This is a genomic window from Roseovarius salis, from assembly GCF_044472985.1.
Lineage (GTDB): Bacteria > Pseudomonadota > Alphaproteobacteria > Rhodobacterales > Rhodobacteraceae > Roseovarius > Roseovarius salis.
This window is the reverse complement of record NZ_JBISDG010000021.1, coordinates 1-53443: the sequence shown is the minus strand read 5'-3', so window position 1 is coordinate 53443 and position 53443 is coordinate 1. Positions and strand designations below refer to the sequence as shown.

The 53443-nt window shown below is 66.4% G+C and carries 57 protein-coding genes and 3 tRNA genes (1 of these 60 cut by a window edge); 34 read left to right on the top strand and 26 right to left on the bottom strand.

From position 1 onward, the window contains the following. Window positions 1-1349 carry the 5' portion of an ABC transporter substrate-binding protein gene (locus ACH13J_RS10580; protein ID WP_397543297.1) on the bottom strand. The gene continues 1 nt to the left of window position 1, outside the view, so 1349 of the gene's 1350 nt are visible here — the first part of the coding sequence; the start codon lies at window positions 1347-1349; its stop codon straddles the left edge of the window (only 2 of its three bases are visible, at window positions 1-2). A 217-nt stretch (window positions 1350-1566) separates the two neighbouring features. Here ACH13J_RS10580 and ACH13J_RS10575 point away from each other — a divergent pair, with 217 nt between their 5' ends. The 7 genes from ACH13J_RS10575 (at window position 1567) to ACH13J_RS10545 (ending at window position 8215) form a co-directional block, all read left to right on the top strand. Beyond that, window positions 1567-2862 carry a helix-turn-helix domain-containing protein gene (locus ACH13J_RS10575; protein ID WP_397543296.1) on the top strand — a complete coding sequence of 432 codons (1296 nt, stop codon included), beginning with the start codon at window positions 1567-1569 and terminating at the stop codon, window positions 2860-2862. Between the two features lie 70 nt (window positions 2863-2932). Next, window positions 2933-3301 (top strand): response regulator, encoded by a 369-nt coding sequence (locus ACH13J_RS10570; RefSeq protein WP_397543295.1) that lies wholly within the window; start codon window positions 2933-2935, stop codon window positions 3299-3301. 53 nt (window positions 3302-3354) lie between these two features. Beyond that, window positions 3355-3567, top strand: a complete 213-nt coding sequence (locus tag ACH13J_RS10565) for a hypothetical protein (RefSeq protein ID WP_397543294.1) — start codon at window positions 3355-3357, stop codon at window positions 3565-3567. Next, on the top strand, window positions 3567-6260 hold the full coding sequence (locus ACH13J_RS10560) for an ATP-binding protein (protein ID WP_397543293.1): 2694 nt from the start codon (window positions 3567-3569) through the stop codon (window positions 6258-6260). Before ACH13J_RS10565 ends, ACH13J_RS10560 begins: the two co-directional genes overlap by 1 nt. Window positions 6261-6358: 98 nt before the next feature. Further along, window positions 6359-7492 (top strand): FliM/FliN family flagellar motor switch protein, encoded by a 1134-nt coding sequence (locus tag ACH13J_RS10555; protein ID WP_397543292.1) that lies wholly within the window; start codon window positions 6359-6361, stop codon window positions 7490-7492. Window positions 7493-7603: 111 nt separating this feature from the next. After that, on the top strand, window positions 7604-7927 hold the full coding sequence (locus tag ACH13J_RS10550) for a TraR/DksA C4-type zinc finger protein (RefSeq protein ID WP_397543291.1): 324 nt from the start codon (window positions 7604-7606) through the stop codon (window positions 7925-7927). Between the two features lie 78 nt (window positions 7928-8005). Then, window positions 8006-8215: a hypothetical protein gene (locus ACH13J_RS10545; RefSeq protein WP_397543290.1), complete on the top strand. Its 210-nt coding sequence runs from the start codon at window positions 8006-8008 to the stop codon at window positions 8213-8215. A 24-nt stretch (window positions 8216-8239) separates the two neighbouring features. On the opposite strand, the gene ACH13J_RS10540 is transcribed toward ACH13J_RS10545, so the two are convergent. Beyond that, entirely contained in the window at window positions 8240-8455 is a 216-nt protein-coding gene (locus ACH13J_RS10540; RefSeq protein WP_397543289.1) for a hypothetical protein, read from the bottom strand. A gap of 134 nt (window positions 8456-8589) precedes the next feature. Between ACH13J_RS10540 and ACH13J_RS10535 the strand changes: the two genes are divergently transcribed. Beyond that, entirely contained in the window at window positions 8590-8847 is a 258-nt protein-coding gene (locus tag ACH13J_RS10535) for a DUF2312 domain-containing protein (protein ID WP_397543288.1), read from the top strand. 40 nt (window positions 8848-8887) lie between these two features. Beyond that, a complete protein-coding gene (locus ACH13J_RS10530) occupies window positions 8888-9637 on the top strand; it encodes a helix-turn-helix transcriptional regulator (protein WP_397543287.1) in 750 nt (249 codons plus the stop codon). On the opposite strand, the gene ACH13J_RS10525 is transcribed toward ACH13J_RS10530, so the two are convergent. Further along, complete coding sequence (locus ACH13J_RS10525; RefSeq protein ID WP_397543286.1) at window positions 9634-10506, bottom strand: hypothetical protein; 873 nt, start codon at window positions 10504-10506, stop codon at window positions 9634-9636. The two genes, ACH13J_RS10530 and ACH13J_RS10525, sit on opposite strands and share 4 nt — an antisense overlap. A 140-nt stretch (window positions 10507-10646) precedes the next feature. Between ACH13J_RS10525 and ACH13J_RS10520 the strand changes: the two genes are divergently transcribed. Further along, window positions 10647-10722, top strand: a tRNA-Thr gene (locus ACH13J_RS10520). Window positions 10723-10778: 56 nt separating this feature from the next. On the opposite strand, the gene ACH13J_RS10515 is transcribed toward ACH13J_RS10520, so the two are convergent. Next, window positions 10779-11537, bottom strand: coding sequence for a hypothetical protein (locus ACH13J_RS10515; protein WP_397543285.1), 759 nt, complete (start codon window positions 11535-11537; stop codon window positions 10779-10781). 307 nt (window positions 11538-11844) lie between these two features. On the opposite strand from ACH13J_RS10515, the gene ACH13J_RS10510 reads away from it, so the two are divergent. After that, window positions 11845-12450, top strand: coding sequence for a methyltransferase domain-containing protein (locus tag ACH13J_RS10510; RefSeq protein ID WP_397543284.1), 606 nt, complete (start codon window positions 11845-11847; stop codon window positions 12448-12450). A gap of 56 nt (window positions 12451-12506) precedes the next feature. Next, window positions 12507-13763, top strand: a complete 1257-nt coding sequence (locus ACH13J_RS10505) for an MgtC/SapB family protein (RefSeq protein ID WP_397543283.1) — start codon at window positions 12507-12509, stop codon at window positions 13761-13763. On the opposite strand, the gene cueR is transcribed toward ACH13J_RS10505, so the two are convergent. The 5 genes from cueR to ribB form a co-directional block, all read right to left on the bottom strand. After that, on the bottom strand, window positions 13753-14199 hold the full coding sequence (gene cueR, locus ACH13J_RS10500) for a Cu(I)-responsive transcriptional regulator (RefSeq protein ID WP_397543282.1): 447 nt from the start codon (window positions 14197-14199) through the stop codon (window positions 13753-13755). The genes ACH13J_RS10505 and cueR overlap by 11 nt on opposite strands. 8 nt (window positions 14200-14207) lie before the next feature. Then, on the bottom strand, window positions 14208-16721 hold the full coding sequence (locus ACH13J_RS10495) for a heavy metal translocating P-type ATPase (RefSeq protein WP_397543281.1): 2514 nt from the start codon (window positions 16719-16721) through the stop codon (window positions 14208-14210). A 242-nt stretch (window positions 16722-16963) separates the two neighbouring features. After that, a complete protein-coding gene (gene nusB, locus ACH13J_RS10490; protein WP_397543280.1) occupies window positions 16964-17449 on the bottom strand; it encodes a transcription antitermination factor NusB in 486 nt (161 codons plus the stop codon). Then, the gene (locus ACH13J_RS10485) at window positions 17446-17991 is read right to left on the bottom strand and encodes a 6,7-dimethyl-8-ribityllumazine synthase (RefSeq protein WP_397543279.1); all 546 of its coding nucleotides are present in this window, start codon (window positions 17989-17991) and stop codon (window positions 17446-17448) included. Before ACH13J_RS10485 ends, nusB begins: the two co-directional genes overlap by 4 nt. Before the next feature lie 4 nt (window positions 17992-17995). After that, the gene (gene ribB, locus ACH13J_RS10480; protein ID WP_397543278.1) at window positions 17996-19147 is read right to left on the bottom strand and encodes a 3,4-dihydroxy-2-butanone-4-phosphate synthase; all 1152 of its coding nucleotides are present in this window, start codon (window positions 19145-19147) and stop codon (window positions 17996-17998) included. Window positions 19148-19331: 184 nt separating this feature from the next. Between ribB and ACH13J_RS10475 the strand changes: the two genes are divergently transcribed. Continuing rightward, complete coding sequence (locus ACH13J_RS10475) at window positions 19332-19667, top strand: hypothetical protein (RefSeq protein ID WP_397543277.1); 336 nt, start codon at window positions 19332-19334, stop codon at window positions 19665-19667. 330 nt (window positions 19668-19997) lie between these two features. Further along, a complete protein-coding gene (locus tag ACH13J_RS10470) occupies window positions 19998-20441 on the top strand; it encodes an MmcB family DNA repair protein (protein WP_397543276.1) in 444 nt (147 codons plus the stop codon). Here ACH13J_RS10470 and ACH13J_RS10465 read toward each other — a convergent pair. Beyond that, entirely contained in the window at window positions 20436-20624 is a 189-nt protein-coding gene (locus ACH13J_RS10465; RefSeq protein WP_397543275.1) for a DUF6324 family protein, read from the bottom strand. The genes ACH13J_RS10470 and ACH13J_RS10465 overlap by 6 nt on opposite strands. 232 nt (window positions 20625-20856) lie before the next feature. Between ACH13J_RS10465 and ACH13J_RS10460 the strand changes: the two genes are divergently transcribed. Further along, window positions 20857-20933 (top strand) — tRNA-His (locus tag ACH13J_RS10460). Window positions 20934-20953: 20 nt separating this feature from the next. Here the strand turns inward: ACH13J_RS10460 and ACH13J_RS10455 are convergent. Further along, entirely contained in the window at window positions 20954-21256 is a 303-nt protein-coding gene (locus ACH13J_RS10455; protein ID WP_397543274.1) for a DUF6476 family protein, read from the bottom strand. Here ACH13J_RS10455 and ACH13J_RS10450 point away from each other — a divergent pair. The 4 genes from ACH13J_RS10450 (at window position 21255) to ACH13J_RS10435 (ending at window position 24834) form a co-directional block, all read left to right on the top strand. Further along, a complete protein-coding gene (locus tag ACH13J_RS10450) occupies window positions 21255-22280 on the top strand; it encodes an RluA family pseudouridine synthase (protein WP_397543273.1) in 1026 nt (341 codons plus the stop codon). The genes ACH13J_RS10455 and ACH13J_RS10450 overlap by 2 nt on opposite strands. A 175-nt stretch (window positions 22281-22455) precedes the next feature. Further along, window positions 22456-23352, top strand: a complete 897-nt coding sequence (gene rpoH / locus ACH13J_RS10445) for an RNA polymerase sigma factor RpoH (protein WP_397543272.1) — start codon at window positions 22456-22458, stop codon at window positions 23350-23352. A 62-nt stretch (window positions 23353-23414) separates the two neighbouring features. Then, window positions 23415-24494, top strand: coding sequence for an alpha/beta fold hydrolase (locus ACH13J_RS10440; protein WP_397543271.1), 1080 nt, complete (start codon window positions 23415-23417; stop codon window positions 24492-24494). Window positions 24495-24564: 70 nt separating this feature from the next. Further along, window positions 24565-24834 (top strand): DksA/TraR family C4-type zinc finger protein, encoded by a 270-nt coding sequence (locus ACH13J_RS10435; protein WP_397543270.1) that lies wholly within the window; start codon window positions 24565-24567, stop codon window positions 24832-24834. A gap of 364 nt (window positions 24835-25198) precedes the next feature. On the opposite strand, the gene ACH13J_RS10430 is transcribed toward ACH13J_RS10435, so the two are convergent. The 5 genes from ACH13J_RS10430 to ACH13J_RS10410 form a co-directional block, all read right to left on the bottom strand. Then, a complete protein-coding gene (locus ACH13J_RS10430; protein WP_397543269.1) occupies window positions 25199-27019 on the bottom strand; it encodes a M3 family oligoendopeptidase in 1821 nt (606 codons plus the stop codon). Window positions 27020-27103: 84 nt separating this feature from the next. Next, the gene (locus ACH13J_RS10425) at window positions 27104-28699 is read right to left on the bottom strand and encodes an ATP-dependent DNA ligase (protein WP_397543268.1); all 1596 of its coding nucleotides are present in this window, start codon (window positions 28697-28699) and stop codon (window positions 27104-27106) included. Further along, entirely contained in the window at window positions 28696-29709 is a 1014-nt protein-coding gene (locus ACH13J_RS10420) for a ligase-associated DNA damage response exonuclease (protein WP_397543267.1), read from the bottom strand. Before ACH13J_RS10420 ends, ACH13J_RS10425 begins: the two co-directional genes overlap by 4 nt. A 58-nt stretch (window positions 29710-29767) precedes the next feature. Next, window positions 29768-30763 (bottom strand): alpha/beta fold hydrolase, encoded by a 996-nt coding sequence (locus ACH13J_RS10415; protein ID WP_397543266.1) that lies wholly within the window; start codon window positions 30761-30763, stop codon window positions 29768-29770. A 7-nt stretch (window positions 30764-30770) separates the two neighbouring features. Next, complete coding sequence (locus ACH13J_RS10410) at window positions 30771-31061, bottom strand: SCP2 sterol-binding domain-containing protein (RefSeq protein ID WP_397543265.1); 291 nt, start codon at window positions 31059-31061, stop codon at window positions 30771-30773. 151 nt (window positions 31062-31212) lie between these two features. Here ACH13J_RS10410 and ACH13J_RS10405 point away from each other — a divergent pair, with 151 nt between their 5' ends. The 7 genes from ACH13J_RS10405 (at window position 31213) to ACH13J_RS10375 (ending at window position 36953) form a co-directional block, all read left to right on the top strand. Next, window positions 31213-31695, top strand: a complete 483-nt coding sequence (locus ACH13J_RS10405) for a tetratricopeptide repeat protein (RefSeq protein ID WP_397543264.1) — start codon at window positions 31213-31215, stop codon at window positions 31693-31695. An 18-nt stretch (window positions 31696-31713) separates the two neighbouring features. After that, entirely contained in the window at window positions 31714-34566 is a 2853-nt protein-coding gene (locus ACH13J_RS10400) for a helicase-related protein (RefSeq protein ID WP_397543263.1), read from the top strand. A gap of 30 nt (window positions 34567-34596) precedes the next feature. After that, a complete protein-coding gene (locus tag ACH13J_RS10395) occupies window positions 34597-34887 on the top strand; it encodes a hypothetical protein (protein WP_397543262.1) in 291 nt (96 codons plus the stop codon). 108 nt (window positions 34888-34995) lie between these two features. After that, window positions 34996-35361, top strand: coding sequence for a hypothetical protein (locus ACH13J_RS10390; RefSeq protein ID WP_397543261.1), 366 nt, complete (start codon window positions 34996-34998; stop codon window positions 35359-35361). Further along, the gene (locus ACH13J_RS10385; protein ID WP_397543260.1) at window positions 35358-35747 is read left to right on the top strand and encodes a S4 domain-containing protein; all 390 of its coding nucleotides are present in this window, start codon (window positions 35358-35360) and stop codon (window positions 35745-35747) included. The genes ACH13J_RS10390 and ACH13J_RS10385 overlap by 4 nt, the downstream gene beginning before the upstream one ends. A 53-nt stretch (window positions 35748-35800) precedes the next feature. Then, a complete protein-coding gene (gene fdxA / locus ACH13J_RS10380) occupies window positions 35801-36139 on the top strand; it encodes a ferredoxin FdxA (RefSeq protein WP_397543259.1) in 339 nt (112 codons plus the stop codon). A gap of 304 nt (window positions 36140-36443) precedes the next feature. Next, complete coding sequence (locus ACH13J_RS10375) at window positions 36444-36953, top strand: CarD family transcriptional regulator (protein ID WP_397543258.1); 510 nt, start codon at window positions 36444-36446, stop codon at window positions 36951-36953. 56 nt (window positions 36954-37009) lie between these two features. Here ACH13J_RS10375 and ACH13J_RS10370 read toward each other — a convergent pair whose 3' ends face one another. Next, on the bottom strand, window positions 37010-37771 hold the full coding sequence (locus tag ACH13J_RS10370) for an adenosylcobinamide-GDP ribazoletransferase (RefSeq protein ID WP_397543257.1): 762 nt from the start codon (window positions 37769-37771) through the stop codon (window positions 37010-37012). Window positions 37772-37843: 72 nt separating this feature from the next. Between ACH13J_RS10370 and cobT the strand changes: the two genes are divergently transcribed. Next, window positions 37844-38860, top strand: coding sequence for a nicotinate-nucleotide--dimethylbenzimidazole phosphoribosyltransferase (cobT, locus tag ACH13J_RS10365; protein WP_397543256.1), 1017 nt, complete (start codon window positions 37844-37846; stop codon window positions 38858-38860). On the opposite strand, the gene ACH13J_RS10360 is transcribed toward cobT, so the two are convergent. Next, complete coding sequence (locus ACH13J_RS10360; RefSeq protein WP_397543316.1) at window positions 38857-40776, bottom strand: monovalent cation:proton antiporter-2 (CPA2) family protein; 1920 nt, start codon at window positions 40774-40776, stop codon at window positions 38857-38859. The genes cobT and ACH13J_RS10360 overlap by 4 nt on opposite strands. A gap of 28 nt (window positions 40777-40804) precedes the next feature. Continuing rightward, the gene (locus ACH13J_RS10355; protein ID WP_397543255.1) at window positions 40805-41260 is read right to left on the bottom strand and encodes an Lrp/AsnC ligand binding domain-containing protein; all 456 of its coding nucleotides are present in this window, start codon (window positions 41258-41260) and stop codon (window positions 40805-40807) included. A 142-nt stretch (window positions 41261-41402) separates the two neighbouring features. On the opposite strand from ACH13J_RS10355, the gene hppD reads away from it, so the two are divergent. Beyond that, window positions 41403-42500 carry a 4-hydroxyphenylpyruvate dioxygenase gene (hppD, locus tag ACH13J_RS10350; RefSeq protein ID WP_397543254.1) on the top strand — a complete coding sequence of 366 codons (1098 nt, stop codon included), beginning with the start codon at window positions 41403-41405 and terminating at the stop codon, window positions 42498-42500. 6 nt (window positions 42501-42506) lie between these two features. Here the strand turns inward: hppD and ACH13J_RS10345 are convergent, their stop codons facing one another. The 4 genes from ACH13J_RS10345 to ACH13J_RS10330 form a co-directional block, all read right to left on the bottom strand. Then, a complete protein-coding gene (locus ACH13J_RS10345; protein WP_397543253.1) occupies window positions 42507-45248 on the bottom strand; it encodes a hypothetical protein in 2742 nt (913 codons plus the stop codon). A gap of 135 nt (window positions 45249-45383) precedes the next feature. Further along, complete coding sequence (locus ACH13J_RS10340) at window positions 45384-46664, bottom strand: aminotransferase class I/II-fold pyridoxal phosphate-dependent enzyme (RefSeq protein ID WP_397543252.1); 1281 nt, start codon at window positions 46662-46664, stop codon at window positions 45384-45386. A 74-nt stretch (window positions 46665-46738) separates the two neighbouring features. Then, a complete protein-coding gene (locus ACH13J_RS10335; RefSeq protein ID WP_397543251.1) occupies window positions 46739-47056 on the bottom strand; it encodes a hypothetical protein in 318 nt (105 codons plus the stop codon). A gap of 92 nt (window positions 47057-47148) precedes the next feature. Further along, entirely contained in the window at window positions 47149-48138 is a 990-nt protein-coding gene (locus ACH13J_RS10330; protein WP_397543250.1) for a hypothetical protein, read from the bottom strand. A 300-nt stretch (window positions 48139-48438) separates the two neighbouring features. Between ACH13J_RS10330 and ACH13J_RS10325 the strand changes: the two genes are divergently transcribed. Both ACH13J_RS10325 and ACH13J_RS10320 read left to right on the top strand, forming a co-directional pair. Further along, a complete protein-coding gene (locus ACH13J_RS10325) occupies window positions 48439-48867 on the top strand; it encodes a hypothetical protein (RefSeq protein ID WP_397543249.1) in 429 nt (142 codons plus the stop codon). 61 nt (window positions 48868-48928) lie between these two features. Continuing rightward, window positions 48929-49195: a hypothetical protein gene (locus tag ACH13J_RS10320; protein ID WP_397543248.1), complete on the top strand. Its 267-nt coding sequence runs from the start codon at window positions 48929-48931 to the stop codon at window positions 49193-49195. Between the two features lie 39 nt (window positions 49196-49234). Here ACH13J_RS10320 and ACH13J_RS10315 read toward each other — a convergent pair. Then, window positions 49235-49318, bottom strand: a tRNA-Tyr gene (locus tag ACH13J_RS10315). 131 nt (window positions 49319-49449) lie between these two features. Here ACH13J_RS10315 and rlmB point away from each other — a divergent pair. From rlmB to ACH13J_RS10300, 3 genes are all read left to right on the top strand, one after another. Beyond that, a complete protein-coding gene (gene rlmB, locus ACH13J_RS10310) occupies window positions 49450-50253 on the top strand; it encodes a 23S rRNA (guanosine(2251)-2'-O)-methyltransferase RlmB (RefSeq protein WP_397543247.1) in 804 nt (267 codons plus the stop codon). Between the two features lie 51 nt (window positions 50254-50304). Beyond that, on the top strand, window positions 50305-50658 hold the full coding sequence (locus tag ACH13J_RS10305) for a hypothetical protein (RefSeq protein WP_397543246.1): 354 nt from the start codon (window positions 50305-50307) through the stop codon (window positions 50656-50658). 228 nt (window positions 50659-50886) lie between these two features. After that, window positions 50887-51360 carry a CoA-binding protein gene (locus ACH13J_RS10300; protein WP_397543245.1) on the top strand — a complete coding sequence of 158 codons (474 nt, stop codon included), beginning with the start codon at window positions 50887-50889 and terminating at the stop codon, window positions 51358-51360. Between the two features lie 5 nt (window positions 51361-51365). On the opposite strand, the gene ACH13J_RS10295 is transcribed toward ACH13J_RS10300, so the two are convergent. Beyond that, entirely contained in the window at window positions 51366-51677 is a 312-nt protein-coding gene (locus ACH13J_RS10295; protein WP_397543244.1) for a phosphoribosyl-ATP diphosphatase, read from the bottom strand. Next, window positions 51674-52438 carry an imidazole glycerol phosphate synthase subunit HisF gene (gene hisF / locus ACH13J_RS10290; RefSeq protein WP_397543243.1) on the bottom strand — a complete coding sequence of 255 codons (765 nt, stop codon included), beginning with the start codon at window positions 52436-52438 and terminating at the stop codon, window positions 51674-51676. Before hisF ends, ACH13J_RS10295 begins: the two co-directional genes overlap by 4 nt. Before the next feature lie 103 nt (window positions 52439-52541). On the opposite strand from hisF, the gene ACH13J_RS10285 reads away from it, so the two are divergent. Continuing rightward, complete coding sequence (locus tag ACH13J_RS10285; RefSeq protein WP_397543242.1) at window positions 52542-52991, top strand: DUF302 domain-containing protein; 450 nt, start codon at window positions 52542-52544, stop codon at window positions 52989-52991. Window positions 52992-53443 lie beyond the last annotated feature (452 nt).

Below are 53443 nucleotides of genomic sequence, written 5' to 3'. Positions count from 1 at the left end.
CAGGCGCCGTTGTTGCAGGTGCCGAGCGTCGCGTCGGCGCCGCCCATCTGCGGGTGATCCGGCGGGTACATGACCTGCTCCACCGGCGTGACCTCGACGATTTCGAGAAGGTCGAACTCGGATTGCGGGTTTTCCTTGCCCTTCACCACGAGCACGTCCTTGAAGCACTGGTGGTCGTCGGCGCGGTACAGCGTCGGGCCGTTGCCCAGCCCGTCGAACTCGTAGCCTTCCAGCGCCTCCACAACCGCGCACGGCTCGAAGCTGCCGGCGCGTTCCACGGCGTCGGCATAGAGCAGCGTCTGCACGTAGCAGGTGTGCGCCGCCTGGCTGGGCGGGAAGCCGTATTTCTCGCCGAAGGATTTCACGAAGGCCTTGGAGCCCTCGTCCTGCAGCGACCAGTGCCAGTTTGTGGAGCCGAAGATACCCTTCACGTTCTCGCCGGCACCGCGTGCCATCAGGCGCGAGTAGAGCGGCACGATGATCTGGAAGTCCTTGCCGTTCACGACCTTGTCACGCAGTCCGAACTGGACGGCGTTGGTCAGAGAGTTGACCATGTTGCCGCCGTAGTGGTTGAGCACCAGCGTGTCGGCCCCCGATTGCAGCACGGGCGCGATGTACGAGCTGAAATCGGTCTGGGTCAGCGGCGTCTTGACGGCCGCGACCGTTTCCCAGCCGAGCGCCTCGGTCGAGGCGCGCACGGCCTCCTCGGTGGTGTAGCCCCAGTTGTAGTCGGCGGTCAGGTGATAGGCCTTGCGGTCATTGCCGTATTCCGCCGCCAGCACCGGCGCGAGCGCCGCGCCCGACATGTAGGAGTTGAAGAAGTGGCGGAAGCCGTTGGCCTTGCGGTCCTTGCCCGTGGTGTCGTTGGAATGGGTCAGGCCGGCCATGAAGATGATCCCGGCCTCCTGGCAGAGCGCCTGCACCGCCACGGCCACGCCCGAGGACGACCCGCCGGTGATCATCACGGCACCGTCCTTTTCGATCATCGAGCGGGCCGAGGCACGCGCGGCGTCCGACTTGGTCTGGGTGTCCCCGGTGACGTAGTCGACCTTCTTGCCGAGGATGCCGTTGCCTTTCAGCGCGTCGGACGAGAACGTGTTCATCATCCCGCCGTCGCCGCCGCCGTTGAGGTGCTCGACCGCCAGTTCATACGCGCGGAGCTCGTCCTGGCCCTCGTCGGCATAGGGGCCGGACTGCGGCACGTTGAAGCCGAGCACGACGCTCGAACCGGTCGGCTCGTTCGTGAAGGCGCTGGCGCGCGACGTGAAGATCGTCGGCAGCGCAACACCCGCGCCCGCGACCGCGCTGGTCTTGAGCAGGCCACGACGAGTCAGATTGGATTTGGACATGGATATCCTCCCGTTTGAGAAACTTCCGAGGGGCCTCCTCTGCCGCCCCGGAACACACCAATGTGCAAAACGATTATGGCAAGGTACCAGAAAATTTCGCAACAACAGGCTTTTGCGAAAGGATTTATTTGTAAAAAAATGGACAACCCGCATGGCGGGCTTGTAAATTTTTTTGTATGACGTGGCGGAAGCCCAAGATTCCACGGAAAAATACACGATGTCGGAACCCTCGATGATCGGCAGCCGCATCCGCGAAAGGCGGGTGATGAACGGCCTGCGGCAGTCGGAGCTGGCGCGGCGTGCCGGCATCTCGCCATCCTATCTCAACCTGATCGAGCACAACCGGCGGAGAATCGGCGGAAAGACCCTCAACAAGCTGGCGGAGGTCCTCGACGTGGCCCCGGCCCTGCTGTCGGAGGGAGCGGAGGCCGCGCTGGTCAGCGGGTTGCGCGAGGCGGCGGCGGTGCGCCCCGAGATCGAGACGGAGCTGGCGCGTGCCGAGGAATTCGCCGGGCGGTTTCCCGGGTGGGCCGAGCTGGTGTGCGAGCTGAACCGGCAGCGCGACGAGCTGGAGGATACCGTCAAGACGCTGTCGGACTGGTTGTCGCACGACCCGCAGCTCGCCGCGTCTCTGCACGAGGTCATCTCGACGGTGACGGCGATACGTTCTGCCGCGTCGATCCTTGCCGAATCCCATGCCCTCGAACCGGAATGGCGCCACCGCTTCCAGCGCAACATCAACGAGGACAGCCAGCGGCTGGGCGAGGGGGCGGAGGCGCTGGCTCGCTATCTGGAGGTGTCGCTGGATGCCAAGGCCGAGATCAAGTCGCCGCAGGACGAGATGCACGCCTTCCTTGACGAGAACGGGTTTCATTTTCCCGATCTCGAAAGGTCCGCCGGACCTGCGGAGATCGAGGCGTTGCTGGACGGCTCGGACGCGCTTGACACGCGGGTCGGCCGGCAACTGGCGCGACAGGCGCTGGAGCAGTATCTGCGCGACGCGCAGGCCCTGCCGATGACCACTTTGCGCGACGAGATCGGTGATGACCCCATCGACCCGCAGCGGATCGCCGCGCGCACGGGATGCGACATGGCCGCCGTCTTCCGAAGGCTTGCCATGCTGCCCGAGCAGATGACGGGGCCGGTGGGGCTGGTCGTTTGCGACGGGTCCGGCACGTTGGTGTTCCGCAAGCCCGTTCTGGGGTTCTCGATCCCGAAATCGGCGTCAGCCTGCACGCTCTGGCCCCTGTTCCAGCTTCTGGTGCAGCCAAACGCGCCGGTTCGGATGCGGCTCCAGCAGGGCGAGGCGCGCGTTCTGGCCATGGCAGTCAACGACGTCATCGCGCCGGCCGGTTTCGATACGCCGGTTCTGGTGCGTCCGCACATGCTGCTGCTGCCCGATCCCGGTACCGAAGGTGCGGCCCCCCCGCGCGAGGTCGGCACCAACTGCCGGGTCTGCCCGAGGACGGATTGCCCGGCCCGGCGGGAACCGTCTATCGTCGGCGGCTTTTGACAGCCCGCCCGACATTGACGATAGTGAAATGCGGCCACGCGGCCGCGCAATCGGAGGGGAGGCCGATTGAATGGGCAAAAGGGTCATTCTCATCGAGGATGAGCGCAACATAATCGAGGCGATAAGGTTCATCCTCGCGCGGGAAGGCTGGGAGGTGAAGACGCATTCAAACGGTCACGACGCGGTCGATGTCGTGCGCGCGCAGCGGCCTGACCTTCTGATCCTCGACGTGATGCTGCCGGGGCGCAGCGGCTTCGACATCCTGCAGGAAATCCGTGGCGACGACGATCTCAACGGCGTGCCGGTTCTGATGCTGACGGCACGCGGTCAGGACAAGGACCGCGAGATGGCCGAGCGCGCCGGCGCCAGCCGTTACATGACAAAGCCGTTCTCGAATGCCGAGGTGCTGGAGGCGGTGCGCGAATTGGTGGCGTCTTGAGGGGGCGGCGCGGTTCCCTGTTCGTGCACAGGCGCACGTACCGGTATCGCCGCATGGCCGATGCGGCGCGCCTCCTGCCCGTTCTGGGCGGCATCCTTTTCCTTGTTCCGCTGTTGTGGAAGGACGCGGCCGGCGGACGCACCGCCCATGTCATGGCCTATCTTTTCGTGGTGTGGGCCGGCCTTGCGGCGCTTTCGGGGGTGCTGTCGCGCCACCTCAGCTCGGAAGACGAGGACGAGGGCGTGGAGGATAACGGGGACAGCTGATGCTCACGCTCAACGTGCTGGTCCTCGTCTGCCTGCTTTACGTGGCCTTCCTGTTCGCCGTGGCATTCGGGGCTGACCGGGCGGCACGGCACGGGCGCGGCCGGTGGTTGCGATCCCCCATCGTCTACACCCTGTCATTGTCGATCTATTGCACCGCGTGGACGTTCTACGGCGCGGTGGGATTCGCGGCGCGCTCCGGCCTTGAATACGTGACCATCTATCTCGGCCCGACGCTGGTGATGATCGGCTGGTGGCTCACCCTGCGGAAGATGGTGCGGATCGGGCGCAGCCAGCGCATCACGTCGATCGCCGACCTGATCTCGTCGCGCTACGGCAAGTCGAACGTTCTGGCCGTTTTCGTCACGCTCGTCGCCGTGATCGGCCTGACGCCCTATATCGCGCTGCAGCTTCAGTCGGTGACGCTGTCGTTCGAGACCTTCGCCGAGGCGGACCCCGGCGGGCCGGCCGAACCCAGCGAACGGGCGACCGCGCTCTGGGTCGCCGCGGGGCTGGCGGTCTTCACGATCCTGTTCGGCACGCGCAACCTTGATGCCAACGAACGTCATCACGGTGTGGTCATGGCGATCGCGCTGGAGGCCGTGGTCAAGCTGTGCGCCCTGCTTGCGGTCGGCGTGTTCGTGGTCTGGGGCCTTGCCGGCGGGGTGGGAGAGACTCTGGCACGCATCGACGCCTCGCCCATTGCCCGGTGGGAGGTGCCCGGCAGCCGATGGGTCGGGCTGACCCTTTTGTCCGCGGCCGCGTTCATTTGCCTTCCGCGGATGTTCCAGGTGATGGTCGTGGAGAACGAGGACGAGGACCACCTGCGCATGGCCGCTTGGGCCTTCCCGGCGTACCTGATGCTCATGAGTCTCTTCGTGGTGCCGATCGCGGCCGTCGGGCTGCAGTTCATGCCCGAGGGCGCCAACCCGGACCTGTTCGTTCTGACACTGCCGCTCCTGAACGGGCAGGAGGGCCTGGCGGTCCTGTCCTTCCTGGGCGGCTTCAGTTCGGCCACCTCGATGGTGATCGTGGCGGCAATCGCGCTGTCCACGATGGTGTCCAACCACATAGTGATGCCGGTCTGGCTGTGGTTCACGGGTGGCAGTGCCATGGTTTCGGGTGACGTGCGCAATGTGGCGCTGCTGGCGCGGCGGCTGTCGATCGGGCTGGTTCTGTTCCTCGGCTACAGCTATTTCCGCCTCTCGGGGGGTGGTGCGGCCCTTGCGGCGATGGGGCTCATTTCCTTCGTGGGCGTGGCGCAGTTCCTGCCCGCGCTGGCCGGCGGCCTGTTCTGGCGCGGGGCGACGCGCACCGGGGCGCTGGCCGGCTTGGCCGTGGGATTTATCGTCTGGCTCTATTGCCTTTTCCTGCCCAGTTTCGGCCCCTCGGGCATCCTGCCGCAGGCGGTTTTCGATGACGGTCTTTTCGGATTGTCCGCGCTTCGGCCGCGCGCGCTGTTCGGTGCGGTGGGCATGGACCCGGTGATCCACGCCGTGATGTGGAGCCTGCTTCTCAACACGGCGGTGTTCGTGTTCGTTTCGCTGGTGTCTCTGCCACAGCCTCTGGAACGCCTGCAGGGGGCGCAGTTCGTAAATGTCTTCCAGCACTCGGCCACCCCGGGAAGCTGGTCGGGTGGGCCCGCCCAGACGGAGGACCTGCTGATCATGTCCCAGCGGATCATGGGCGCCAGCGAGGCGCAGGCCATGTTCGCGCAGGAGGCCCGGCGCCAGGGGCTTGCAGGCGGGATGCCCGAGCCGACGCCGGACTTCCTCCAGACACTGGAGCGTGCCCTCTCCGGTTCGGTGGGTGCCGCCACGGCCCACGCCATGATCAGCCAGATCGTCGGGGGGGCCACCGTCTCGGTCGAGGATCTCATGGCGGTGGCCGACGAGACGGCGCAGATCATGGAATACTCCAGTCGACTCGAAGCCAAGACACAGGAACAGGCGCGCACCGCCCGGCAACTGCGCGAGGCCAACGACAAGCTCACCCAGATCTCGGTTCAGAAAGACGCGTTCCTCAGCCAGATCAGCCACGAGTTGCGCACGCCCATGACCTCGATCCGGGCCTTCTCGGAAATCCTGCGCGACAGTGACGGCCTGTCTCAGACGGAGCGGGACAGGTACGCCTCCATCATTCTAGACGAGGCGACGCGTCTGACGCGGTTGCTGGATGACCTGCTGGATCTTTCGGTTCTCGAGAACGGACAGGTCGATTTGCAGACACAGCCCGGGTTGCTATCCGATCTGCTCGATCGCGCGGTGGCGTCGGCGGGGGCGGCGGGGCAGGGCCTGCGCATCCATCGCGACGCCCGAGCGGAACAGGTGCAACTGCACACCGATTCCGACCGGCTGGTGCAGGTCTTCATCAACCTGATCTCGAACAGTGCCAAGTACTGCGACGCCACGACCCCGGAGCTCACCATCCGCCCGGTGGTTTCAGGCGGCGACCTGGTGATCGACTTCGTCGACAACGGCCCGGGCATACCCGCCGACCAGCAGGCGGTCATCTTCGAAAAGTTCTCCCGCATCGGGGAGACCAAGGCCGGCGGCGCGGGGCTGGGGCTCGCGATATGCCGCGAGATCATGACCCGGCTGGGCGGAGAGATCACCTACCTGCCGGGGCAGGATGCCGCGGCGTTTCGCGTCGTGTTGCCGCTGGACGCGCAGCAAGGTGTCCGCGCCGCGCAGTGACGCTGTTGGCCGCGCCCGGCGGCTGGTAAGACTCTGGTAACTTTAACTCGGTTACGGTGCGGCAAGCTCATTCAGGCCAGCGGCCCGCGGCGGTAGGCATGTCAACGCAGAATTCCAGCACCGTGATCCGGAAAAAGGCGCTGAACGCGCGCGAGGACTTCGCCGCGCGCGCGATGTCGCCGTCGAAGGCGTTGCGCCTGTCGCTCGAAATGGCCTGCGAGCGGCGGCTACGCCTGCCGGTGACCGTGTGCGCGGTGGAACAGCGCCGGATTCCCCTGTCGGAGCTGAAGGCGCAGGTCGCTCCCGATTGCCTCATCCTGTTGCTTGAGTCGCGGGAAGCGGCGCCCGGTGTCGCCCTGATGGATCGCGAGATGGTGCAGGCGCTGGTCGAGAGCCAGACAACGGGGCATGTCCTGTCGCACCCCGCGCCCGAACGGCCGTTCACGGATACCGACGCCGCGATCGGGGCGCCTCTCCTTGATGCCTTGATGGAAGGGTACGATGACAGGATGTCGGAGGCAGGGGATGCGCATGGCCGTCCGGGCCTGCGTTTTGCCGACCGGATCGCGGATGTGCGCGCCCTTATGATCCTGCTGCAGGAGACCGATTATCAGCTGTTCGCCATCACCTGTGACATAGGGCCGGGTGCCCGCACCGGCGAGTTCACGGTGATACTGCCGGAGACGTCGCTGGCCCCCCCGGCGCCCCCCGACCGGCCTGACCCGCGTCGGGGGCGGTTCGACCTGTCCGAGCTGGCCATGACGGCCCCCGCGACGCTGGAGGCGGTGCTGGACCGGGTGACCCTGCCGTTGTCGCGCGTCATGCAGCTCGCGCCCGGAATGACGCTGCCGATCGATGCCGATGCCATCGCCCGGACAGAGCTGGTGGCGGCGCGCGGTCACGTCGCGGCGGTGACCCGGCTTGGGCAGATGAACGGCTTTCGCGCGGTGCGTCTGTCCGGCGCCACTGCGGCGGGGCAGGCCCCGCCGGCCCCCGACGACACGGAGCTGCGCGGTGATGCGGCCGGCCAGGTTCCCCCACGCCATGACGGCCCCTCGACGCAGGACAGTCACGGGCCAACCCCGCCCGAGCCACCAGCAGACCCGGCGCCGCCACAACCCACCGTGCCCGATGCGGCGCCCGATGCCACCGGGCATACGGTTGCCGCCGATGGCGAGGATGACGGGATACCGGCCCTGCCGGAGATACCCGGTCTGGAAACACGGCAATGATCAGCCCGCCGCCGTGCAATGTTGGTGTTGGGCCGCGTTTCGGCGGTTGACCTGTATCAAGGACGCCCGGTGCCCGCCATGACAGGGTTGGCCGGTCAATGGAGGTTCCGAATGCCCGATGTCGCCCACTACCGGAAAGTTCTTCTCGACCGGCTGGCCGAGCTTGACAGCCGCCTTCACCGGATCGAGTCGGATCTTGACGCCCCTCATTCCAAGGACTGGGAAGAGTCGGCCGTCGAGCGCGAGGACGACGAGGTGCTGGAGGGGCTCGGACATCAGGGCGAGACGGAGATCGCGCGCATTCGTGCCGCGCTGAAACGTATTCGCGATGGGAATTACGGCATCTGTACACGCTGCGGTGATGAAATTTCGGGCGAACGACTGGATACCCTGCCTGATACGCCGTTCTGTCGCGAATGCGCCGCGCAGATCTGATAGCGTAAGGCGGGGCGTGCGGGCTTGTGATGGCGCCGCCTGGATCCAATATCGCCGGAAACACATTGGGAGGATGGCATGACCGACGTTACGAAAGATCTGGAGCGTCTTCACGAGCGCATTCTGGCGGCTGATGCCGACACGCGGTACCTGTTTCAACCGCGCCTCGGCGAACTCATGGAAACGCTCGACGGGCAGGGCATACAGGTGCCTGCCGGGATTCGCGCGCTGAACGACGAGTTGCTGGCCGAGGCGATCGAGGCGCAGTTCGACAACATGCCGGTCTGACCACGCGGCCCCTTGGGGACCGTGTCAGCCAAGGATGATTCCCAGCACGACCAGCATCAGGCCGGCCACGGACAAAAACAGGGCGCCCGTGTTGACGGGCACGACCTTCTGCAGCACGGCGCGCAGTTCGTGATCGTCAAGCCCGGCGCGGCGTGCCTTCCAGACCCGGATGATGCACCATACGAGCCCCGCCAGCCCGACGAGCGACACCGCCGCCCCCAGCCAAATCAGAATGTCCATCGGTGCCCTCCGTTCGGCGTTGACACGCTAGGCCCTAGACCGGACGGGCCCGGCACGCAAGCGTGCGGTGGCCCCTTGCGGCCCCGGCACGCGCCAAGTATGGGAATGGCCCCGGCCCAAGTGGAGAGGATGCCATGAACGAAGAAAGCCCGGAGTCCGGCTATCGCGTGACCGCCGACGAGCTGCGCCAGTTCATAGAGCGTTTCGAGCGGCTGGAGGCGGAGAAGAAGGATCTGGCCGACCAGCAGAAGGAAGTCATGGCCGAGGCCAAGGCGCGCGGTTACGACACCAAGGTGATGCGCAAGGTCATCGCGTTGCGCAAGCGCGACAAGGACGACATCGCCGAGGAAGAAGCGGTGCTGGAAATGTACAAGGAAGCGCTGGGCATGTGAGATCGCCCGCCGGGCCGCCCCGGCAGGCGACACGATGAAGATGACCACGCGCTTCGCGAACCTCCTGATCGACACGGCCGACACCCTTGCGCAGGCGCGTGACGGCGAGGACGCCTGGGCCGGCGTCAATGCGGTCGCGGGCCGGCTGAACGCGAACGCCGTCAATGCCGGCGTGTTCCTCAGGGGAACCGAGAGCATCGCGTGGATGCGCAGTTCGATGAAACCCGGCTGGCTAGAGGAATATGCCGGCGCGGGGCTGGCGGATACGGACCCTTTGCTCAGGGCGTCCATGGCCGGCGCGCCGCCGGCGCTCTATGATGTGGCGGCCCGCATGCCCGACAGGTCGGGTGATGCCCGGATGCGCCGGCTGCACGCCCGCATGCTCGAATACGGCTATCGCTACATGCTGACCCACGCATGGTTCGAGGGGCCGCAAAACAAGTGCCTCGTGCTCAGTTGCGAGGACGATCCGGCCGATCTGTTCGGCCCCGGCACGGCGCGGGCGTTCTCGGCCGTTTCGGCCATGCTGTCCTACAGCGTGCACCCCCCCGGAGCGGACAATCCCGCCGCGCGGGCATTCGGCTCCGAGTGGCGGGCGCTGACGCAGCGCGAAGCCGATGTCCTTGCATGGCTGGCAGGGGGGTTGAGCGAGGACGCCATCGCGGAAAGGACCGGTCGCGACCGCACCGAGGTGTCGCGCGTCATCCGCGCCGCGTCGGCCAAGATGCGTGCCGAGAGCCGCGACCAGGCCATCGCGCTGGCGATGATGCGCGGTCTTTTGGCGCTCTAGGGGGCGATCATGGTCACGCCAGGCACGCGGGGGATGGCGTAGATGTCCTCTTCGTAGATGTCGGTGAGCTGGTTCATCATGTCCTCGGTCCAGCCCTCGATCTCGTACTCTTCTTCCACCGCGTCCTCGCGCGCGAACTTGTCGAGAAAGGCCGCGATCACCCGGCGCTTCTGTATCTCTGTCATGCCTGGGTGGCTGCCCATGTAACTGCGGAACCGTTTCATGCCGCCCTCGGTCATGATCTCCGAAAGAAGGGCGAACTCGCCCTCGACGTGGGCGGTGGGCTCCAGCCCGGCCATCTCGCGCATCACCTCTGCCCAGATGAGCGGCGTGTCCTCGTTGCACCAAACGGTCATCCGCAGGTCCGGGAGCTGCGCACGGATGCGCTCGAACATCTCCGACCACCGGAAGGTGAAAGGGTCGTAGCCGCGGAACATGTCCTCGATGCTGTTGAAATTGGTCTTGGCCAGAAGCGCGGGCATGAAGGTGGCCGGGTTGCGAATGGCAAAGAAGAGCTCGACCTCGTCATTGGGAAAGAGCTGGCGGAACGCTTCGAGCCGCGCGCAGGCCGCGGGGTAAAACATCCGTTTCACCGCCATCTTGTGGGTGCCGAAAAAGCTTTCGTTCGACAGCACCACGCGGTCCGCCCCGCCGCCCGGCACCAGCGCGGCGTGCAGCGCGTCGCGGGCATCGGCGCTGACCCCGTCCGAGGTGGCCGCGTTGATCGTGTCCCGCAGGAGATTGCGATAATCGTCAGGGGCCGGGACGACGGTGCCGATCTCGGCCAGCCGCTCGGCATTGTCCAATAGGCATGTCACCAGCCGGTCCTCGTCGGTGACATGGGCGCCTGCGTGAAGAACAACCTGCATTTTTCGTAAACGACCCGGGTATTTCGATCACGCGCCACTATAGCTGCTTTTGCGTGCAGTTAAACCGGATTCCACCCCGCCGCCCGCCCCCGCGATTCCCGCTTGCGGGCCGGGGCGGAAGTGGCGTATTCCCGTGCCGTGCCCCTATAGCTCAGCTGGTAGAGCAACTGATTTGTAATCAGTAGGTCGGGAGTTCGAGTCTCTCTGGGGGCACCAGCAAAGGCGACATTGCGGCAGTGGTGCATCAGGCACGGCGGGTGCGAGTGTGCCGGTCAGGGTGCCATCGCCTTGAGGCGGGCAAGGCACAGCCACAGGCACAGGGAAAACGCGACCGTCTCGCCCCCGTCCTCCAGAACGGTCATCGCGCGGTCCATGGTCCGCCGCAAAACATCGGCGGCATTCCCCAGGGCCGCGTTGAGGAGGGCGTGCAGAACGTCCACGCCTATGCCGAAGATGCCGAGCACGACCGTGCCGGCAATGAGCGCAGAAAAGAACGTGCGCTCTTCGACCGGCGCGCGTGTCTGCGCCAGCCAGAGCAGCGGTGCCGCCAGCGCGATCATCACCGGGTACACGATGACCTCGCCGCGGGCCTGCGGGGTCAGCGCCTGCATCCAGCCCTGCGGCAAGGCGTTGCCAACGAGAAACCCGACCCGGTCATGCGCTTCGAAGTAATCGTCGACGAGCAACATGAGGAAGAGCATCAGCATGAGTGCGAATGCCCTGCGGCGCGTTTTCAGCCAGAGATTGGCCAGAACGGCGCAGATGAGCATCAATTGGGAATAGTTCCAGACGCTCGCAAAGCTGGAGTGCTGGTTCAGCCGCAGCGATTCCAGCTCCAGCGGAACACCGGCCACGATCACGAGTTCATGGACCACATGCGCCAAGACGAGAACGAGATCGAGCGAGAGTACCATCCAGAAGACGTTTCCGAGAAAAGCGTCCTGTCGGCGGGTGGTTCGATATTGCCGGATCGCGGCGCGCAGCGGGAAGATATCGGAAAAGCGCGGCGCGCCGGCGTGAATGTCGCTCATTCGTAATTTCCACGTTACATTTTTAACGCAGGATACGGCGGTCAGACCCGCTCGCAATGGATTTCGGACGCGGGCGTGCCGGCGGTGACACGTTGTTGTTTCCGCGCACCAACCGCTTGTCTTGCCGCAACGGGCGCGGCGTCGCCTTCTTGGCGCATTGGCTATGCAGGTCGAAGGGCCTGCGACGGCCCGCCGTGCGATCCGTGAGCCTCACGGGCGCTTGCGCCGCGGCGGCAAAGGGCGCAAACACGGTGCCCATGGCGACAGGGGGCTGCATATCGCGGCGCGGGGCGCCGGAACCGCCGGGGTGCCGGTGACGAGCCCGCTGCACGAGGACCGTCTGGCGGCGGTTCACGCGGCCGTCACCGCATGCCGCGCGTCGCGTGTACTCGATCTGGGCTGTGGCGACGGGGATTTCTTCCTGCGCTTGGCCGGCGCGCCCGGGATAAAGAGGCTGGTCGGTCTCGATGTCCGCAAGGTCGCGCTCGAACGGTTGCGCGAACGGCTTGCACGTCGCGACGTGCACGGGTGCAAGGTCGATTTGCGTTTGGCTTCCCTGACCGACCCGGCACCGGATCTTGCCGGGTTCGACTGCGCGGTTCTTGTCGAGACGATCGAACACGTCCCCCCGGATCGCCTCTCGCAGGTGGAGCGTGCCGTGTTCCATTTCCTGCGGCCGCGCCGCGTGGTCCTGACCACGCCCAATGCCGAGTTCAACCCTTTGCTCGGCGTGCCGCCCCACCGGTTCCGCCATCCAGATCACCGTTTCGAGTGGTCGCGCGCGGCGTTCCGCAACTGGGGCACGCGCGTTGCGGGCGCAAGCGGGTACGCCGTGCGGTTCGAGGACATCGCCGGTTGCCACCCGATGCTGGGCGGGGCCAGCCAGATGGCGGTTTTCGACCACGGGGGCTGACGCGCCGGGTGTCATCCGTCTGGCGTCCAAAGGCGTTCTGGTGCAACGTGACGGCCATGGAAGAGATCGACCTTTTCGCCCGGCTGGCGCTGGCGCTGGCCATCGGGCTGCTTTTCGGGCTGGAGCGCGGTTGGCAGGGCCGCGCCGCATCCGAAGGTACGCGCAGCGCGGGCATCCGGACATTCGCGCTGGTCGGTCTTTTCGGTGGGGTCACCGGTTGGCTGACGGCCCTGACAGGGCCGGTTATCCTCGGCCTCGGGGTGATCGGTATCTCCGCCCTGATCACGGTCAGCTACTGGGTGCAAATGGCGGAACGCGAGGATCTCGGCCTGACCACCGAGATCGCGCTGTTGCTGACATACGGCCTTGGCGCCGCGGCGGTTCTGGGGGCACCCGCGCCGGCGGCGGTGCTTGCCGTCGCCGCGACATTCCTGCTGTCGATCAAGACGCGGCTGCATGGCTGGGTCGCGCGGATCAGGCAGCTGGAACTCGATGCGCTTTTGAAACTGGCGATGCTGTCGGTTGCCGTTCTGCCTTTCCTGCCGGATCGCGGCTACGGTCCCGGCGGGGTTCTGAACCCTTACGAAATCTGGTGGGCCGTCGTCATCGTCGCGGGGCTGTCCTTCGTCGGCTACGGCGCGGTGCGCCTGGCCGGTCCGCGCCTCGGTGTGCTGGCCACGGGGGTATTCGGCGGGCTGGCCTCCTCGACCTCGACGACGGTCGCGCTCTCGCGGCTGGCGCGCCAGAACGAACGCCTCGTTCCGGTGGTGGCAACTGGCATCGTGCTGGCCGGATCGATAACCTTCCTGAGGGTGCTGGTGCTGGCCAGCGTTTTCGAACCGCGCCTCCTGGGGCCGTTGCTGTGGCCCATGGGCCTGATGGCGGCGGCAGGGGCCATCGCGGCGGTGATGATCCTTGTCCTGCATGGCCGGTCGTCGCCGTCGGCGGTCGACGAGGACGGTTTGAACAACCCGCTCGAACTCACCGCCGCGCTGGTTTTCGGCGGCGTTCTGGTGTTGGTCATCCTCCTGACCCACTACCTCAAGCAGTGGTACGGGGCCGACGGTGTCTATGTTGCTGCCGCCGTGTCGGGGCTGACCGACGTTGACGCGATGACGGTGTCCGTTGCGCGGTTGGTGGGGACGGATTTCGCACCGGCCACCGGCGCCACGGCGATCGTCATCACGGCGATCGTCAACACCGTGGTCAAGGGCGGCCTGAGCTATGCCGCGGGGACCACGGGGGTTGCCGTGCGTGTTCTTGCAGCCTACGCGCTGGTTGTCGCGGCGGCGGCCGCGGCGCTCAGCCTGTGATGTCTGGGCCGGCCCTGGACGCGGGCGGGTCGGTGGCGGCCTCCTCCTCGCCCGCAGTGGCGAGATCGGCAAGGATCGGGCAGTCCGGCCTGTCATCGCCCGCGCAGGCATCGACGAGGTGGGCAAGCGTCACGCGCATCTGTTCCAGTTCCGCGATCTTGGAATCGATCTGTTGCAGATGCTCCTGCGCGATCATCTTGACGTCTGCACTTGCGCGGTCCTTGTCCTCGTAGAGTGCGATCAGGCCCCGGCAATCCTCGATCGAGAATCCAAGCGAACGCGCCCGTCCCAGAAAGCCCAGCTTGTGCAGGTCCCTTTCGCTGAAGCTGCGGTACCCGTTCGCGCCACGCGCGGGCCGGATGAGGCCGATATCCTCGTAGTAGCGGATTGTCTTGGCCGGCAGGCCCGACCGTCGGGCGACATCTCCTATGTTCATGCGACCTCCTATTCGGCCGGCGCCGTCCGCGCGGGCGTCCCGCCCGCGTGCCTTTGCGATTGCTGCCCCTCGTCCATGGCCGGGCGCAGGCGGCGCAGCCGCAGTGCATTGCTCAGCACGAAGACGGAACTGAGCGCCATGGCGCCGGCGGCGAGGACCGGCGACAGCAAAAGCCCGAAGGCCGGGTACAGCACGCCGGCGGCCACGGGAATGAGCGCGGTGTTGTAGCCAAAGGCCCAGAACAGGTTCTGACGGATGTTCCGCATCGTGTGGCGCGACACCTCGAAGGCGTTGACCACCCCGCGCAGATCCCCCGACATCAGGACCACGTCCGCGCTTTCGATCGCGACATCCGTGCCGGTCCCGATGGCGATGCCAACATCTGCATGGGCCAGCGCGGGGGCGTCGTTGATGCCGTCGCCCACGAACGCCACGCGGCCCTGCGCGCGCAGCTCGTCCAGTGCCGAAACCTTGCCGTCGGGCAGCACGCCGGCGATGACCCGGTCGATGCCGGTCTCGCGCGCGATTGCCTCCGCGGTCTCGCGCTTGTCACCCGTTATCATGGCCACGCGCAGACCGGCGTCGTGAAGCGCGCGGATCGCCTCGGCGCTTGCAGGTTTCACCGGGTCGGCCACGGCGATGACCGCGGCCACCGCCCCGTCGATGGCGACATAGAGCGCGGTGCGCCCGCTCTCGGCGAGGTCGGCCTCGGCCCCGGCCAGTTGCTCGTACGCTATTCCCTCGCGGGTCATCAGCCGGTCGGCGCCCACCAGCACGTCATGTCCGTCCACCCGCGCGCGGACGCCGTAGCCGGTCAGCGATTTGAAATCGTCCGCCTGCATCCGCGCGGCCCCCTCGGCCCGCGCGGCCCGCACGATGGCCTCGGCAATGGGGTGCTCGGACTGGTCCTCGACCGCCGCGACGAACGACAGGACGCGCTCGCGGTCCATCCCCTCGGCCGGCACGAGGTCGGTCATCTCGGGGCGTCCCCGGGTCACCGTGCCGGTCTTGTCCAGCGCCACCACGTCGACCGAATCGAGCTGCTGCAAGGCGTCCCCCTTGCGGAACAGCACGCCCATTTCGGCCGCCCGTCCCGTGCCGACCATGATCGATGTCGGCGTGGCGAGGCCCATGGCGCAGGGGCAGGCGATGATGAGCACCGACACGCCCGCCACAAGCGCAAAGGTCAGAGCCGGGTCGGGGCCGACGGCCAGCCAGACCGTAACGGTCAGCGCGGCCACGGCCATGACGAAGGGCACGAACCACAGGGTGACCCTGTCGACGAGATTCTGGATCGGAAGCTTGGCGCCTTGCGCCTCCTCCACCATGCGGATGATCTGTGACAGGGTCGTGTCGGCGCCCACGCGTGTCGCGCGAAATTGCAGGCTGCCCGCCCCGTTGACTGTGCCGCCCGTTACCGGGTCTCCCGGCGCCTTGGCCACGGGCACGGGTTCGCCGGTGATCATGCTTTCGTCGACATGTGCCTCACCCTCCGTCACCTCGCCGTCGACGGCGATGCGCTCGCCCGGACGGACGAGCAGGATGTCGCCTTGCACGATCTCGTCGATGTCGAGGTCGCGGGCTTCACCGTCGCGCAGCACGCGGGCCGTGCGGGCCTGCATCCCCACAAGCCGCTGGATCGCCGCGCCGGTCCGGCCCTTTGCCCGTGCCTCCAGGAACCGTCCAACGAGAATCAGGACGACGATCACCGCCGCGGCCTCGTAATAGACCGCGCGCACCGAGGCAGGCATCACCTGCGGCACAAAGGTCGCAACGACGGAATAGAGATAGGCCGCGCTGGTGCCCACCGCGACAAGGCTGTTCATGTCCGGCGCGCCGCGCAGCAGGGCGGGAAACCCCTTGGCGTAAAAGAAGCGTCCGGGCCCGGCCAGCACCGCGGTCGTCAGGGCGAACTGGATCAGCCAGCTGGCCTGCTGCCCGATGGTGTCGTTGATGACCCCGTGCAGCCCGGGGATCAGGTGGCCGCCCATCTCGATCAAGAAAACGGGCAGGGCCAGTGCCGCGGCGATGAGCGTCTTGCGCGCGATGTCCCGCGCCTCGGCATCCTTGCGGTCAGCCGGTGACACGGCCTGCCCTGACTCCGCCAATTCGGCGGGATACCCGGCCTCATGTGCCGCCGCCGCGAGGTCGGCCGGCCGCACCGCGCCCTCGGCATGGGTCACCGTCGCGCTTTCGGAGGCAAGGTTGACGTTGACGTCCAGAACCCCGGGCACGCCGGCCAGCGCCTTGTCCACCCGGCCAACGCAGGATGCGCAAGACATGCGTTCGATGTTCAGGCTCACCGTCCGCGTGCGCAGCGGATACCCCACCTTTTCGAGAGCGGTGGCCACGTCCCTCAGCCGCGTGGTCTCGTCGATATCAAGTTGCGCGGATTCGCCGGCGAGGTTGACCGAGACGTTCTTGACACCGGGAACCCCGGCAAGAGCGTTCTCGACACGCCCGACGCAAGAGCCGCACGACATGCCATCGATGGACAGGGTCAGATGATGTTCAGTGGGCATACCATTGCTCCGCGCTCTCTGTGTTCAAAGCGGGATATAGGGATTCCATCAACTGGAAGGTCAACAGGTGGCCTTCCTTTTTGCGGCGGTCCCCTTTCGACCGGCGATATGAGGTGCCGTTGCTGCAGCGCCGTGGAGGTCGGGGAAATGCGATGTGCGGATAACCAGCCCCCCTGCATCCGGATCAGCTGGCCCCGGGACGGTCATGCGTTGGCTTGGCGTGGTGAAACGCGCGGACGGTCTCAGAAGGCCTCGGGCCTTGCCTCGCGTGCCATGTGGTCCAGCACGGCGTTCACGAGCCGCGGCTCGCGCCCGTCGGGATAGAAACTCTTGGCGATGTCGACGAATTCCGCGATCACCACGCGGGGGGGTGTTTCGGTTGCCACCATCTCCGCCCCGGCCACCCGGAAAAGTGCGCGCAGCGTCGGGTCTATCCGGGCGATGGGCCATTTGGCGACAAGAGCCCGGTCTGTCATCTGGTCGATCCGGGCCTGCCAGTTCACGGATTCCTCGACGAGTTGGCGGAAGAGATCGATATCCCCGTCCGCCATCTCGACACCGTCGTCGATTTCCGCGCCGAACCGGTGCGACAGGAATTCCCGCACCACCGAATCGCTGGTCTGCCGGCCGTGTTCCATCTGGAAAAGCGCCTGAACCGCGTAGAGGCGCGCGGCCGAACGCATCCGCCGTCGCGCGTTGCCGGAAATCTGGTCTGCCTGTTCGCTCATGCCTGGGGCGTGTCCTCGCCATCGCCGGGGTGCGCCGGTTTGCCGGGCCCCGGCAGAAAGCCGACGCCTGGCCGCCGGCCGCCCCACTTACGGCCAAGCGCTACCAGATGCAAGGCCGCCGCCGCGGCGCCGCCGCCCTTGTTCATCCGCTCGGGATCGGCGCGTTCCAGTGCCTGCTCGCGGTTTTCCACGGTCAGGATGCCGTTCCCGACCAGCGTGCCCTGCAGACCCAGAAGCGTCAGCCCGCGAGAACTGTCATTGCAGACGGTTTCGTAATGCGTGGTCGCCCCGCGGATCACGCAGCCGAGCGCGACATGGGCGTCATACTCCGTCAAGCGGTCGGCCATGCCGATGGCGGCGGGGATTTCCAGCGCGCCCGGAACCTCCACCGTTTCGTGTGTCCCGCCCGCGGCCTCGATTTCCGCGGTGGCGCCGCGGATCAGCATGTCCGCAATGTCGCGATAGAACGGCGCCACCACCAGAAGCACCTTCACCGGTGCGTCGAAGCTCGGGCGGGGGAGGGAATACTCGGTCTCGGCCATTGGCTCATCCTTCGGTCAGGGGATGTGTGCCCACGATGGAAATGCCGTAGGCGTCCAGCCCGAGGTAACGGGTGCCGGGGCTGTCGGTGAGCAGGATCAGCTCGTGCAGCCCCATCGTCGACATGATCTGGGCGCCGAGACCGGTCTGCTTGATCGTGCGCGGGCCTTCGTCCTCTTCCAGCTCGCTGGACAGGGTGGGGCGCGGTTGGCGAAAAAGGAAAACCGCGCCACGCCCTTCCTCGGCGATGATTTCCATTGCGCGCGGCAGCTTGCCGGTCGGGCGGCCGCCCTCGGCGCTCAGCCCGATGCCCAGGGCATCCTCCAGTGCGTTGAGGGCATGGGTCCGCGCCAGTACCGGACGCCCGTCCTCGATGTCGCCCTTGACCAGTACGACATGCTCGGTTCCGCTGATGACGTCGGCGAAGATGCGCATCTGCCATTCGCCGCCATGGGCGGATGTCACGGTGTCGCGGCGCACCTCGCGCACGAGGTTGTCGTGCTTGTGGCGATACGCGATCAGGTCGGAGATCGTGCCGATCTTCATCCCGTGGGCGCGCGCGAACTGCACCAGGTCCGGAAGGCGCGCCATCGTCCCATCCTCGCGCATGATCTCGCAGATGACGCCGGCGGGATAGAGCCCGGCCAGCCGGGCGATATCGACCGCGGCCTCGGTATGTCCGGCCCGCACGAGCACGCCGCCGTTACGCGCGCGCAACGGAAAGACGTGGCCCGGCGTGGCAATGTGGGCCGATGTGTTCTGGTCATTGATCGCGGTGGCGATGGTATGGGCGCGATCGGCGGCCGAGATCCCCGTGGTCACCCCTTCGCGCGCCTCGATGGACACGGTAAAGGCGGTCTCGTGGCGCGAGGAGTTGTTCACCGCCATCATGGGCAGACCCAGCCGGTCTATCCGCTCGGCCGTCATCGGCAGGCAGATCAGTCCGCGGCCGTGTGTCGCCATGAAGTTGATGGCCTCGGCCGAGGCGAATTCGGCGGGGATGACAAGATCACCCTCGTTCTCGCGGTCCTCGTGGTCCACGAGGATGAACATCTCGCCCTTGCGGGCCGCCGCGATGATCTCGTCGCTCGGCGATATGGCGCCCTTGAGCTCCGCCTCGACCGGGCCGGGCGTGTCATAGGCATGGATGTCCGGCATTGTCGGTCTCCCGGGGACGTGCGTGCGCCCGCCAGATAGCGCAGGGGCGCCACGATGACCAGAGCCGATATCCCCGCCGTGCCGACCACCTGCGCGGAATTGTCCGGCCGATCCTTGCGCATCCACTTGAGCACATCATATGCTGTGTTACGCTACCAGCCACGGCCGAAGAGGAGTCAAGCGGATGCCCAAACTGATACGCCTCTACATCAAGAACGTGGCAATCGGCTTCGGAATAGCCGGATTGTTCGTGGGCATGCTGCTGTGGTTCAACATCGCAAACCTCTGGCATCTCATCAGCACGTCCGACAAGGGGTGGCTTGCACTGCTGGTGCTGTGGATTTCCAACGGCATCATCTTCGCTGGCGTCCAGTTCGGCATCGCCGTGATGAAGATGAAGGATGACGACGATGATGACGATCATCATGGCGGACTGCCCGAGCGCGTCATGCGCCATGAGCACGCCACCATTCCCGTCCGCGCGGACGAGGGGAGCGGGCGCGCATTCTGGCAGAAGTGACGCATCGCCGTGCCGCACGGTATCATCCTGGAGCAAGGGCGCCGCGAACCGGCGCCCTTTTCGTTTCGGCACTGTCGGTCGTGGGAGGCGTGTGACGGGCCCGCACGCGACCGTTTGGTTCTCTCATTCCCGAGGACCTGCATGAACAGGTGGGCGCCGGAATAACCGGACCACGGCCCGGACAGAGCCAGCTCCCTCGGAATTATTTAAGGCCACCGGAATGCAACCGTTCACGGGAAGGGCAGCACCCGCCACACACGCCTACCTAGGCGCTTTGCAGGGATGCGACAAGGGCTTGCGTTTGTTCATCGTTTGTTCATACTCACGCGCATGAACCAACCCGCCGAAACGCTCCGTCAGCCCGGTCAGCTTCTGGCGCGTGGCGTGTGTCGGCACCTTGCGGCGCACGATTTCGCCTGCCTTGAGGAGTTCGTGCCCCGGCGAGGCCGGCGCGTGGACGTCATGGCCATGGGCCCGAAAGGGGAGATTTGGATCGTCGAGTGCAAATCGTCCCGCGCCGATTTCCGTGCCGATGCGAAATGGCCGGGATATCTGGACTGGTGCGACAGGTATTTCTGGGCCGTCGACGCGGCTTTCCCGCACGATCTGCTGCCGTCGGATACCGGGTTGATCGTCGCGGATGCCTATGACGCCGAGATCCTGCGCATGGCGCCGGAGTCGCGGCTGGCGCCGGCCCGACGGGCGGCGCTTACCCGCAAGTTCGCCCGTGATGCGGCGCGACGCCTGCTGGTGCTGCGCGACCCGTCGTCATGACTTGCGCGCTTCGGCCCGGTTGGCGGCGGCAACGATCTCTTCGGCGATTTCGCGGGCCTCGTCAGGCTCGAAATCCATCGGGATTTCCACGCCGCCGCCCTCGACATAGATGCGCACCATCCCCTGGTCGGTCGGGCCGATCTGCAGGTTCGCCTCGATTTCGCGTTCGTTGTTGATGCCCATGGCATCCTCCCGGCAACTGAGAAGGGACGGCGTACCCGTTTCCGCCCGGGATGACAAGCGGTCAGACATGGCTGGCGCCGCGGATAGCATCGACGCGCGCGGTATTCGCGATCCGTTTGCTACCGCCGCGCCGTGCCGGACCGCGCCGGGCACCTTTGGTCGGACAAAGGCGGGAATTCCGCGTCCTTGGGACTTGCGTTCGCACGCGCCAAAAGATAAATCGCCTGCCAGTGCCGCCTTAGCTCAGTAGGTTAGAGCGCTAGATTGTGGATCTAGAGGTCCCCCGTTCGAGCCGGGGAGGCGGTACCATCATCCCGATATACCTGCGTCTACTTGACCGCGATCGTCTGGCGCAGCGCGCCGCTTTCGAGATCGAAGATCAGGATCCGGTCGTCGCCGGTGACGACGGCATACCAGTCGTCCCCCTTGGTAAAGGCGACCGGCGTCGTGCCGTCGGGCAGGCTGATTTCGTCGGGCAGATCGGGTCCGAAGACATCCGAGAAGCGGATGACAAACAGGACGACGATGACTATGAACCCCAGAATCATGGTGACGGTCAGCATCGTCACCAGCACGCGCAGGTATTTTACCGTGCCGGCATCGACCGGCCGAGTCTCGGGATCTTCCGCCATGGGGCCGCCCCCCCTGTCATTTCGCATTGCTGCGGACCCGCCGCCGCGCCTTGATAAGGCGCTTTCGCGCGATGTGCCAGAGGGGGCGTCGCTCTCGCGCACGCGGCTTGCCCGGCTGATTACCGGCGGTCATGTCCGCGTCAACGGCGTCGTCACGACCGAGGTCAAGTCCCGCGTGGCCGAGGGCGACCGGGTCGAGATCGACGTGCCCGACGCCGCCGAGGTCGAGACGCGGGCGCAGGAGATCGCGCTCGATGTCGTGTACGAGGATGACGAGCTCATCGTGGTGAACAAGCCTGCGGGCATGGTCGTGCATCCCGCGCCGGGCAGCCCGGCGGGCACCCTCGTCAACGCGCTTTTGCATCATTGCGGCGATACCCTATCAGGCGTCGGCGGCGAGCGGCGTCCGGGCATCGTGCACCGGATCGACAAGGACACGTCCGGCCTGCTGGTGGTGGCCAAGTCGGACCGGGCGCATCACGGGCTGGCCGCCCAGTTCGAGCGCCATACTGTCGCCCGCGAATACCTTGCCCTGGTTCATGGCCATCCGACCGCCGCCGACCCCCGCTTGCGTGGCATCCGCGGTGTCTCGTACGAGCCGGGCAACGTGCTGAAGATCACGACCGGGATCGCGCGACACCGGACGGACCGCCAGCGCCAGGCCGTGGTGTTCGGGGCCGGGCGCCATGCCGTGACGCGGGCGCGTGCACTGGAAACCTTCGGCACCCCGCCGGTCGCGTCGCTGATGCGCTGCTGGCTGGAAACCGGGCGGACGCACCAGATCCGCGTGCACTTGGCCCATGCGGGGCACGGGCTGGTGGGAGACCCGGTCTATGGCGGGCGCCGGCGTCCCGCCGCCGGGGCGCTGCCGGAGGCGGCGCTGTGCGCCCTGCGCGATTTCCCGCGGCAGGCCTTGCACGCGGCCGTGCTGGGCTTCGAACATCCCGTCAACGGCGCGGCACTGCGTTTCGAGGCGCCCTTGCCGACTGATTTTGCGCAGCTTCTGACTATCCTGCGTCAATGACGGCCACGCACGGTTGCGTGAATACTCTGACATGCCTCTGGCAAAATCAGCTCACCGGAGTCATCGTGTTTTGAACTGTTTGGTTCACTTGACTTGAAACGGCAAAGGATCATCCCCATCTGGGATGTTAAGCCCTTAAACATAGAAGGGCCCGACAGATTGGAGGGATCGAGGCTTGAGTAACTATGCGAATCTTCCCGCACCGACCCCGGAAGGCGGGCTTAACCGGTATCTGCAGGAAATCCGCCGGTTTCCGCTGCTGGAACCGGAAGAGGAATACATGCTGGCCAAACGCTGGGTCGAGACCCAGGATGCAGAGGCGGCGCACAAGCTGGTCACCAGCCACCTCCGGCTGGCGGCCAAGATCGCCATGGGCTACCGCGGCTACGGGTTGCCGCAGGCCGAGGTGATCTCGGAGGCCAATGTCGGGCTGATGCAGGCGGTCAAGCGGTTCGACCCGGAAAAGGGGTTCCGGCTGGCCACCTACGCGATGTGGTGGATCCGCGCCAGCATCCAGGAATACATCCTGCGCAGCTGGTCGATGGTCAAGCTTGGCACGACCAGCGCGCAAAAGAAGCTCTTTTTCAACCTGCGCAAGGCAAAGTCACGCATCGGCGCGCTGGAAGAGGGGGATCTGCATCCCGACAAGGTCAAGCAGATCGCCCATGATCTCGGCGTGAGCGAGGACGAGGTCATCTCGATGAACCGGCGCATGTCGGGCGGTGACGCGTCGCTCAATGCCACCGTCGGCAACGAGGAAGACAGCTCGATGCAGTGGCAGGACTGGCTGGAGGACGAGGGGGCCGACCAGGCCGCCGAATACGAGCAGAAGGACGAACTCGAGGCCCGGCGCGAGCTGCTTGCAGAGGCGATGGACGTGCTGAACGACCGGGAGCGTGACATCCTGACACAGCGGCGCCTGAGCGATCAGCCCGTCACCCTGGAAGACCTCAGCGGCCAGTATGATGTCAGCCGCGAACGTATCCGCCAGATCGAGGTGCGCGCCTTCGAGAAACTGCAAAAGCGCATGCGCAGCCTGGCACAGGAAAAAGGCATGCTGGCCCCCGCGTGACGGGTTGGAGCCGGCCCTGTCATCGACTACCCTCTCCTCGCGGCCGGGGAGAGGGTTTTTTCATGCATTTGCCGAGACATGCCAGCGCCCCGATGACGCCGGTCAGCACGCGGACGATCGTGCTGCTCGTGCTTCTGGCCGTCTCCCTCGCGGCCTGCGCGCCCCGGCACGTCGCGCAACGCGCCGCCCCGGACCCGGCCGCGACGACCCAACGGGTTTTCGTGGCCACCGAGCACGATCTCGACAATCTCGGCCCGATGTTCGGTGAACAGCGTCCCGACGGCCTGAAGTTCCTGCATGTCGACGTCTCCGTGCCGCCGACCCACCGACCGGGCAGCATCGAGTGGCCCGACGAAACACCCGACGCGGCGACCGATTTCGTGGTCACCGGCAGCCGTGTCTACCAAGGCCCGCGCGCCATGACCACTGCCATGCGGGCCGACATGCCCGGCCGCGAAACGCTCGTTTTCGTCCACGGCTACAACAATACCTTTTCCGACGCTGTCTACCGATTCGCCCAGATCCGCACGGATTTCGGGATGAAGGGGCCGGGCGTGGTCTATTCCTGGCCGTCGGCGGGCGATCCGCGCGGCTATGCCTATGACCGGGACAGTGTCCTTTATTCGCGCAACGATTTCGAGAATGTGCTGGATCACCTGACCGGCGCGCCGGGTGAGCGTGTCCTGCTACTGGCCCACTCGATGGGGGCCCAGCTGGTGATGGAGACGCTGCGCCAGGCGGCGTTGCGCGGCGACCGGAGGCTGCTCGACCGGGTCAGTGGCGTGGTGCTGATGTCGCCGGACATCGACCCGGATGTCTTCCGCAGCCAGACGGAGGAAATCGGCCGCCTGCCGCAGCCATTCCTGATCTTCGTCTCCCGTCAGGACCGGGCGCTGTCGCTCGCCGGCCTGCTGACGGGGCGCAAGCCCCGCCTTGGCGTGATCCGCGATCCCGCGCAGCTGTCCGGGATCGAGGGCGTCAAGGTCATTGACTTCACGGCTCTTGCGGATGGCGAGGGACTCGATCACGCCGTGCCCGTGACCTCGCCGGCGGCGATCTCGGTCCTGCGTGGCCTGATCGACCAGGCGCTCGGCGGCGCGCCGGCCTTCGAGGATTACATGGTGCTCGAGGCCGAGTTCTGAACCGCCCGGCGCGACAGTTGCCTCCCGCCCCCGGCCCGCGCTATGCTGTTGCTTCGGAAAGGAGGCGGCCATGGCCGGAGGATGGGCACGCGACGGCGCGGTGCACGAGCAGATCGAGGCGTCGGTCGAGGACGAGCTGAAACGCCTCAGGGCGCGCCCGCGCCCGGCCGGCGAGAGCCGGACCCGTTGCGCGGACTGCGACGAGGACATCCCCGAGGCGCGCCGCAAGGCGCTGCCCGGCGTCAAGCTGTGTATCGACTGCCAGCGCGAGCGCGACGGCGCGCCGGACCCCCGCGGCGGCCCCAACCGGCGTGCCAGCAAGGACAGCCAGTTGAAGTGAGGGGAGGGGCGCTGCCCCTCTTGGCGCTGCGCGCCAATTCACCCCGGGATATTTTCGGCCAGAAGACGCAACGGTTTTTTAACCAAGACCGGGGCAGGATCGGGGTGCGGTACAGGCGGGGACGCCGATGACCGCGCCAGGAGACACGCGGAACCGTGTGCCCGGAGCACGGGAGGGGGCCGGCGCGTCCTCCCGTGTTTCTTCTGGCCGCAAATATCCCCGCCGGAGGCATCGGGCCGTCACGCCGCGCGCGCGGTCACGCGGGGCCGCCGCGGTGCCGCGTCCCCCAATTCGAGGAGGAGGACGCCAGGACGACGACGAGGGATCCCGTGCGCCGCAAGGTGCGCGATCCGGTGACGGCCGTTCAGCCTTCCATTTCCTCCAGCTCGTCGATGAGGCGCGAGATCATGTCCAGCCCCTTGTCCCAGAAGGCCGGGTCCGAGGCGTCGAGGCCGAAGGGGGCGAGCAACTCCTTGTGGTGCTTTGACCCGCCGGCGCGGAGCATTTCGAAATACTTGTCCTCGAAGCCCTCGGGGTTTTCCTCGTAGACGGCGTAGAGCGCGTTCACCAGCCCGTCGCCGAAGGCGTAGGCATAGACATAGAACGGCGCGTGCACGAAATGCGGAATGTAGGCCCAGAAGCTTTCATAGCCCTCCATGAAATCGAAAGCCGGCCCGAGGCTCTCGCCCTGAACGCTCATCCAGAGCGCGCCGATGTCCTCCGGGGTGAGCTCGCCCTCGCGCCGGGCGGCGTGGAGCTTGCATTCGAAGTCGTAGAAGGCGATCTGGCGGACAACCGTGTTGATCATGTCCTCGACCTTGCCGGCCAGCAGCACCTTGCGTTCGTCACGGGACTTGGCGGCGTCCAGCATCCTGCGGAAGGTCAGCATCTCGCCGAAGACGCTGGCGGTCTCGGCAAGGGTCAGCGGTGTCTGGCTGAGCAGTTCGCCCTGCTCGGCGGCCAGCCTCTGGTGCACGCCGTGGCCCAACTCGTGCGCGAGCGTCATCACGTCCCGCGGCTTGCCGAGGTAGTTGAGCAGGACGTAAGGGTGCACGTCCGTCACCGTTGGGTGGGCGAAGGCGCCCGGCGACTTGCCCTGTTTAACGCCCGCATCGATCCAGCCGTGGTCGAAGAACGGCTCGGCCAGCTCGCCCAGGCGCGGGTCGAAGCCGCGGTAGGCCTCCATCACGGTGGCGCGCGCGGTCGGCCAGTCGATCACCCGCTTTTCCTCCATCGGCAGGGGGGCGTTGCGGTCCCAGACCTGCATCCGGTCGAGCCCCAGCCACTTGCGCTTGAGCTCGTAGTAGCGGTGGCTGAGCTTGGGGTAGGCCGCGACGACCGCGTCGCGCAGCGCCTCGACCACCTCGGGCTCCACGTCGTTGGCGAGGTGGCGGGCGGTCTGCGCGGTGGGCATCTGCCGCCAGCGGTCGATGACCTCCTTCTCCTTGGCGCAGGTGTTGTGGACACGGGCGAAGGTGCGGATGTTGTCGCCGAAGACGCGCGCCAGTTCGCGCGCCGCGGCCTCGCGCTTGGGGCGGTCGTGTTCCGTCAGCAGGTTGAGCGTGGACTCCATGCCCAGCTCCTCGCCGTCAACGGTAAAGGTGAGCCCGGCGATCGTCTCGTCGAAGAGCCGTTCCCACGCGTCACCGACAACGCCCATGTCATGCAGGAACTTTTCCAGCTCGTCGGAGAGCTGGTAGGGTTTCATCGCGCGGATGCGGCGCAGGACAGGGGCATAGCGCGCGAGCGCCTCATTGGCGGCATACATCTGGTCGAGCGCGTCATCGTCCAGCCGGTTGAGTTCGAGGTTGAAAAACACCAGCGGCGTGGTGAAGCGCGTGATCTTTTCCTGGCAGTCGGAGAGGAACTTGGCGCGTGCACCATCCATCGTGTTCTGCTGGTAGCGCAGCCCGGCAAAGGACATGATCCGGCCGGCGACGGCGCTGATCTCCTCGTCGCGGCGGATGCACTCCAGCAGACCGTCGGCATCCAGCTCCGCCAGCCGGCCCTCGTAATCCGCCGCGAAAGCCGCGCATTCCGCCTCCAGCCAGTCGAGGTCGCGCTGCAACTCCGGCGCGTCCTCGGAGGTGTAGAGATCGCTCAGATCCCATTCCGGCAATTCGCCCAGGGACGCGGTGCCACCTGTGCTGTCTGCGTCGAGGGCGGGGCGTGGCAGATGGATCATGCGGGAAACCTCCTTTGGCGTGCCCGCAAGACATAGGCGGGCGGGGGCGCGGGCTCAAGCGGCGAATGGATGCCGCGGCCCTGGTCAACCGTACCGTGCAAGCATCTGCCTGAGATCGGTCAGCGTGTTGGCCTCGGCCGTACGCTTGTCGTGGCGCCATCGCTTCATCCGGGGAAAGCGCAGCGCGACACCCGATTTGTGCCGGGGGCTTTCGAATATGCCCTCGAAGGCGATCTCGAACACGTGCTCGGGGCGCACCTGCCGCACGGGGCCGAACCGCTGCTCGGTGTTTCGGCGCACCCACTGCGTGATCTGGCGGAACTCGGCGTCGGTGAGGCCGGAATAGGCCTTGGTGAAGGGGACGAGCGTGTCACCGTCCCAGACCGCGAAGGTGAAGTCGGTGAACAGGTTGGCGCGCCGCCCATGCCCCTGCTGGGCGTAGATCATGACCGCGTCCAGCGTGAGCGGGTCGAGCTTCCATTTCCACCAATCGCCCTTGCGACGACCCGCGTGGTAGAGGCTTTGGGTGTGTTTGAGCATGAGGCCCTCGGCACGGTGCGTCCGTGCATGGACGCGAGCCTCGCGCAGCGCATGCCACCCGTCGAAGGACAGCAGCGGGGAGGCGCGCAGCGGCGCTGTTCCGGGCAAGTCCGCCACCAGCGCATCGAGCCGGGCACGGCGGGCGGCGAAAGGCTTGTCGCGCAGGTCCCGGCCCTGCTCTTCCAGCAAGTCGTAGGCCAGCAGGATCACCGGCGCCTCGCGCAGGAGCTTCCTCGGTACGGTCTTGCGACCGATGCGTTTCTGCAGCGCGTTGAAGGGCAGGGGCTGCGTGCCGTCCCATGCCACGATCTCGCCGTCCAGCACCGTGCCGGGGGGCAGGAAATCGCGCGCCGCGGCCAGCTCGGGGAAGCGGTCCGTCATCAGCTCCTCGCCGCGCGACCAGACGAAATGCTCCCCCCCGCGCAGGATCAACTGGCCCCGGATGCCGTCCCATTTCCATTCCGCCCGCCAGTCCTCGGCCGGGCCGAGCGTCTCGGGCGCCGTGTCGTCCAGCCCGTGCGCGAGGCAGAAGGGGTAGGGGCGCGAGAGGTCGGCGGTGGGATCGTTCGACTCGATAAGCGCCTGCCACGTGGTCGTGTCCGGTGTCCAGTCGCCCATCAGGCGGTGGGCGAGCTCCGCCTCGTCCCGCCCCGTTGCCCGCGCCAGCGCACGGGTCATCAGCTTGCGGCTGATTCCGACGCGGAACCCCCCGGTCAGCAACTTGTTGAAGACAAGCCTTTCCAGCGGCTCCATTCGGTTCCACGCGTCGAGTATGGCCGCCTTGCGCGCCCGCTCGTCGGCATGATCGAGAGCACGCAGTCGCCCGATCCAGGTGGCGAGGCCGTCGTCATGGCTTTCGCGCGGCTCGGGCAGGACCAGCGCGATGGTCTCGGCGAGGTCGCCGACGATCGGGTAGCTTTCCTCGAACAGCCACAGCGGGATGCCCGCGCGTTCCGCGGCCCATTCGCGCAAACGCGTGGTCGTGATCGCCCGCCGTGGCCGCCGGCCCGAGAACAGGGCCACCGTCCAGAGGCGGTCGGCTTCTGGTGCGTCGGCAAGGTAGCCGGCCAGCGCCGTCACCTTGTTCGTCGTGCGCGTGGTCTGGTCGATGGCAGCGAACAGCGTGGCAAAGCGTTTCATGCCCCGGCCTCCGTTTCACCGGGTGTATCCAGCGATTCGCCAATGAACTCCGTGGGGACGACGTGCGCGTCATACCCCTGTTCGGACAGCCAGCGCGCGAAGATGTCGGTGTAGCCATGCGTGACATGGATGGTCTCGGCGCCGGTGTCCCGTATGGCGGCGTTCAAGCCATCCCAGTCGGCATGGTCGGAGATGACGAACCCGCGATCGACCGCCCGCCGCCGCCGCACCCCGCGCAGGCGCATCCATCCGCTGGCAAAACCGGTTGCGGCCGGGCGGAAGCGCCGCGCCCATGTCGAGCCCAGTGCCGAGGGCGGCGCGAGAACCAGCGCGCCGGGGTGGTCCGCCGCCCTGAGATCCGGCGTGATCCGGGCCGTCGCGGGCAGTGTCAGCCCCTGTGCGCGCAGAACCTCGTTCGTGTTTTCCACGGCGCCGTGGGTGAGGATGGGGCCTGTCGCCGCGTCCAGCAGCGACAGAACCCGCTGCGCCTTGCCAAGGGCATAGGCCCCCAGCAGGCTGAACCGCCCTTCTGCCGCGTTGGCCGCCCACCACGCGTTGATGTCGGCCGCGGCCTGTGCCTCATCGGGCCAGGTAAAGACCGGCAGGCCGAAGGTGCATTCCGTGACGAAGCCATGGCAGCGAACCGGCTCGAAGGGGGTCGACAGGCGGTCGGGCACCGTCTTGTAGTCACCCGAAACCACCCAGACCTCGCCCCCCACTTCCACCCGGATCTGGGCCGATCCGGGCACGTGGCCCGCCGGATGGAAAGATACCGTTGCCGCGCCCATGCGGCGTGTTTCGCCATAGCGGATCGTATCGAGCGGAATATCGCCGAGGCGGTGGCGCATGACGGGCGCGGCGAGGTCGGTTGCGAGATAGGCGCCATGCCCGGGACGGGCGTGGTCGGCGTGGCCATGGGTGATCAATACCCTGTCCACCGCGCGCCACGCGTCGATGAAGAAATCGCCGGCGGGGCAATATATCCCCTCTGGTCGGAACTGCAGTACCATGTGGCAAGGATAGCGTGGCCCGCCGCGCGGGCCAGCCCCCGCCGCGTGCCGGCAACGGTCAGACCCGCACGGTCGTGCCGGGCGCTCCGCGATCACCGTGGTCCTGGGCGCACGCCGCGTGGGACTGCCGGTAAAAGGCGCTGATCGTCTCGAACAGATGTGCCCGCGTTGCCGCGTTCTCCATCAGCACCTCGTGGCGGCCACCGGGGACCACCTGCAGGTGCCCGCCGGGCCATTGCTGCATCCGCGCCTTGATCCGGTCGGCATCCACGATGTCCTCTTGCGATCCGACAAGGGTCAGGCATCGCAGCTCCGGCGCCGGCCGGCGGGCCAGTGCGCGCGCATCGGCGAGCGCCTCGTGCAGCCAGCGCAGGCTGGGCCCGCCTAGGCCCAGCTCGGGATGCGCCCTCAGATGGCCGATCATGTAGTCGTACATGTCGCGGTCGGTAGTCAGCTTGTTCGTCTCGAAAGGTTCCTCCAGAACGTAGTGCCCCGGCGCGGTGCCCGGCGCGTAAAGGTGGCCGATGCCCAGTTGCTTGCCGCTCCAGGAAAGTGACCAAGCGACCGGGCGCAGCGCGTCGGCCATGCGGATGCCCCACATCGGCCCGGAGAACACGCAGGAGGTGACGGGCAGGCCCTCCATCGCGGCGCGCAATCCGATGCAGCCGCCCATGGAATGCGCCAGCAGGTACCACGGCCCCGGGGCGTGCAGTTCCCGCGCCGCGGCGATCATGGCCGCCACGTCATGCTGGTAATCCCGGAACCGCAGCACGTGGCCTGCCATTGGGTCCTCTGCAAGGCGGTCGGCCAGCCCTTGGCCGCGCCAGTCGATCACCAGTGTCGCGAGCCCGTGCCGCGCGAGGTCCTGTGCCGTACGGCCGTATTTTTCCACGTATTCCGTCCGCCCGGGAAAGAGCAAAACGGTACCCGCCGCCTGACCGGGCTGCCACAGCCCGATGCGCAGGCGCATGCCGTCGGGCGCTGTCACCCACCACGCCTGTCCCCCCGGGGGGCCTTCCGCCATGTCGTTGAACAGCGGCGCGGGACTCAGCATCGCGGTGTCAGCCGATGAGGTTGCCGAGTTTCATCGCCAGGCCCATGTCGCCATCCACGCTCAGCTTGCCCGACATGAACGCCGCCGTGGGGTCGAGATCGCCCTCCAGCATCTGCTCGAACGTTCCGGCCTCGGCCGTCAGGGTCACGTCGGCCTCGTCGTCGCCGGCGCGCACGCCGTCGCCGTCGATCACGATGGCGCCCTCTCCTTCGATCACGAACTTGGCCGTGCCGTCCTCGAAGCCGCCCTGAATCTTGGCCGACAGCGCCTCGACTGCCCCCTTGATCACGTCGCTCATCCCGTTTTCCCTTTCGATGCTTGCACAAGGGGTATGATTCCCCGCGCGGTGCGCTAAATTCATCGGTGTTATGGGCATCTCGAACCGGTTTCTCAATTGTATCGTCGCGTCGCTTATGGTGGTAGGCGTCAATTCGTCCCCGGCGCGCGCGGTGGACGAACAGCGCCTCGATCGGCTGCATGCAGAGCTGCTGGAGGCCGAGCCCGGCGAGGCCCGGCGGATCGCCAAGGAGATCGAGATGGAATGGTCCAGCTCCGGGTCTCCGGCGATGGACCTTCTTCTCAAGCGCGGCACGGATGCGCTGGAGGCGGGAGAAACCCGGGTGGCGATCGAGCACTTCACCGCGCTGACCGATCATGCGCCGGAATTTGCCGAGGGCTGGAACCGTCGCGCCACCGCGTTCGCCAGGGCCGGTTTGCTCGGGCCGGCCGTGGCCGATCTGGGGCGGGCACTGACGATACGACCCCGCCATTTCGGCGCGCTTGCCTCGCTCGGGGCGATCCTGTCGGAGGTGAACAAGCCCGGCATGGCGCTCGACGCGTTTCGCCGGGCGCTTGAAATACATCCGCATCATGCCGACGTGAACGAGGCAGTCAGCCGTCTCGACAGCCGGGTGGGCGGCACGGACCTCTGAGGCGAACGGAGCAGGTCTATGACCGAGCAGTCAAGGATCCTCGCGGTCCTGGGGCCGACCAACACGGGCAAGACCCATTACGCGATCGAGCGGATGCTGGGCTATCGCACGGGCGTGATGGGCCTCCCCCTGCGGCTTCTGGCGCGCGAGGTCTATGACCGGATCGTGGCGGCGCGGGGCCCGTCCGTCGTGGCGCTGGTCACGGGCGAGGAACGCATCGTGCCCGACCGGGCGCAATACTGGGTCTGCACGGTCGAAGCGATGCCCGAGGGCATGGGCGCGGATTTCGTCGCGGTGGACGAGATACAGCTTTGCGCCGATCCCGAACGCGGGCACGTATTTACCGACAGGCTGTTGCGGATGCGCGGCCAGCGCGAGACGCAGTTCCTTGGCGCGCAGACCATGCGCGGGACGATCGCGGCCCTGGTGCCGGGAGTGGAATTCGTGCATCGCGAGCGGATGTCGCAACTCAGCTATACCGGCCCGCGCAAGATCCCCAAGATGCCGCCTCGCAGCGCCATCGTCGGCTTTTCGGTGGAAAACGTCTATGCCATCGCCGAGCTCCTGCGGCGGCAAAAGGGGGGTGCGGCGGTTGTGATGGGCGCACTCAGCCCGCGCAGCCGCAATGCGCAGGTCGAACTCTACCAGAACGGGGATGTCGATTACCTCGTGGCCACGGACGCCATCGGCATGGGGCTCAACCTCGATATCGACCATGTCGCCTTTTCCGCGCTGTCCAAGTTCGACGGGCGCCGGATGCGCGCGCTCGCCCCGAACGAACTGGCCCAGATCGCCGGCCGCGCCGGGCGGGGCATGCGTCACGGCACCTTCGGGGTGACCGGCGAGGCGCCGGATCTGGACCCGGAGGTGGCGCAGGCCATCACCGACCACCGCTTTGCCCCGATCCGCAAGCTGGAATGGCGCAACCCGAAGCTGAACTTTGGCCACGTCGATGCGCTCATTGCCGCGCTGGAGGAGCGCCCCGACGACACGCGGCTGGCCAAGTCGCGCGAGGCCGACGACCTCGGCGCTCTCAAGACGCTTTCGGAGATTTCCGACATCCGTGCCCGGGCCAGCGATGCGCCCTCGGTCCGGCTGCTGTGGGACGTGTGCCGTGTGCCTGATTTTCGCGGTATCAGCCATGTCGAGCATACCGGCCTGCTTGAATCGATCTTTCGCGACCTGCACGAGCGTGGCCGCATACGCGACGACTGGTTCGCCCGGCAGGTTCGGCGGATCGACCGGACGGATGGCGGCATCGACGCGCTGTCCAAGCGGCTGGCCTATATCCGCACGTGGACCTACGTGGCGCAGCGCAAGGGCTGGGTTGACAACGAAAGCCATTGGCGAGAAGCGACGCGCGCGGTAGAAGACCGGTTGTCGGATGCGCTTCACGGCGCGCTGACGCAAAGATTCGTGGATCGGCGCACCTCGGTGCTGCTAAGGCGGCTCAAGCAGAAGGAGGCCATCGTGGCCGAAGTGAATGACAGCGGCGAGGTGACGGTCGAGGGGGAATTCGTGGGCCGTCTCGAAGGATTCCGGTTCCGCCGGGACAAGGCGAACCCCGGGCAGGAGGCGAAGACCCTGCAGCAGGCCAGCCTGCAGGCGCTCGCCCCGCATTTCCACCTCCGCGCGGATCGCTTCTACAACGCGCCCGACACCGAGATCGATATCACCGAGCAGGGGGGGCTCATGTGGGGCGATCAGGCGGTGGGCAAGCTCGCCGCCGGCAATGATCCGCTCAGGCCGCAGGTCGTCGCCTTCGTGGACGAGGCCGCGGGCGAGGACGTGGCGAACAAGGTCCAGCGCCGCCTGCAACATTACGTGGACCGCCGCATCGCCACGCTGTTCGAGCCGCTTATGAACATCCAGCGCGACGAAACCATGACCGGGCTCGCGCGCGGTTTCGGGTTTCGTATGGTCGAGAATTTCGGCGTGATCCCGCGCGGCGCGGTGGCCGAGGAGGTGCGCGCCCTCGACCAGGAGGCGCGGGGCCAGTTGCGCAAGCACGGCGTGCGTTTCGGCCAGTTCACGGTTTTCATGCCGCTGCTTCTGAAACCCGCGCCGACGCGGCTGCGGCTGGTGCTGTGGTCGCTGTCCAAGGGGCTGGACGAATTCCCGGAGGCCCCGCCGCCGGGGCTGGTGACCGTTCCCGCCGGCAATGCGGGCGACCACCCCGAGGGGTATTTCGCCATGGCCGGCTATCGTGCCGCGGGTGAACGGGCGATCCGCATCGACATGCTCGAGCGGCTGGCCGACATGCTGCGCGCCGAGGACAGCCGCGCCGGCTTCGAGGCGACGGCCGACATGCTGTCGATCACCGGCATGACGCTGGAGCAGTTCGCCGATCTCATGCAGGGGCTTGGATACAAGGCCGAGCGCGGCGAGCGCGAGAAGGCCAAGCCCGTAGACCGCGCGGTGGCTGACGCCCCGGCCGACGAGGCCGCTGCCGCCGAGACCATGGCGGAGGGCGCAACGCCAGAGGTGGCACGCGACGAGGCCGAGGAGATCCCCGACGAGGGCGAGGCGCCCGTGGCCGCGGACCCGGCCGAAACCGCGGGGGCCGAGCCGGCCATCTCCCCGAGTCCCGAGGAAGAGGTCATGCCGGGCGACGCCCCGGCAGACGTGGTGGAGCCCGAAACCGAGGTCTACTATGTCTTTACGTGGTCCGGCCGTCCCCGCGCCGGCAAGCCCGGACAGCCCCGCAAGCAGGGCAAGCCCCACGGGAAGAAACCCCGCGGCAAACCTGCCGACAAGGCCGAAAAGAAGGGCGCCAAGACCTACGCTGCCAAGCCTGACAAGAAGAAGGACAGGATCGACCCCGACAACCCCTTCGCCGCGGCGCTCATGGGGTTGAAGGACAAACAGTGAGCCCTGACATTAACCGCGATGGAGGGAGACATGGGTGAAGCTGCAAATATGGAACTGGACGCGGATGCAGCCGTGAAACACGCGTTCGACTATTTCGACAAATTTGTTGCGCGTGGCGACGCCCGCTTCAGCCACGTCCTTCTGGAAGGGCTTGAACCAAAGGATGACGAATGGATCGTCTCGATCGGTTTCGATCAGGGGCGATACAAGGAAACTGCATCAAGCGGTCTACCTTTTGGTGAAAGCAGCAAAGACCCGATCAGGGAAATTCGTCGCTTCCATATCTCGGCAAGAGATGGTGCGCTGAGGCGGATCGCCTAACCCGTGCCGCTGTTGCTGGATGCGGGTCCACTCGTCGCCCATATCCTGTGTGGCTTGCGACCCGACTTGGTCGGGGAGCACCGGCTCGTAAGAGAGTATTCGGCCGCTATGGTCGAGAGGCTGTCTCGCTTGGTGCAGGATGCGGACAGGCATGTATCTGTGCCAAATGTCTTGACCGAGGCCTCGAACCATCTGGGGAGCGGCAAACAGGAAGCAGCGACCGGAGCCGCGACGTCACTTGCTCAATATATCAGCGCTTTAGACGAGATTTACCAACAGAGCGCTGACGTCATTCGTTACAACGAATATGCCTCGCTCGGGCTTGCCGATACGGCAATTTTCAGTCTGTCACCGCGGTTGAGGCAGCAGCGGGTCACGGTCGTGACGCAGGATTATAACCTGCATCAAAGATTGTGCTCGGAAGGTGTGGACTGCGTAAACGTCTTTCACTGGCGGACACCCGTGCGAAGATGAATGATAATCTCGGGAAAATCCGCCTCGACAAGTGGCTTTGGCATGCCCGTTTTTTCAAGACGCGCGGGCTGTCGGCCGATCTGGTCAGTGGCGGACATGTCCGGGTAAACAGCCGCAAGGTGGCCAAACCCGCGCACGCCGTCACGCCCGGCGACGTGCTGACCTTTCCGCAGGCGCACCGCATCCGGGTGGTGCGCATCCTTGCGGTTGGAAAGCGGCGCGGTCCTGCGCCGGAGGCACAGGCGCTTTACGAGGATATCGCGGCGGACGCCTCTGCCGAAGACACCGCTGCCGCCCCGGCGCCCCCGAAATACGAGGGCAAGGGCCGCCCCACCAAGCGGGACCGCCGCAAACTGGATAGGAAACGGCGGGATGCGCTTGAATGATCCCGGCGGCTGGATTAGTTGCCTTGCTGGAAAGGCAGGGATGAGAGCGCCAGATGACCTACGTCGTGACCGACAACTGCATCGCATGCAAATACACCGACTGTGTCGAGGTTTGCCCGGTGGATTGCTTTTACGAGGGTGAGAACATGCTGGTCATCCACCCCGACGAGTGCATCGACTGCGGCGTTTGCGAACCGGAATGTCCCGCTGACGCCATCCGGCCCGATACCGAACCCGACATGGAGAAATGGGTCGAGTTCAACAGGAAATACTCCGAGATGTGGCCCGTCATCGTCACGAAGAAGGACCAGTTGCCCGGCGCCGACGATCGCGACGGCGAGGAAGGCAAGCTGGAAAAATACTTCTCCGAAGCGCCGGGCGAAGGCGGCTGAAGAGCGCCGCGCCGATTCGCGCCCACAGACGCCACGCGGCACCGGCAGGTTGCGGCAGCACCGTTCCAAGCGGCTGATAAGTTTGGGCTTTCCGGCTTTTTGCTGCCGTGCTCCTTCCGAAAGCCTGAAATTTATGCTATATACCTGTTACAAATGATGAACGCCGCCTGATATCCGCCTGCCCGAATTGGAAACTCGGGGTGGGTATTTTTGCGCCTGCTGTATCGGCTCATTGGATGCTCCCATCCCCTGAGGCGATCTGCATATGCTGAAAATCGACGGCCTGCCTGATGAGGAACGCAGAATGAGCAAATCGAAAAAGTCCGAATTTCGTCCTGACGATTACGTGGTTTATCCCGCGCACGGCGTGGGCCAGATCATGTCGATCGAGAAGCAGGAGATTGCCGGGCTGGAATTGGAATTGTTCGTCATTTCCTTCGAAAAGGACAAGATGACCCTCCGCGTGCCGACGAACAAGGCCGTGGAAGTGGGGATGCGCAGCCTGTCCAGCCCCGATGTCGTGTCCAAGGCCATGAGCACGCTCAAGGGCAAGGCCAAGGTCAAGCGTGCCATGTGGTCCCGGCGCGCGCAGGAATACGAACAGAAGATCAATTCCGGCGACCTGATCGCGATTGCCGAGGTGGTGCGCGACCTGCACCGCGCCGACGACCAGCGCGAACAGAGCTATTCGGAGCGCCAGCTTTACGAGGCCGCGCTGGAGCGTCTGACCCGGGAAGTGGCCGCCGTGAGCGGCGGGGATGAGGTCCAGGCCGCCAAGCAGGTCGACGAGGTTCTGGTGTCCCGCGCCGCCTGACAGTGTTGAAACGAGATTTTGGCACGGGCCGCGCCGCTGGCGCGGCCCGACGCGTTTCAGGCCACGAGCGTGAACAGGACGGCAATCTCGGCCAGCTGCTGGCCGGCGCCGAGGATATCGCCGGTCTGCCCGCCGATCTTGGACCGCGCGACGGCGCCAAGGATGGCGGTAACCGCGACGGCCCAGACCAGCGCCGGAAAGACGCCCGTTCCGCTGAAGAACAGCGCGACAAAAAAACCGACTGCCAGTGCAACCGCCGCGGTTTCGGGCCGAGCGACGCCCACGCCGTGTGACAACCCGTCCTGTCGCGCATGGGGCAGGGCCGCCATCAAGCCGGGCATCGCCGCCCGTGACAGCGCCGCGGCGGACATGATCGCCCCCGCGGCGGCCGCGGGCCCTGCCTCGAACAGCAGCCACAGCGCCGCCCACCTTGCGGTCAGCGACAGGAACAATGCCATGACACCATAGGCCCCTACACGGCTGTCGCGCATGATGTCGAGCCGCTGCTGCCGCGTCCAGCCGCCCCAAAGGCCATCGGCGGTGTCCGCCAGACCGTCCTCGTGCATCGCCCCCGTTGCAACGATCTGCGCGGCCAGCGCCACCAGCGCCGCGAGAGCCGCGGGCAGGCCGAGCGCGTGCGCCACCAGCCCGGCAAGGGCGGATACCGCCCCGATCACCAGGCCGGCCACCGGGTATGCCCATGCGGCACGCGCGCCGCGGGCGGTACCGGTCGCGGGAACGGGCAGGCGCGACAAGAGCATCAGCGCCTGCAGCGTGTCCTGTGGCCTGACGAGGGATTGGTCGTTTTCTGTCGTCATCACGTCATTTTGATGCTGCGCGGGTGATCGCACTGGGGTAGGCGGGGCCCGTCAAAGATGGCGGAGTATCCCATGCCGGCGGACATTACCTCAGCGCATGCCTTTACCCAAGTCCTCGGGGACTTGCCTGAAGAGGACGCGCGCGCGCGCGCCGCGGCGCAGGCGCGCAACGGCCAATTGACCAAGCCGCCCGGCGCGCTCGGCAGGCTGGAGGATCTCGCGCAGTGGTACGCGGCATGGCGGGCCGATCCGCGGCCGGCGCTGCGGTCGCCGCAGGTGATCGTCTTTGCCGGAAATCATGGTGTCACGGCGCAGGGTGTCTCGGCATTCCCGCCAGAGGTCACGGCGCAGATGGTTGCGAATTTCGAGGCCGGCGGCGCGGCGATAAACCAGCTTGCCCGCACCTTCGGCGCGCGGATGGATGTCCATCCCATCTTGCTGGAGCGGCCCACGGCGGATTTCACACGCGGCCCTGCAATGGACACCGACGAATTCGCCGCGTCGCTGCGGACCGGGTGGCAGGCGGTCGATCCCGGTGCCGACCTTCTGGTAGTGGGCGAGATGGGGATCGGCAACACGACCTCCGCGGCGGCGATGGCGCTGGCCCTTTACGGCGGCGCCGCCGAGGACTGGGCCGGGCGCGGCACGGGGCTGACGGATGAGGCGCTGGCGCACAAGGCCGACGTGGTCGCCCGCGCGGTCGCCGCGAACGCGTCCTGCGGCGCCGATGGGCTGGAGGTGCTGCGCTGTCTCGGTGGGCGCGAGATCGTCGCCATGGCCGCGGCGATCGTGCGCGCGCGCACGTTGCGCATCCCGGTGATCCTCGACGGGTTCATTTGCACCGCCGCGGCCGCCTGTCTCGAGGCGGCGCGCAAGGGCGCGCTGGACCATGCCCTTGCCGGCCACGAAAGCGCAGAAGCCGCCCACGGACGGCTGCTGGCATTACTGGGAAAGCCGCCGCTTCTTTCCATGGGCATGCGGCTTGGCGAGGGTTCTGGCGCGGCGCTGGCCATCGGCATTCTGCAAGGGGCGGTCGCGTGCCATTCCGGCATGGCGACCTTTGCCGAGGCCGGCGTCGCCGACGGCTAGGCGCCGTCGGTATCCTTGTCGGGCGTCTTGTCATCCGCCGTCTCCTCGAGCTGGGACAGCAGCATGGTCTGCAGGTCGCGCTCCAGCTCCTTGGCGCGGCGGATATAGGCGGCGTTCTCCGTCGCGGGAATGTCGGGCGTCCACAGCGCCGCCAGTTCGCGCACGGAATTCCGGTCGTGCCGGTAGAAGGTCTTTTCCAGCTCCGCCGCCTCGAACTCTGAAAGCCCCATGTTTTCCAGCGCGTAGCGGCCGGCCCTGAGAGAGCTGTCAAAAAGTTCCCGCACGATGTTGTCCGCCCCGGCCTGGTAAAGGCGAAAGACGTGCGTGCGATCCCGGGCGCGTGCAACGATGTGCAGGTCGGGCCTTTCCTGCCTTGCATAGGCCACCAGGCGCGTGACGGCCTCCGGTTCGTCCAGCGCGACGACCAGGACACGCGCGCGCTGCAGGCCGGCGGCGTGCAGCAGCTCGGGCCGCGTGGGATCGCCGAAGAACCCCTTGATGCCGAAACGCCGCATGCGCTGGATTCGCGACAGGTCGGCGTCAAGCACAACCGTATCGAAGCCGCTGGACCGCACGAGGCGGTTTACGATCTGGCCGAAACGCCCGATCCCGGCGATGATGACGGGCCCCTGCTCGTCGATCTCGTCGGCAACGGGCGTCTCGCCGCTCTCGCTGGTGCGCGACGGCAGCAGGTCGTGCAGGATGAAAAGCAGCGGCGTGATCAGCATCGAGACCGCAACGACCAGCAGCAGTGTCTGCGTCATCTCGGGTGGGATCACGTTCTGCTGGCTGGAAAAGGAGATCAGGACGAAACCGAATTCCCCTGCCTGCGCCAGTGAGAGCGTGAACAGCCAAAGATCGCGGCCCCGCAACGCAAAGCTGCGCCCCAAGCCATAGAGAACCGCCCCCTTGATAAGGATAACTGCAAGCGCAAGGCCGATAATGGTGAAAAACTGGCTAAGCAGGATCGAGAAATTGATACCCGCGCCGACAGTGATGAAGAACAGCCCAAGCAGCAGCCCCTTGAACGGCTCGATGTCACTCTCCAGTTGGTGGCGGAATTCGCTTGATGCCAGCACCACCCCGGCAAGGAACGCGCCGAGCGCGGGCGACAACCCGACGAGGTTCATCAGGAAGGCGATGCTTACCACGATCAGCAGGGCCAGCGCGGTCGACAGCTCGCGCAGTCGCGCGGCCTGGATGAAGCGGAAGACCGGGCGCACGAGGTAGATCCCCGCCAGGATGACGGCGCCCACGGCGGCCAGGGTGACCAGCGTCACGCCCCATCCGGGCAGGCTCTGCACGAAGCTTGCGGCGGCTTCGTGGGCGCTGCCGGGCGCGGCGTCGTCCGTCGCGCCGAGCCGTTCGAGCGTGTCGCTGAGCACCATGTCCGGCGTCTTGGGCTGTGCCAGAAGCGGCAGCAATGCCAGCATGGGGATGACGGCGATATCCTGCGTCAGGAGCACCGCGAAGGCAGACCGGCCGCCGCCGGTGCGCATGAGTCCCTTCTCCGACAGGGTCTGAAGCACGATCGCGGTTGAGGAGAGCGCGAAAACCCCGCCGATGGCCAGCGCCACGTTCCATACCAGCCCGATGGCCATCGTGCCGGCCATTACCAGAAGCGCCGTGATCGCGATCTGCAGCCCACCCAGCCCGACCAGCCGGTGGCGCATGTCCCACAGCGCCCGAGGTTCCAGCTCCAGCCCGATGAGGAACAGCATCATGACCACGCCGAACTCTGCGAAATGCTGCAATTCCTCTGCGTCGTGACCGCCGATGAGGCCCAGAACCGGCCCGATCACGATACCGGCCGCCAGGTATCCCAGCACCGAGCCCAGCCCCAGCCTAGCCGCCAGCGGCACCGCGATGACCGCGGCGGCTAGAAACAGCGTGGCCTGGAACAGGAAGCCTTCCATCATGCGATCCAGCGTGAGGGCATTGCCGTCATATCGGCAACGGCGCGTCGGGTTTGCACTGGTCCATGACGATCTGGCTGTGAACCCGCGCGACGGCAGCATGCGGCAGCAGCACCTCATGGACAAGCCGGTTGAGGGCGGTGAGGTCGTCACAATAGACCCGGAGGAGATAATCCGCCTGACCCGTGAGCGTCCACGCGCTGACGACTTCCGGCCGCGTCTCCAGCAGGCGTGTCAGTGACCGGGCCGGCTCGGGCGCGTGGCTGGCCATCTCGATTTGCACGAAGGCCTGGATGCCCAGCCCGAGCCGCGCCGCGTCCAGCCGCGCTGTATATCCCCTGATCACCCCCCGTTGTTCAAGCCGCTGACGGCGGCGCGCCGCCTGGCTTGGCGAAAGACCAAGCAACGCGCCGAGATCCTGCGCGGTCAACTGCGAATCCTGCTGCAGCGCGGCCAGCAGGCGGGTATCGGTTTCATCCAGCATCGTGCGACTATCGTGCGGCATCATGGGCAAATTTACAAAATCCTCGCATCAAAGCGCTTGAATTGGCCAAACTTCGCGCAATCCCCGCCTGGCATGCGCGATAAGGTGAGGTGTCTGACAAGATGCGCGAGGATAACATTCCGTGGGACCATTTCCGCATGACCGTCCGCAATCCGAGATCACCGACGAAAACCCGGCCGGCACTGACGGTTTCGAGTTCGTCGAATTCGCCCACCCGGACCCGCAGAAGCTGCGCGAACTCTTCTCGGCGATGGGATACCGCAAGGTCGCCCGGCACGCGCACCGCGATATCGAGTTGTGGCAGCAGGGCGATATCACCTATGTCGTCACCGCCGACACCGACAGCTTTGCCGCCCGCTTCGTCGAGGCGCACGGGCCATGCGCCCCGTCCATGGGATGGCGCGTGGTCGATGCGGCGAAAGCCTTCGATCACGCGGTGGCCAGGGGCGCGGTGCCGTACGAGGGTGGGGGCCGGGTGCTTGATGTGCCGGCCATCCATGGCATCGGCGGCAGCCTGATCTACTTCATCGACAAGTATCACGACACCTCCCCCTACAACGAGGAATACCATTGGCTTGAACCCTCCAAGCCCCGTGGTGTCGGCTTCCATTACCTCGACCATCTCACCCACAACGTGTTCAAGGGCAACATGGACAGGTGGTTCCGGTTTTACGGCGATCTGTTCAATTTCCGCGAGATCCGTTTCTTCGACATAGAGGGACAGTATACCGGGCTTTACAGCCGCGCACTGACCTCGCCCTGCGGGCGCATCCGCATCCCCATCAACGAGGACCGGGGCGAGACGGGGCAGATCGTGTCTTACCTCAAGAAGTACAACGGCGAAGGCATACAGCACATCGCCGTGGGCACCGAGGATATCTATGGCGCAACCGACGCCATCGCCGAAAACGGCATCCGCTTCATGCCGGCCCCGCCCGACGGGTATTACGAGATGAGCTTCGACCGCGTGAAGGGCCACGAGGAACCCGTTGAAAGGATGCGCAGACATGGAATCCTGATCGATGGCGAAGGGGTCGTGGACGGCGGCGAGACCAGGATCCTGCTGCAGATCTTTTCCCGCACCGTGATCGGCCCGATCTTTTTCGAGTTCATCCAGCGCAAGGGAGACGACGGTTTCGGAGAGGGCAATTTCAAGGCGCTCTTCGAGTCGATCGAGCGCGAGCAGATCGACACAGGCGAAATCGCGGCATACGAATAGGTGGCGTCAGCCGTCCGGCATCTTGAGCATGACGGATTTACCGCGCTTGACGTAACGCAGCTGGTTCTCGCCGATCGCGGCGACCCGCCCGCCGTCGAGCCGATCGCCAACCTGCAGCTTGCGGTAGCGCCCGTTGGCCAGCCGCACGAGGGCACGACGGCTTTCCGGCGTGCCGTAGACACCGATCAGGTTGACCTCGCGCAGTGCGATCCGGTTGTCCTCGGTCGCGGCGCGGGCGACCGATACCGAGCTTGGCGTGGCGGCGGCCAGCCGTTGATCGGGGCTTACGGGGTCGGATGCGACGGCGTTGCGGGTGTCCTCGACGATCTCCGAGAATTCTTCGGGCCGGGCACGCGGGACAAGCGAGACAGCGACCGCCTCTTCGGTGGCGTCCGCGAGCATCGCCTCGGTGTCGGCTTCGCTGTCCGTATCGGTGGCGAGGTCCGTTTGGCGTTCGCCCTCCACCGGCGCGGCCGGATCCGCCAGCCCGGTCAGATCCTCGGGCCGGACCCGGGGGCGCAGCGTCGGTTCCTCCGGGGCGGCCGCGGTGGGGTCATCGAGCACGATCGGGGCGGCGCGCGGCGGCGTCGGCGGCGGCTCGATCGGGGGGCTTCCGGCATAGACCATCACGCCGTCGGGTGTCTCCGTGCCTTCCGGGGTGGCGGCGATGAAGCCGCGCTCGTCAAGTTCGAAGCGTGTCAGCGGGGGCGGGGGGTTGCCCGGGCGCGGCGGGTGCGCGGCATAGCGCAAGTTCTCGGGCGCCGGCAATTCCGCCTTGTCCTCCAACTGCACCTCGGGGTCGGGAGAGGTCTTGTAGACTTCTCGCAATGTCGTCGTTCCCGGTGCGGTGGAGGGGGGGGGCGCCATCTGCCAGATCCCGGTGGCGGCATAACGCCGGCGGGCCTCGTCGGGTGTGAGTTCCTCGGGAATGATCTCCGGCGCGACGCCGCCGGTCCCGGCCCCGTCGTCCCGGGGGGGGTCGGGTGACTGCGCCCCGTCCTCGTTCAGCGCCGCCGTCGTGGCGTCCTCCGCGGTTCCGTCCGTTTGCGGTTGCACGGCCCCGGTCGAGCCGTCCGCCGTGGCGGGGTCGCTTGCCGCCCCGCCATCGCCCGGCGTGTCGCGTTGCGCGGCGCCGGTGCCGGCGGTTTCGTCCTCGGGCGCGGGGTCCGGCGCAGGCTTTGCGTCCTCGACGACCCTGACATCGTCAGACGGCCCGAAAACGCGCGAAAGCCCCCCTTCGAGGAACAGCGCGGCCCATGCCGCCACGGCCACGAGGATCAACAGCAGGATCGCCGTCAGGATCAGCGCCACGTAGCGCGGCCTGTCCGGCTCCTCGGAGGCTGCACGCCGGGCCCCGAAGATCGTCAGGCGTTCCTTCTCGTCGCGGGCCATGTCGGCGGTCAGCGGCATCGGCGCCGCGGCCATCTCGGTGCCCGGTCGGACCGGAGACGGATCGCTGCGCGCGGGCCGTTTCGTTGCTGCCGGGGCAGGGGGCGCCTTGCGTGCCATGCGCCTGAACAAGGCGCCCAGCTTGCCGGCTGGTCCTGCCGGGGCTTTGCGCACCGTGTCAGGGCCGGGCGACTGGATGGCCGGTGCGGGTTCCGCCGGTGCGGGTGGCACGCTTGCCGCCGCCTTCGCCTTGGGTTTCCGAGCCCGTTCTTCCCCGGGCAAGCTGCCCGACGCGATCCCGCTTATGGCGGGCTTCTTGGGCGGTGTGCCCGGCTCGTCAGCGGCCACCGGCGGTGGGCTGAAGCGTGCCTTCGGCAGTTCCGGTCGGCGCGCGTCGTCCTCCTTGCCGCCGGCGGGGCGTATCGACGTAAAGGAAACCGCCTTTTCCGTTTCGGGCGGCGACTGCGGCGCGGTGTGCGGTTTCTCTTTCTCGGGCGTGTCCTTGGTGCGGGCCTTCGGGGCCGTATTCGCCGCGGCCTTGCCACCCGGGGCAGGATCGGCTGGCCCCGCCTTGGCCCCGCCGCGCCCTTTCTGTTGCTTGTTCTTGCCTTTCTGGCCGCGCTTGGGGGCGCCTTTCTGGCCCTTGGCCTCGGGCGCTTCCGCCGCGGCCGTCGCTTCGGCCGGCGGCTCCGGGGCGGAAGCGCCTTCCTCCATGGAACGGCCGTCTTCTTCCGCCTGTGGCGCGGGCGGCGGCGTCTCGACCGGCTCCGGAGCCTCCTCTTCGGTCACCGTCTCGGGTTCCGGCAGTTGCGCGGCCCCGACGATCCGGATCACCTCGTCTTCGCGGGCGATCGTCTCGTCGGGGCCCAAGACCCGGCCGGCATGCTTGGTTTCGCCGAAATAGGGCTCACCGGCAAAGACGTCCTCTCCGGGCATCGCGACGAAGCACATGGGGTTGAAATCGTGCTCCAGCGCGAAATCCTCGGCTTCGGCCAGCGTTTCGCGCGCCACCGCGGCGACATGGACATGGCCGCCACGCATGGACCAGTCGTAAGAAAGCTCTGCGAGCGTGTAAGGCGTCGCGCCGTCGAGGGCGCTGCGCACCTCGCGTTCGATCTGGTCGCCGTCCGTCGCCTCCGTGTCGAAGCCAAGATACTTGATCTGCTCGTCGGGGATCACGAGCTTGCTGCGCAGCCCGGTGGGATCGAGCGCCCGCGCCTTGCCGGCCAGTTCGGCGAGATCGCCAGAGAGAGTCGCGCTGTCGAGCCGGACCTCGCCCACAAGGTGCCAGCCCGCATGGGTCCGGTGGAGGAGGCTGATCCCTTCGAAGGAAAGCATCAGCGCAAAATTCGGTCTCATAGGCAATGCGTTAGCACCCGGAGTTCAACTCGGCAGACGGCCTCTTCAGCTTGGAGTCTATAGCAGCTTCATCGCAAGGAAAAGGCAGACCCGGCCCCATCATCTTGTGGCCGGGGCTCGGGCCTGCGCTCCATGTCACCCCCGGGCTTTCGCCAGCGCCTGGTCGAGGTCGGCAATGATGTCGTCGGCATCCTCGATCCCGATGGAGATTCGCACCACGTTTGGCGCGGCGCCGGCGGCTTCCTGCTGCTCGGGTGTCAACTGGCGGTGCGTGGTCGAGGCCGAGTGGATGACCAGCGACCGCGTGTCGCCGAGGTTGGCCACGTGGCTGAAAAGTTCGAGGCTGTCCACGAACTTCACGCAGGCCTCGTATCCCCCCTTGAGGGCCACGGTGAACAGCCCGCCCGCGCCTTTGGGGCAGATCTTGGCCACGCGGTCGTAATAGGGCGAGGATTTCAGCCCGGCATAGGTGACATGGTCCACCGCGTCGTGGTTTTCCAGCCAGCCGGCAACCCGCTCGGCATTCTCGCAGTGCCGCTGCATCCGCAGGCTGAGGGTCTCTATCCCCATCAGCGTATAATGCGCCGCCTGTGGGTTGAGCGTCATGCCGAGATCGCGCAGGCCGACGGCGATGCCGTGGAACGTAAAGGCAAGCGGCCCGAAGGTCTCGTGGAACTTGAGGCCGTGATAGGCAGGCTCGGGTTCGGACAGGGAGGGGAACTTGCCGCTGGCCGACCAGTCGAACTTGCCCGAATCCACCACGCAGCCCCCCGTGACCGTGCCGTTGCCGGTGAGGAACTTGGTCATGGAATGCACAACCAGCGTTGCCCCGTGCTCGATCGGGCGGCAGAGATACGGCGTGGCCGACGTGTTGTCGACGATCAGCGGCAGGCCGGCCGCGTCAGCGAGTTTCGCGACCGCGTCCAGATCCGCGATGTGCCCGCCGGGGTTGGCAATCGACTCGCAGAATATGGCGCGGGTGTTGTCGTCGATGGCGCCGCGGATCGCCTCTGCATCGTCGATGTCAACGAACTTCGCCTCCCAGCCGAAACGCTTGATCGTTTGGGAAAACTGCGTGACGGACCCCCCGTAGAGGCGGGTCGACACCACGACGTTGCAGCCCGGCGCCATCAGTGGGAAGAGCGCCATGATCTGGGCGGCGTGGCCGGATGAGCAGCAGACGGCGCCCGCGCCGCCCTCCAGCGTGGCCATGCGCTCCTGCAGGGCGGCCACGGTCGGGTTGGTGAGGCGCGAGTAGATGTATCCCACTTCCTGAAGGTTGAAGAGCGCCGCCGCGTGCTCGGCATCGCGGAACACGTATGCGGTCGTTTGATAGATCGGCGTCTGCCGCGCGCCGGTGGCCGGATCGGGCCGCGCCCCCGCGTGGATTTGCAAAGTGTCGAAGCCGTAGGCCATTTGTCCCCTCCATTGGATATCCGTCCAAGGGGTAGGTCAAGATGCCGGTTTCGACAACAACGTTGTTGCCGGGCCTATTCCGTGGTCAGGTCCGCGCCGGGCGGCGGTTTGCGGAACGCGTCGATATCCGCCCGCGCCTGACCGCGTGCGGCGCGCACCTCGCGGGCGCAGGGCAGCTCGGCACAGGGGACATCGCGGCCGTTCACCCGCACGGTGCGCATCGGCGCGCGGGCCGCGCCGAGTATCGGGGCGGTCGGGCGGGTTTCGGTAACGGTGTGGAAGCCTCCGTCCACGCGCACCTCGAACTGGCGGACGTCCGCCTGCCCGGGGCTGCAGCCGGCGGCCAGGCCGGCGGCGAGGGCGGAAAGGATGAGCGACTTGATCGGGGACATGCCGACCTCCATGGGGGCCGCTGCGCAAGGCGGGTTCCCAGAATACGACAAACCGGGACGTTTGTAAAAATGCCGGGCCGCGGTGCCGGGCGTCAGCGCATCCAGTATCCGTTGCGCTTGATCTTGTTGCGGATGGCCTGTTCCTTGCGCGGGAGGTTGTCGCGGTCGAACAGGGCGCGCACCTTGCGCCCCCGCCCGTGATAGATCATGAAGCGGGCCGGGTCGTGCTTCTTGAGCACCTTCTTGACGTGGTTGGGGGCGCTCACCTCTTCCAGCACCTGCACGGCCCGGTCGGATTCGCGGGCATAGAGCAGTGGCAGCAGGCGGTAATGGCAACTGACCTCGCCATCGAGCAGGCCCTGCGGCAACACGTTGCGCCCGCCGCCAAGGGAATGGATCACCAGCGGAAGCGCCACTTGGTCGAGCCACGGGTCGAGTGACTGGCAGACCAGCGCCGGTGGCGGATCGTCGCGGATGCTGAGCGCGTAATCGAGGAAGCGCTGGCCGAACAGGCGTGGGCATTGGTAGAAGAAAAAACCCGCGTTGAAATAGAGGTATCGCCGCCAGAATTCATCCGGCCAGGACGTGTCGAGCGAGCTTTCGAAATCCAGCCCGAACCTGTCATACAACGATTTCCAGATGGCGGTATAGCCGGGGCCGTAAAGCTCGATCTGTGGCCACGTCCCTTCCCTGCGTAGGGAGGCCGTCGGCCGACTGAAGTCGAAGGGAACGCGCGACAGGTTGTCGAGGATCAGCGTATCCGTGTCGAAAAAGACGAAGGGTTCGCCTTCGGGGAGCGCGAAGAGCGCCTCTATCTTGTTCCCGTACGGGTACGCTTCGCCGAAATGCCGGCTTTCGAAGGGGACGATCGTGGCGCCCAGCCGTTCCAGCAGAGCGCGCGTGTCGCCGCCGCGCATCGCCGGGTTGGCAGTCCAGAGCGGCCCGGGCTGCGGCTCGGCCACGAAAAGACGGCCTGCAAATTCCGGCGCATGCGCCTGCAGCGAGGCGGCGAACAGGATCGCCTCGTACTGCAGCCGTCCACCCTGGCCGACGACCATGATGTTAAAGGGTTGGTTTTTCATCGCCTTTTCGGCCATACTCGAACCCGTACGCCTGCCTGCTCCGGCGCAGTATAATGACCGATGGCGCGGGGCAGAAGGGATGAGTTGCCACGTCCCCGGCTCATGGATCGGAGCGCGCCGCGCATGTCACATGAACGCATGACCGTCCTCTGCCAACCCGTCCCACCGGGCGGGGCCGGCGCGCAGGACAGGCGGCTGACGCCCCCGGTGATCAAGAGTGGGCACAAATCGGCGTTTAGTGCGATTTGGGGGTGTATATTGTCATTTTACCGGAATTGAATCGTGATCATGGTTGGAAATATGAAAGCTGCCATTGTGTTTGGGGCCTCTATACTGGCGTTGAGCCTTGGCGGGTGCGCCAAGATAAAGCAGCCCGTCGCGCCATCGCCACACGTGATCGCCGAACGTCTGGCCAAGCGCGGGGAAAGTCCGGCCACCACGCAGAAATGGCTTGTCACGCGCGGGTTCCAGCAGATCGCCCGAACCGGCTATGGTGGCGTCTGGCCGGAAAAAGGGCCATGCTACCAGACAGTTAAGGGTCTCTTTTACAATCAGCGCACCGTCACGCGGGTCTGCTTCGCCGACGCCAAGCATGCGGTCGTTCTCGTGCGCGAAAGCGACGGCTATTACTGGACCGAGGTCTATCCGAACGATCTTTCTCACAATCTGCACGGTCCAAGCGGGCTTGGTGCCATATCGGATGAAACGGTGGAGTTGTTGACGCGATGATGCAAAGATTCGAGCGGGGCCCACGCGGAGATCGCCGCGCAGGCGGGAACGGGGGGCGTGCATGGTAGCGCTCGCGCGGCTCGTGGTTGTCGGTTTCGTCGTATTGACGGTGATCTATCTTTCGCTGTCGCTGTATTCGCGTTCCGTCCGGCGCGACAAGCTGAAGCGCTGGTGGGAAGAGGAAGGCCGGCCCGGCGATCTCGACACGTATATCGATGAGGGCATGCGGGATTACGAGCACTCGCTGCGCCGCAAGTTGATCTGGGGGGTATACGTCGTGCCGGTGTCGGCCGTGGCACTGATCATATACTTCATCAATTTCCACTGACAGATCAGTGGACTGGGAGGATTTTCTGAAGTGATTGAGTGGTGGGCGACCTAGGAATCGAACCTAGCATGCGTCTCCGCGAGGGAGTTACAGTCCCCTGCCACACCTTGCGGCCTGTCGCCCACGACCCGCCGGGTCGCGCCCGTGACGGTAGCGGCGTATTTAGAAGCGCGGATTTTGCGCGTCAACCGGAAATTGGCTTGCGACCGCGCTGATCGGCCCGCATTGTCCCCGCCGGAACAAGGAAGGGTGCGATGGCGGCGAAAAAACCCCGTTGGGTGGTGGAAAAGGAACAGGCCAAGCGGGCGGCCGCGGCCGAGACGGTCTGGCTGTTCGGCCTGCACGCGGTCCGGGAGGCGCTTGCCAACCCCGCGCGCGTCAAGCTGCGGCTGATCCTGACCACCAATGCCCGGAAGCGTCTGGGCGAGGCGGAGCTGGACGCGGCGGGGGTGATCCCCGAAATGGCGGATGCCCGCAAGTTCCCTGCACCGATCGATCCGCAATCTGTCCACCAGGGGGCCGCGCTGGAAGTCAGGCCGCTGGACTGGGGCAGCCTGACCGATCTGGCGATGGGCGAGGGCAGGCACCCGCCGCGCATCGTCATGCTGGACAGGGTGACCGACCCGCACAACGTGGGCGCGATACTGCGCTCGGCCGAGGTGTTCGGAGCGCGCGCAGTGGTGGCGCCGCGCCACCATTCGGCACCGGAGACCGGCGCGCTGGCCAAGGCCGCCAGCGGCGCCCTGGAGCGGCAGCCATATCTCAGGGTGCGCAACCTGGCCGACGCGATCGGTACGTTGCAAGAGCTGGGGTATCTCGTGCTGGGGCTTGACGGGGCGGCCCGGGTCACCCTCGAAACCGCGCTTGACGAGGGCGGCGGGCGGCCGGTCGCGCTGGCGCTCGGGGCCGAGGGGGCCGGCCTGAGGGAAAAGACCCGCAGCCGGGCCGACCATCTCGTGCGGATCGGCGCCGCGGGCGGGTTCGGGTCGCTGAACGTGTCCAACGCGGCGGCCGTCGCGCTGTACGCGGCGCAGTGCCGCACCGGTCAGGCCTCTTGAAACCGCCCGGCAGGCACATTTATCCGACGACGAAGGGGAGACCTGCACGCCATGCCTGAAGGCCGGAAGATCGCGACATGCTGCTACTGCGGAACCCGCTCCGTGCTGGTGATGGACAGGGCGCGGCACGAGCTGACATGCGCGGCCTGCGGCGCGCCCCTGCACGACATGAAGGCGATCCCAAGACCGGCGCAAGCGAAGCCGGACACGCGCAAGGGGCCTGCCTCCGCGGCGCGGCGGCGCGGCGTGCCGGAATTTCCGCGCGAATACCCGCGGGAAAGACCGGCGGCCTCCGGCAAGGACTGGCGCAAGCGGACGCGCAAATCCGCACCGAAGCGGCGCAAACCCTTCATGCGCCGCGTGTTCGAGGAATTATGGGATGAGATCGAGGATATTTTCGACTGAACACGCCGGTGTTCGCCTGCTGTTCACAGCTATATTACATCCTCTTTTTATCCTCCGCCGCGCCCCTATCTATGATGGTGAAGCATCGATACGGAACACCGGTGCTTCTTTCACTGTCCCTCGTTCCGCGACTGGCGCTCGGGCCTTGCCCGGGCGCTTTTTTTGGACGGTTTTGTTTGGCCCGACGCATGTCCATGGTGTAAGTGCGTCCCAGAAACCGGAGCGACCATGAGCGAAACCTATTCCGACAGCCATTTGCGTGACATCCTCAACCGCACGCGCCGCATTGCCGTGGTGGGCGTGTCCCTCAATGAGGTCCGCCCCAGCTTCTACGTCGCGCGGTACCTTTCGCTCAAGAAATTCGACGTTGTCCCGGTCAATCCCGTCCATGCCGGCAAGACCGCTTTCGGGGAAACGGTGCGGGCATCGCTTGGCGACATCGAGGGGGGCGTCGACATGGTCGATATCTTCCGGCGCCCCGAGCACGTCCCCGCGATAGTGGACGAGGCGCTCGAAACCTTTCCGGATCTGCAGACGATATGGATGCAGATCGGTGTGGAACACCCCGAAGCCGCGGCCAAGGCGCGGGCGCGGGGCGTGGATGTCGTGATGAACCGCTGCCCCAAGATCGAGTATCAGCGCCTATTCGGCGAGTTGCGCATGGGGGGCTTCAACACGGGCGTCATCTCTTCCAAGCTCTGACGCGATCAGGTCTTGCGCGCGGCCTTTTCCTCGAGACCCGACTGCCCTTGCCGGCGGTCCAGTTCCCGCATTACGTCGGCAATGGAGACGCCGCGCACATGCAGCATCACCAACAGGTGAAAGAGGACGTCGGCCGCCTCGGCGGTTAGACGTTCCCGGTCGTCGCGAACAGCTTCTATGACGGCCTCGACCGCCTCTTCGCCGAATTTCTCGGCGACCTTTTCGGGCCCCTTGGCAACGAGCTTGGCGGTCCAGCTTTCCTCGGGCGGGGCGTCCGCGCGCGCGGCGATGATCCGCTCCAGTTCGTCCAGCGTCATGATCCAAGCCTCATCGGAATACCGGCCGCGGCCATGTGCGCCTTGGCCTCCGCGATGGTGAACTCTCCGAAATGAAAGATCGAGGCGGCGAGGACGGCGGAGGCGCCACCCCTGGTGACCCCTTCGACGAGGTGGTCGAGTGTTCCCACACCGCCCGATGCGATGACCGGGATCGACACGCTGTCAGATATCGCCCGCGTCAGCGCGATGTTGAACCCCTCGCGCGTGCCGTCGCGGTCCATGGAGGTGAGCAGGATTTCACCCGCGCCTTGTGCCTCGACCTGTTTTGCGAAAGCCACCGCGTCGACGCCGGTGGGCCTGCGTCCGCCATGCGTGAAGATTTCCCACCTGCCGGGCGCGACGGTCTTGGCATCGATCGCAACGACGATGCACTGGCTGCCGAACCGGTCAGCGGCCTCGCGCACCACCTCCGGCCGGGCCACGGCGGCCGAGTTGAAGCTGACCTTGTCGGCCCCTGAATTCAGCAGCGCGCGCACGTCCTCTGCCGTGCGTACGCCGCCACCGACCGTGAGCGGGATATAGCACTGCTCTGCCGTCCGGGTGACAACGTCCATCATCACGCCGCGGTTCTCATGCGTGGCATGGATGTCGAGAAAACACAGCTCGTCTGCGCCTGCGGCGTCATAGGCCTTGGCCGCGTCCACCGGATCGCCCGCGTCGCGCAGGTTGACGAAATTGACACCCTTGACGACGCGGCCGTCGGCCACGTCGAGACAGGGAATGATGCGGGTCTTGAGCATGGGGCCGCCGTTCGAAAGCTCTTCACGAAGGTGTTTATGGGCAAATCCCCCGACATGCCAGAGGATGGTGGCAAATCGTTCATGTCGGCAGGGGAGGGATGTCATGAAACGCTGGATCTTGGCCGCTTTCATGGGGCTGACGGGGCCGGCGCTCGCTGCGGGCGACATCGTGAAGGTGGCGGCAGAGCGCGACGTGCCCGCCACGATGGATGCGCTGGAAAGGGCTGTGAAAGCGGCTGGTGCCACCGTCTTTGCGCGGATCGATCACGGCGCCGGGGCCGCGTCGGCGGGGGTGGAACTCGCGCCGGCGCAACTGCTGGTTTTCGGCAATCCCCGGCTCGGCAGCCCCGCGATGCAGGATAGCGCGCTTGCGGGCCTTTACCTCCCGCTCAGGGTGCTCGTGCACGAGGATGCGTCCGGGCAGGTCTGGCTTGCCTACGAGGATCCCGCTGGCATGCTGGCCGCGCTGGACGGCATCGAAGGCGATGCAGGCTATATTGAAAGGATGAGGGGGGCGCTGCAGAGATTGACAGAAAGTGCCGCGGGCGGCTGAAACGCGCGGGCGGAGGTCGCGGTTCAGTTGCCCGGCGTGCCTGTCATGTTTACCTGCAACCGGGAAGAGGACACGGCGGAGGAGTTCCCGCGCCAGATCGCCATCGCCCGCGTCAACGGCCGGGTCGCGCGGGGAGCTGTCGACACCCTGGACCTTTCGATCGCGATGCCGTCCGTCATGGCGTCGCAGATGGGTCGGCAGGATCTGTCTGTTCCCGGGCCCCGACGCCCAGATCGTCGCCGGTGCTGGCGGGGGCCATTTCCGCCGCGACCGGCAAGCGGCTGCGCGAGATGCCGTTCGGGCGCTTCGTGACCTTCGCATGAGGAACGACCCGTGCGCCGGCCGGGAGGTGCGCGGGCAAGGCGCCGCCGACCATCTCCGCAGCCGATCCGCCGCGCGGGGGTCAGAACCCTTCGAGCCGCGGCAGCGCGGAGGCCGTGCCGCCCGCCGCC

What these genes read in the sequence shown, in the direction of transcription:
- ACH13J_RS10335 (WP_397543251.1), bottom strand. Translation starts at nt 47,056, where the DNA reads ATGTCCCCGATCAAGTCGCTCATCCTTTCCGCCCTCGCCGCCGGCCTG.
- ACH13J_RS10545 (WP_397543290.1), top strand. Translation starts at nt 8,006, where the DNA reads ATGACCGACGTTACGAAAGATCTGGAGCGTCTTCACGAGCGCATTCTG.
- ACH13J_RS10360 (WP_397543316.1), bottom strand. Translation starts at nt 40,776, where the DNA reads ATGGAAGGCTTCCTGTTCCAGGCCACGCTGTTTCTAGCCGCCGCGGTC.
- ACH13J_RS10415 (WP_397543266.1), bottom strand. Translation starts at nt 30,763, where the DNA reads ATGCTGAGTCCCGCGCCGCTGTTCAACGACATGGCGGAAGGCCCCCCG.
- fdxA (WP_397543259.1), top strand. Translation starts at nt 35,801, where the DNA reads ATGACCTACGTCGTGACCGACAACTGCATCGCATGCAAATACACCGAC.
- ACH13J_RS10535 (WP_397543288.1), top strand. Translation starts at nt 8,590, where the DNA reads ATGAACGAAGAAAGCCCGGAGTCCGGCTATCGCGTGACCGCCGACGAG.
- ACH13J_RS10410 (WP_397543265.1), bottom strand. Translation starts at nt 31,061, where the DNA reads ATGAGCGACGTGATCAAGGGGGCAGTCGAGGCGCTGTCGGCCAAGATT.
- ACH13J_RS10420 (WP_397543267.1), bottom strand. Translation starts at nt 29,709, where the DNA reads ATGGTACTGCAGTTCCGACCAGAGGGGATATATTGCCCCGCCGGCGAT.
- rlmB (WP_397543247.1), top strand. Translation starts at nt 49,450, where the DNA reads ATGGCGGCGAAAAAACCCCGTTGGGTGGTGGAAAAGGAACAGGCCAAG.
- ACH13J_RS10465 (WP_397543275.1), bottom strand. Translation starts at nt 20,624, where the DNA reads ATGGGCATCAACAACGAACGCGAAATCGAGGCGAACCTGCAGATCGGC.
- ACH13J_RS10560 (WP_397543293.1), top strand. Translation starts at nt 3,567, where the DNA reads ATGCTCACGCTCAACGTGCTGGTCCTCGTCTGCCTGCTTTACGTGGCC.
- ACH13J_RS10555 (WP_397543292.1), top strand. Translation starts at nt 6,359, where the DNA reads ATGTCAACGCAGAATTCCAGCACCGTGATCCGGAAAAAGGCGCTGAAC.
- ACH13J_RS10385 (WP_397543260.1), top strand. Translation starts at nt 35,358, where the DNA reads ATGAATGATAATCTCGGGAAAATCCGCCTCGACAAGTGGCTTTGGCAT.
- ACH13J_RS10485 (WP_397543279.1), bottom strand. Translation starts at nt 17,991, where the DNA reads ATGGCCGAGACCGAGTATTCCCTCCCCCGCCCGAGCTTCGACGCACCG.
- ACH13J_RS10355 (WP_397543255.1), bottom strand. Translation starts at nt 41,260, where the DNA reads ATGCTGGATGAAACCGATACCCGCCTGCTGGCCGCGCTGCAGCAGGAT.
- ACH13J_RS10395 (WP_397543262.1), top strand. Translation starts at nt 34,597, where the DNA reads ATGGGTGAAGCTGCAAATATGGAACTGGACGCGGATGCAGCCGTGAAA.
- ACH13J_RS10370 (WP_397543257.1), bottom strand. Translation starts at nt 37,771, where the DNA reads ATGACGACAGAAAACGACCAATCCCTCGTCAGGCCACAGGACACGCTG.
- ACH13J_RS10570 (WP_397543295.1), top strand. Translation starts at nt 2,933, where the DNA reads ATGGGCAAAAGGGTCATTCTCATCGAGGATGAGCGCAACATAATCGAG.
- ACH13J_RS10330 (WP_397543250.1), bottom strand. Translation starts at nt 48,138, where the DNA reads ATGAAAAACCAACCCTTTAACATCATGGTCGTCGGCCAGGGTGGACGG.
- ribB (WP_397543278.1), bottom strand. Translation starts at nt 19,147, where the DNA reads ATGCCGGACATCCATGCCTATGACACGCCCGGCCCGGTCGAGGCGGAG.
- ACH13J_RS10530 (WP_397543287.1), top strand. Translation starts at nt 8,888, where the DNA reads ATGACCACGCGCTTCGCGAACCTCCTGATCGACACGGCCGACACCCTT.
- ACH13J_RS10430 (WP_397543269.1), bottom strand. Translation starts at nt 27,019, where the DNA reads ATGATCCATCTGCCACGCCCCGCCCTCGACGCAGACAGCACAGGTGGC.
- ACH13J_RS10575 (WP_397543296.1), top strand. Translation starts at nt 1,567, where the DNA reads ATGTCGGAACCCTCGATGATCGGCAGCCGCATCCGCGAAAGGCGGGTG.
- ACH13J_RS10515 (WP_397543285.1), bottom strand. Translation starts at nt 11,537, where the DNA reads ATGAGCGACATTCACGCCGGCGCGCCGCGCTTTTCCGATATCTTCCCG.
- nusB (WP_397543280.1), bottom strand. Translation starts at nt 17,449, where the DNA reads ATGAGCGAACAGGCAGACCAGATTTCCGGCAACGCGCGACGGCGGATG.
- ACH13J_RS10325 (WP_397543249.1), top strand. Translation starts at nt 48,439, where the DNA reads ATGAAAGCTGCCATTGTGTTTGGGGCCTCTATACTGGCGTTGAGCCTT.
- ACH13J_RS10400 (WP_397543263.1), top strand. Translation starts at nt 31,714, where the DNA reads ATGACCGAGCAGTCAAGGATCCTCGCGGTCCTGGGGCCGACCAACACG.
- ACH13J_RS10505 (WP_397543283.1), top strand. Translation starts at nt 12,507, where the DNA reads ATGGAAGAGATCGACCTTTTCGCCCGGCTGGCGCTGGCGCTGGCCATC.
- ACH13J_RS10450 (WP_397543273.1), top strand. Translation starts at nt 21,255, where the DNA reads ATGGGGCCGCCCCCCCTGTCATTTCGCATTGCTGCGGACCCGCCGCCG.
- ACH13J_RS10285 (WP_397543242.1), top strand. Translation starts at nt 52,542, where the DNA reads ATGAAACGCTGGATCTTGGCCGCTTTCATGGGGCTGACGGGGCCGGCG.
- ACH13J_RS10375 (WP_397543258.1), top strand. Translation starts at nt 36,444, where the DNA reads ATGAGCAAATCGAAAAAGTCCGAATTTCGTCCTGACGATTACGTGGTT.
- ACH13J_RS10470 (WP_397543276.1), top strand. Translation starts at nt 19,998, where the DNA reads ATGAACCAACCCGCCGAAACGCTCCGTCAGCCCGGTCAGCTTCTGGCG.
- ACH13J_RS10440 (WP_397543271.1), top strand. Translation starts at nt 23,415, where the DNA reads ATGCATTTGCCGAGACATGCCAGCGCCCCGATGACGCCGGTCAGCACG.
- ACH13J_RS10565 (WP_397543294.1), top strand. Translation starts at nt 3,355, where the DNA reads ATGGCCGATGCGGCGCGCCTCCTGCCCGTTCTGGGCGGCATCCTTTTC.
- ACH13J_RS10495 (WP_397543281.1), bottom strand. Translation starts at nt 16,721, where the DNA reads ATGCCCACTGAACATCATCTGACCCTGTCCATCGATGGCATGTCGTGC.
- cueR (WP_397543282.1), bottom strand. Translation starts at nt 14,199, where the DNA reads ATGAACATAGGAGATGTCGCCCGACGGTCGGGCCTGCCGGCCAAGACA.
- cobT (WP_397543256.1), top strand. Translation starts at nt 37,844, where the DNA reads ATGCCGGCGGACATTACCTCAGCGCATGCCTTTACCCAAGTCCTCGGG.
- ACH13J_RS10550 (WP_397543291.1), top strand. Translation starts at nt 7,604, where the DNA reads ATGCCCGATGTCGCCCACTACCGGAAAGTTCTTCTCGACCGGCTGGCC.
- ACH13J_RS10525 (WP_397543286.1), bottom strand. Translation starts at nt 10,506, where the DNA reads ATGCAGGTTGTTCTTCACGCAGGCGCCCATGTCACCGACGAGGACCGG.
- ACH13J_RS10425 (WP_397543268.1), bottom strand. Translation starts at nt 28,699, where the DNA reads ATGAAACGCTTTGCCACGCTGTTCGCTGCCATCGACCAGACCACGCGC.
- hisF (WP_397543243.1), bottom strand. Translation starts at nt 52,438, where the DNA reads ATGCTCAAGACCCGCATCATTCCCTGTCTCGACGTGGCCGACGGCCGC.
- ACH13J_RS10340 (WP_397543252.1), bottom strand. Translation starts at nt 46,664, where the DNA reads ATGGCCTACGGCTTCGACACTTTGCAAATCCACGCGGGGGCGCGGCCC.
- ACH13J_RS10475 (WP_397543277.1), top strand. Translation starts at nt 19,332, where the DNA reads ATGCCCAAACTGATACGCCTCTACATCAAGAACGTGGCAATCGGCTTC.
- ACH13J_RS10300 (WP_397543245.1), top strand. Translation starts at nt 50,887, where the DNA reads ATGAGCGAAACCTATTCCGACAGCCATTTGCGTGACATCCTCAACCGC.
- ACH13J_RS10540 (WP_397543289.1), bottom strand. Translation starts at nt 8,455, where the DNA reads ATGGACATTCTGATTTGGCTGGGGGCGGCGGTGTCGCTCGTCGGGCTG.
- ACH13J_RS10435 (WP_397543270.1), top strand. Translation starts at nt 24,565, where the DNA reads ATGGCCGGAGGATGGGCACGCGACGGCGCGGTGCACGAGCAGATCGAG.
- ACH13J_RS10305 (WP_397543246.1), top strand. Translation starts at nt 50,305, where the DNA reads ATGCCTGAAGGCCGGAAGATCGCGACATGCTGCTACTGCGGAACCCGC.
- ACH13J_RS10455 (WP_397543274.1), bottom strand. Translation starts at nt 21,256, where the DNA reads ATGGCGGAAGATCCCGAGACTCGGCCGGTCGATGCCGGCACGGTAAAA.
- ACH13J_RS10345 (WP_397543253.1), bottom strand. Translation starts at nt 45,248, where the DNA reads ATGAGACCGAATTTTGCGCTGATGCTTTCCTTCGAAGGGATCAGCCTC.
- ACH13J_RS10390 (WP_397543261.1), top strand. Translation starts at nt 34,996, where the DNA reads ATGGTCGAGAGGCTGTCTCGCTTGGTGCAGGATGCGGACAGGCATGTA.
- ACH13J_RS10295 (WP_397543244.1), bottom strand. Translation starts at nt 51,677, where the DNA reads ATGACGCTGGACGAACTGGAGCGGATCATCGCCGCGCGCGCGGACGCC.
- ACH13J_RS10320 (WP_397543248.1), top strand. Translation starts at nt 48,929, where the DNA reads ATGGTAGCGCTCGCGCGGCTCGTGGTTGTCGGTTTCGTCGTATTGACG.